Raw genomic sequence first — 57,671 nt, 5'->3', positions numbered from 1 at the left:
GTCGGGGCCATAGGCGATGGCGCGGTTGGCAGGAATGGTCCACGGCGTGGTGGTCCAGATCACCGCCGCAACGTCCTGCAGCGCCCTGGCGGGCGTGGGGTCGGTCACGATGGGGAACGCCACGTGAATGGCGGTGGATTCATGGTCGCGATATTCGATTTCGGCTTCGGCCAGCGCGGTTTTTTCAACCGGGCTCCACATGACCGGGCGCAGGCCACGGTACAGCAGGCCGTTGAGCAGGAATTTGCCGATTTCCCCCGCGATCGCCGCCTCGGATGAAAAATCCATGGTGGCGTAGCGGTTCGCCCATTCCGCCTGCACGCCCAGCCTGCGGAATTCACCGGCCTGGATATCCAGCCATTTCTGGGCATAGGCGCGACATTCGGCGCGGAACTGCAGCACCGGCACGCTGTCCTTGTCCTGCCCGCGCTTGCGGTATTCTTCCTCGATCTTCCATTCGATCGGCAGGCCGTGGCAGTCCCAGCCCGGCACGTAATGGATGCCATAGCCCGACATGCGGTGGGCGCGGTTGATCACGTCCTTGAGGATCTTGTTCAGAGCGTGCCCGATATGCAGGTGCCCGTTGGCATAGGGCGGCCCGTCATGCAGCATGAACACGTCACGGCCGCGCGCCTGCGCGAACAGGCGGTCATCGAGCTTCTCGCTCTCCCATCCCGCCAGAATCTCCGGCTCCCGCCTGGGCAGATTGCCCCGCATGGGAAAGGAAGTGGTCGGCAGGAAGACCGTCTCCCGGTAGAGATCCTGTGGTTTTGACTCGGACATGGCCTGTTCTGTTCTTCTGGCAAGGGGAAGTGCATGCGCGACCACCGGCCCGCGTGCAGGAAACCTTATGGGGACCACGGTGGCGCGTGGTCAAGTTCTGGCGGATATGGGCGCGAATTCGTGGGTGGACAGGTATGCCATCGCCTGCGTGCAGTCGCGCGCGATCTGTTCCTTCAGCGCGTCCAGCCCGTCAAAACGACGTTCTGCCCGCAGCAGGGTATGCAGCGCCACCGACAGGGTCTGGCCATACAGATCGCCCGAGAAGCCCAGCAGGTGAACCTCCAGCCGACTTTCCTGGCCATCATTGATGGTGGGCCTGCGCCCGATATTGGCCACGCCGGGACAGACCTGGCCATCCGCCATGCGCACGCTGACGGCATAGACCCCGCGCGCGGGTTCCAGATGGCGGCCCAGCGCGATATTGGCGGTGGGAAAGCCCAGCAGGCGACCGCGCTTGTCCCCGTGCTGGACCACGCCGCGAATCGACCACGGGCGCCCCAGTTCCTCCGCCGCGCGTTCGGGGTAGCCATCCTGCAGCAGCCTGCGGATGCGGCTTGATGAATACGGGCCCAGCGCATCCGACAGCGGGGGCACAACACTCAGGCCGATCCCCAGTTCAGCGGTCCGTTCGGTCAGGAAGGCGACATTGCCGCGCCTGCGGTGGCCAAAGGCGAAATCCATGCCGCAGGCGACATGGTGCAGGCCCAGCCCCTCATGCAGCACGCGGGTGACGAATTCCTCGGCGCTCATGGCGCTGAATTCACGGTCGAACCCGATCTGGAACACATGCCGGACCCCGAGCGCGGACAGCGCGGCAAAACGTTCCTGCGGCAGGGTCAGGCGAAAGGGCGGATCCTGCGGGCGGAACAGTTCGCGCGGATGCGGCTCGAACGTCACGACAGCCAGTTCACGCTCGGGCCGGGCCGCATGCAGCGCATGGACCAGATGGGCATGGCCCAGATGCACGCCATCAAAATTACCCAGCGCCGCCACCGTGCCCCGCGCGCTGTCGGGAATGTTGCGCCAGTCGGTATGCAGGTGCGCCTTCATGCCTGCCCCGCGCGGGGCAGGCCAAAGCGTTCGGCCACCTCATCCAGCGTCGTGGCCACGGGGTGGGTCGTGCCCGGCTGCGTGCCATCCTGCGGGCGCACGATCTGGCACGTGCGCAGGCCCGCCTGCGCTGCCGCATCCAGTTCGGCCACCACATCGGACAGGAACAGGACGTCGCCCGCCTGCCACTGCGCGTCCTGCAGGATGTTGACGTAGCTCTGCGCGTCCCGCTTGCCGCCCATCTGCAGGTCATAAAAGCCGACGAACACGCTGCTCAGATCACCTTCGGTCGTGTGGCCATAGATCAGCTTCTGCGCTGCAACCGAACCCGATGAATATACCGCCAGCGCCAGTCCCGCCGCGGCCCAGCAGCGCAGCGCGGGTGTCACGTCGGGAAACAGCGTGGCCTTCAGCACGCCATCGGCATAACCCTGCGCCCAGACCATGCCCTGCAATGCCTTGAGCGGGGCAACCTTGGCATCGGCATCCATCCATGCCTCCAGCTGGCGCAGCGGCGGCACGCCGGGGGCAAGACGGGTGATTTCCGCCACCTGCGCGCGTACATCCGGGTCATCCGCCCGCTTGCGCAGCAGTTCCGGCAGCGCCTTGCGGGCATAGGGGAACAATGTGTCATGGACGAAGGAAACCAGTATGGTCGTTCCCTCAATATCCAGCAGCACCGCGCGTACTGGCGGCTGCGTGGCCTGGGTCACGTTCTCATCTCCCTCAGTACGGCTCAGGCTTCAACGGGGAAGCGGGCCGCGATGTCACTGCCGGTATACTGCGCGATCCACCCATCGGGGTTGGTGAACACGCGCAGGGTCACGAAGTCCGGGCTCTCGCCCCCATCAAACCAGTGGGGGACACCGGCAGGCACCGAAATCAGATCCCCCGCCGTGCAGCGCACGTCATATACGCGCCCGCCCACATGCATGATGAAATCCCCCTGCCCATGCACGAAAAACCGGACCTCGTCCTCGCTATGGACATGTTCGGACAGGTATCTGCTGCGCGCCTGTGCCCAGCCCTGCGTATCGGGCCCGACACGCAGCACATCGGCCGAACCCGCGCCTGTCTCTCCCATCAACTGGTCAAGATAGGGCCGGTAGGCATCCAGCACCTCGGCTTCGGACGCGGTTCGCGGGGGGACAACGGGGCTGTCCCAACGTTCGAAGCGCACATTGATCGCCGCAAGTTCGGATGCAATCCGCCTGGGATCGGTCAGGTGGATGATGGGCGTGCCGGGATTGTTATCGGCATAGACGTTCAGGCTGCTCATCGGATCTTCCTTTTTTCCAGTTCGCAGGCCAGCAGGAATTCCAGCCCCTCCAGCCGGGCCAGCGCGGTGTCCATGTCCTTCCCCCACACGTACACCCCGTGCCCGCGGATAATGTAGCCCGCGCGCATGCCATCCAGATGCGGGGCCACGACGCCGGACAGGCGGGCAATGTCCTGGTCATTGTCGAATATGGGCACGTGGACCCGCGCGGCATGCGTGGTCTGTCCCGCGAAGACCTTCTGCACCTCGTAGTCTTCAAGTACCAGCGCATCCCCACCCAGCCGCGACAGCACGGTGGAGGCGACGGAATGACCATGCAGTACCGCGCCCGCATCCGGGTCATGGGCATAGATCTGGCAATGCAGCAGGGTTTCGGCGCTGGGCCGGTCGCCCGGGGTCAGGGGCCTGCCCGCCGCATCGACGCATATCACACCCTCCGGCCCCAGCAGCCCCTTGTGGCCGCCCGAGCGCGTGATGGCGAGGTTGCCGTCAGGCAGGCGGATACTGATATTGCCAGCCGTGGCAGGCACCCAGCCGAAACGGTCCATGCGCCGGCCCGCCGCGATGATCCGGTCCACTGCCCGGCAGTATGCCCCCGCCGGGAACGCTGCATTATCCATTACGCCGCCCATCCGCGCGGCACAGGCGCGCAATCCATCATCATTTTACGTTATTGGCCGAATGCTGCGGCGCTTCGGAAAAGGAGGCATCCTTCTCCTTGCCCGGTCCCTGGATATGACCGGTCGGCACCGGATCTTCCGGCGCATCATCGGCCATGTTCTTCTTGAACGACTTGATCCCGCGCGCCATGTCACCCATGAGCGAACTGATCTTGCCACCGCCGCCAAACAGTACCAGCACCACCGCCAGCACGATCAGCCAATGTCCCCAGCTCAAGCTACCCATCGCATCCCTCGATCCGCGTCCATGACGCAAAATACCGTATTGTCCATCCGCCATCCAATATGGCGGCGGCCTGCCCTACCCCGCCTATGTGAGGGGAGGCGCCACGATATGCAAGCACCCCCGCCAGTCTGACCGGTCAGCCTGCCGGCAGAATGAACCCGTAAGCAGGATAAACGGTTTTGCCCATGTCGTGAATGGGGGACCACCAGACCTTCACCCGCGACCAGTCATTGCGGGCAGAGACATCGACCACCGGTTCGCCCCGGCCAACGCGCCCGGGTACCCAATTGGCCTGGTCCACCAGTACCTCACGCGGGCTGCGCACTGCGCGCACGACGGACACATGCCCGTCGGGCAGGCGGCCCGTGGCGCGAAACACCAGCACCGCCCCCGTCCTTGGCGCATGGGTGCGCGGATACCGGCCCTGCGCCTGCCCCCACCATGATGCGGCAGCGCCACTGAGCTGCACATGCGTGACCTGTCGTGCATAGGGAGCGCACTGCACCGCCCCGTGCCAACCATGGCCGCTGCCGCCGCCCGCACATGCCGCAAGCGACAGCAGGCCGCCCGCCGCCACGACCCGTGTCAGTACTGTCCGCGCCAGCGCGGCCCGTGCCCGCTCGCGCTTCATGCCATCCTCATGCGCATGATCCGGTCCTCCGCCTCCTCCAGTTCCATGTCCAGCGCCCTGCGGGCCGTATCATGCGCGAACCCAGCGCGCGCCATGGCATCCATCGCGCGGCGGTAGCGTCTGTCCACCTCGTCCCCATCCGCATCGGGACGCACGAAGGGACCGGCGCGACGCTTGCGGGCAAAGACAAGGGCCGCGGCCAGTTCGGTTTCCTGCCCTTCCCCGTCACGCGGGCCGAGGGCTTCCTCCACCGCGCGGCCCACCGTGGCCTCATCCACGCCACGCACGCCCAGATGGGCGGCGACCATACGGCGCGAACGGCCCGCGCGGGCAAGGGACCGGGCGCGGAATTCGGAAAAACGGGCGTCATCCACCGCGCCCAGCCCCTCCATGTCGGCCACGACGGCGGCAATGGCGCCGCGTGCAGGCAGCACGGCCTGCATGGCGTCATGTTCATCCATGCCGCTGCTGACCGCGCGGCGCACCCAGCGGTCGATATGACGCGCAAGCATCCGTTCCACGCCCACGCGGGTTGCGGAAAAACGGGCAAGATAGGCAAGGGCCACCTCACGCAGCCTGGCGGCATCGGGCGCGGGGGCAGGCGGTCGGGGTGCGGAGCGGGAAGGACGGGCCACCATGATCCCCACTATGCCACAGCCATGCGCCCGCGCCCATGATTATGCGCGGATGTATGGCTGCCATGGCCCCAGCGGGGGCGGAAATGGCGCGAAGGTTGCATTTCGCACAGGCGGGCCATATTCTCCCTCCTTTCCGGATCTGCATGCGCAGACAGGACGGCGCGACAGGTCGTGCCGCCTTAATTGTAGTAGCCGGAGAAATCGGAAAACGGAATATGCCCACCCCGATGGCGGTGGGCCGTTTTCGTTTCTGAACCATGATCCTTTTTTCTTTGACCTGAAATCACAAGGCTGTTCCATGATTTCCGCCCTGATGCCGAATTACAATCGCGCCGACCTCGCCTTCGAGCGCGGCGAAGGTGCCTGGCTGTACACGGTGGACGGGCGACGATTCCTCGATTTCGGGTCCGGCATCGCCACATCCTCGGTCGGGCACAACAACCCCCACCTTGTCGGCGCCATCACGCAGCAGGCGCAGCGCGTGATGCATGTGTCCAACCTGTACCGCGTGCCGCAGGCCGAACGGCTGGCGCAGCGGCTGGTGGCCAATACCTTTGCCGACAGCGCCTTCTTCTGCAATTCGGGCGCTGAAGCCAACGAAGGCCTGATCAAGATGATCCGCCGCGCGCAGGCCAAGTCCGGCCACCCCGAACGCACGCGCATCATCTGCTTCAACGGCGCGTTCCACGGGCGCACGCTGGCGACACTGTCGGCCACGGGCAACCCCAAATACCTCGACGGGTTCGGCCCGCGGGTGGAAGGGTTCGACCATGTGCCACTCAACAACATGAACGCGGTGCGCGAGGCCATCGGGGCCGAGACGGCGGGCATCATGATCGAGCCTGTGCAGGGCGAAAGCGGCATCCATGTCGCCACCCCGCGCTTCATGCGCGAACTGCGCGCAGTGTGTGATGAATACGGCCTGTTCCTGGGCGTGGATGAAGTCCAGTGCGGCATGGGCCGTACGGGGCGCCTGTTCGCGTATGAATGGTCGGACATAACGCCCGATATCCTGTCCACCGCCAAGGGCATTGCCGGTGGCTTCCCCATGGGTGCGGTGCTGACCACCGAAACCATCGCGAAGCATATGACGCCGGGCAGCCATGGCACGACCTTTGGCGGCAGCCCGCTGGCGTGTGCCGCGGCGAATGCGGTACTCGACATCCTGCTGGCCCCCGGCTTCCTCGAAGGGGTGCGCGCCCGTGCGGCACAGCTGGATGCGGGGCTGGACCGGCTGTGCGCGACCTATCCGGATGTCTTTGCCAGCCGCCGGGGACTGGGGCTGCTGATCGGCCTGAAATGCAGTGCGGACGTGGCGCTGGTGCAGACCGCCGCCATCCATGAAGGCATGCTGAGTGTCACGGCAGGCGACAACGTGCTGCGCATGCTGCCGCCGCTGACCGTGACCGAGGCCGACTGCGCCGACGCGCTGTCCATGCTGGACCGTGCGGCACAGCGGGTGCGCGCCCATGTCGCCGCAGCCAAGACGGAGAATGTGGCATGAACGCGCTTCAGACCCCCACCCACGTGACCCCTCGCCACTTCCTTGACCTGCGTGACCTGGACGGTGCGACGCTACGCACGATCCTGGATGTCGCGGCCGGGATCAAGCGCATGCAGCACCATCGCACCCGCCCGCTGCACCCGGCGCTGCCGCTGCGCGGCCGGGCGCTTGGCCTCATGCTGTCCAAGCCGTCCACGCGTACCCGTGTCTCGTTTGAAGTGGGGATGCAGCAGCTGGGCGGAAACGTGATCCTGCTCTCCCCCGGTGACATGCAGCTGGGCCGGGGAGAAAGCATTGCCGATACCGCGCGCGTGCTGTCACGCTTTGTTGACGCCATCGTGCTGCGTACCGGCAAGACGGAAAACCTGCGCCAGCTTGCACGCTGGAGCAGCGTTCCGGTCATCAACGGCCTGACACCGGATTCGCACCCGGTGCAGATCATGGCCGACATCATGACGTTCGAGGAACATCGCGGCCCGATCACGGGACGTACGCTGGCATGGGTAGGGGATGGCAACAATGTCGCCACCTCCTTCATCGAGGCGGCAGCCCTGTTCGGCTTCCACCTGCGTCTGGCCACGCCCGCGACGCATGCGCCATCGGTCGCCGCCGTGGCATGGGCGCGCGAACATGGCGCGCAGATCACGGTCACGACCGACCCCGTGGCCGCCGTGGCCGGGGCGGACGCGGTGATTACAGACACATGGGTCAGCATGTCGGACAAGGAATCGGCCCAGCGCATCAGCGCGTTCGAACCATACCGCGTCAATGCGGCCCTGATGGCACATGCGGCGCCCGACGCCCTTTTCCTGCACTGCCTGCCTGCCCATATCGGGGAAGAGGTGACGGAAGACGTGTTTGAAGGCCCGCATTCCGTCGTGTTCGACGAGGCCGAGAATCGCCTGCATGCGCAGAAGGGCATCCTGATCTGGGCGCTGTGCGGCGAGGACTGGCAGCAATATGGAAAGGAACCCACGGCATGACCGGACCGGCCGAACAGCCCGCCCTGCCCTCCGCCACCGAAGACACGCCGGAAATCCCCGGCTGGGCGGAAAAGAGCGTGCGCGACATCTTTGCCGCCCTGCCCACCCGTGACACCCGTATTGACGCGGTGCGTGACGCCTATCTGGACTGCATTGCCGGGGCAGGCCGCACCGAAGACCTGGATATGGAACATGACCGCTGCCGCCTGCGCGCCATGACCACACTGGACACGGACGGCCTGCTGCCGGTGGACCAGCTGAAAGACCTCGACCAGCGCCTTGCCGCGCTGGAGGCGGATATTACCGCCAATCTGTAATGACCCACGTCCCCCGGAAACGGGGGCACGTGATGCTGCGGGTTTCTGCCATGACTGCCAACAATTCTTCCCCCGCCTTTCTGGACGCAAGTCGCCCCGACACGCCCGATCTGGTCGTGCCGCAGGGTGTCGTGCCGTTCTATCTGGACCACCGGCCGGTGCGCGGCCGCCTTGTGCGTCCCGGCGTGCTGACCGATACGCTGCTGACCCGCCATGACAATCCTGATGCCGTGCTGCGGCTGGCGGGGGAAGCGCTGGCGCTGGTGGCGGCCCTTGCATCGTCACTGAAGTTCAGGGGGTCTTTTTCCCTGCAGGCCAAGGGGGATGGCCCGGTCAGCCTGCTGCTGGCGGACTGCACCGATTCCGGCGCGCTGCGCTTCCATGCCCGTTCGGATGACGAACAGGTGGCCGAGCTGCTGAAGACCACACCCACCCCGACCGCCAGCCAGCTGCTGGGCAAGGGATATATCGCCTTCAGCGTCGATCAGGGGCCCGATACCGACATCCATCAGGGCATTGTCGAGATGAATGGCGAAAGCCTGTCGGAAATGGCCGCGCATTACTTTGCCACCAGCGAACAGCATGCCTGCTGGGTCAGGCTGTTCTGTGAAAAAACGCCCGTGGGCTGGCGCTCTGGCGCGCTGGTGATGGAAAAGATCGCCATGGATGGCGGCGTCGATGCCGACATGACGCCCGAAGAAGGCGATGATGCGTGGGAAACCGCCGTTACCCTGGCCACGACGCTGACGGCGCGCGAAGTGCTGGATGACACCCTTTCGTCCGCGGATCTTCTGTACCGCCTGTTTCATGCCGAAGGGCTGGTTGCGGGGCAGCCGCGCGCACTGGCGTTTGGCTGCCGCTGCTCACGCGCGCGCCTGTCGGGCATTCTGGAAACCTTCCCGCTGGATGACCTGGACCATATGGCGCAGGACGGCACGATCACCATGAACTGCTCGTTCTGCAACCACAGCTTCCACTTCCAGCGTGATGAGATCGGCGGCAAGGCAGCCTGACGCTGTCCTGCCCCTGTTCCACCGGCGCGGAACATGGCACGGTCGCAGGACTGACCCACCGACCGCGCCGCGCGCGCCTGCCGTTACCGGGATATAATCCATGCGACCGAACCGTTCGCCGCTTTCCGCCCCCGCCCTGCGCCGCAGCCTGCGCGCGGCACTTGTGGCCAGCCTGCCGTTGCTGACGCTGCCACTGTGCGATCCTGCCTACAGCCGCAGCCACCGTAACGACACCCCCACCACGTTCGAAGGCCCGCAGTATGGCGATGCCCAGCCGCTGAACCTGAATGTCGCGTCCATTTCGGTGGTGGACCGGGGGCAGCCGGGGCTGGTGCCAGGCGATCTGTCCGGGCGTGCGCCCAACCCGCCGGACCAGCTTCTCAAGCAGATGGCGCATGACCGGCTGATTGCCGCAGGCAGCGGGGGGGAAGGCGTCTTCACCATCGACCGGGCCTCGATCCTGCATGAACCCGGTGGCATTCTGGACGGACAGCTGAACGTGCATCTGGACGTGACATCGGCCGATGGCCGCCGCACGGGATATGCCGTCGCCCAGGTTACCCGGTCCTATGACCCGAAACGGAAACATGGCAACAGCGATACGCCGGAAAATCTGAACACCCTCACCAACATGATGCTGGTGGACATGAGCAAGGAACTGGAATCCCAGATCCGCAACAATCTGGGCAACTGGCTGGTCACCGGGCAGGCGCAGGCGCCCGGCGGCATCGTCGCACAGCCACTGGACGGCACCGAGGAACAGCAGCCAGCCACCACGCAGGCCACCACCCCGGCCCCGGACACCAGCACCATGACCATTGGCGGTGGGCCGACAGACCTTCCGGCTGCGGCCCCTTCGACACCCGCGGCAACGCAGGCAACACCAAAGCCCGCGAATGACGGGCCGGACGCCATCTTCCCGACCGGGTATCCATCCGATGATGGGGACAGCGCGACACCGGCGGCCAAGCCGCAACTGCGCTCCCCCCCGCCGGGGAACCTGACGCTGCCGGGCAGCACCAACTGATCTTTCCCATGCAGGGGACGGCATCATCCGTCCCCTGTTTTTTCAGCTCTGTAAAGACGGTTCTGGTGAAGTTCTTTTTTCAAAGAGCTTCGAGGAACGCCGCCTCCCTGAAAAAAGGCGGCGTTCCCCAAAAAACCTTATTTTCCCGCCGGTGCGGTCATACGCAGGACAAGGCCGGGCGTCAGGATTTCGGGCAGGATCACCTCCGTCCCGTGTGCAGGATAATAGGCATAGAATGGCACGCCGTCGCGGCCATGGTCATGCAGGAAGGCGGTAATCGCCGCATCCCGCAGGGTCCAGTCCCCCTTCATGTAAACGATTCCACGCCGGGCAAAGGCGTCCTGCACTGCATGGGTGGACAGGGCCACGCGTTCATTGACCAGACATGAAATGCACCATGCCGCCGTCATGTCCACGAAGACCGGACGCCCCTGCCTGCGCAGTTCCGTCAGCCGGGTGGGGGAAAAGGCGGAACTGCCATCCGTCACCCGGTCGGTCCCCCGGCCCCGGTCGTGCACGGTGGCAGGTGGCAGCACGCCCCCCCCCACGAATGCCACCAGCAGGGTCAGGATCGCAACGGCGCGATACAGCCCCGCGCGGCCTTCCATGGCATCGCGCAGGTCCATCATGCTGGCCCGCCGCAGGCACCAGCATCCCGCCAGAACCAGCATCGCACCCGCCGCCAGCAGGCCCAGCGCGTCCATGCCGCCTTCCAGCTTCGCCACCCATGCCAGCCACACGCACGTTCCCAGCACCGGCAGGGCCAGCAGGTTGCGCACGGTTTCCATCCACCGGCCCGGCTGCGGCAGCCAGCCCAGCAGGCCGGGCATGCACGCCAGCAGCAGATAAGGTGCCGCAAGCCCGCACCCGAGTGCCGCGAAAACCAGCAGCCCCACCACCGGGGACGCGGCCAGCGCCCCGGCCACCGCCGCCCCCATGAATGGCGCGGTGCATGGCGAGGCAAGGACAACCGCCAGCACGCCGGTCAGGAAATCCCCCGCATGGGCAGGCAGGCCGTCACCCAGCCCCATCAACCGCAGGCCGATGGTAAAGAAACCCAGCAGATTCAGCGCCACGGCAAGCAGCAGCAGGCAGATCACGATGACAAAACCGGTGGACTGGAACTGAAACCCCCATCCCGCCTGCTGGCCCGCCACACGCAGCGCGGCAATCGCCCCGCCCAGCACCACGAACGAACCCACCACGCCCGCGGCATAGGCCCCTGCCCCCATAAGCGCCGCCTTACGCGCGCCCCGCGCCATGCGCTCCAGCGACAGCACCTTCATCGCCAGCACCGGGAATACGCAGGGCATGAGGTTCAGGATCAGCCCCCCCACGAATGCCATGCCCACAAGCCAGCCGACATGCCTGATTCCGCCGGGGGCAACAGCCACGGGCGATGGAGGTGCAAGCACGCGCACGTCCCCCACCACCGGCTGCACCAATAATCCGCGCTCACGCCCCATGGGGTCACGCAGGACCACGATACCCGACAGGCCCGCCCCATCATGGAATACCGGCCCCGGTTTCAGTGTCAGTTGCACGACACCCTCGCGCACCGTCACGGCCTGCGGCACGTCCTGATCGATCGCACCCGCCACTTCGGGCATGAACCACGCATCCTTCACTGCATCCGGCGATAGCCCGCGCCCGATCAACTGCAGGACCCCGACGGTTGAGACACGGGCGGCAAAGGGCGAGGCCACCGGCCTGCTGGCGGCGGCACTGACGAAAGCGGCCACCTGCGCCGAAGGCGCCGGTTCCCCCCGTGGCAGGGTCAGGCTGAAACTGCCATGTTCGGGCACACAGACATCGGCACAGACCAGCCACTCCGCCGTGGCATCCAGCGTGACCGGCCCGTCCCCCTTCCCCGCCACGGGGGACAGCGTGACCGGCAGCAGCACATCGCCGGTATAGGCATAGGATGTCAGCGGGCCGTCATGCAGCACGCGCGGCGTGGGCCATTCAATGGTGCTACCCTGTCCCGTCGCCCCGCCCGTTGCCCGCACATCCAGCGTCGGCGCATCGCCCGCATCACCGGGGTTGAGCCAGTAGGTGTGCCACCCTGGCGCCAGTTGCAGCCGCAGGCCCACATGCAGGGGCCTGCCGGGCATGTAGGTATCGTCATCCGTGACCAGGGTTGCGGTGGCACGGGGGGATACCACGCTGTCGCTCTGCGCGGCGCGGGCCGGATGCAGGACCGTCACCAGCATGCACAGGATGGACACAAGCCACAGGAAGGGCACGGACAGTACTCCGCCAGAACAGGATGAATGAAAAACGCGCCCGTGTACCATGCCAAGGATTGCCCCACCACCATGCCGGACGCCATAAGATCAGGATATGGCCTTAGACCCGACCTTGCAAAACCGTCTTGACGCCCTCCTGTCCGAAGGCGGCAACGCGCTGCCTGTCGCCGCTGCCCTGCCGCCGCTGCAGAATGCACTGATACGCACGTCCAACGCCGTGCTGGTCGCCCCGCCCGGTGCGGGCAAGACCACGCTGGTGCCGCTGGCGCTGCTGGATGCGCCATGGCGTGGCGACGGGCGGATCGTGATGCTGGAACCACGCAGGCTGGCCACCCGTGCGGCCGCCACGCGCATGTCGGAGCTTATGGGCGAACAGCCGGGCGGGCTGGTCGGGTACCGCACCCGGCTGGATGGCGCGACATCGGAGCGCACGCGCATCGAGGTGATTACCGAAGGCCTGCTGGTGCGCCGCCTGCTGTCCGATCCCACGCTGGATGGGGTGGCATGCGTCATCTTTGATGAAATCCACGAACGATCCGTCGATGCGGATGCCGCCCTTGCCTTCTGCCTTGACCTGCAACGCAGCCTGCGGCCCGAACTGAAGCTGGTCGCCATGTCCGCCACCATGGACGGGGCGGCACTGGCGCAGCGCATGAATGCCGAACTGGTGGAAAGCGAAGGCCGGATGTTCCCCGTGGAGATCCGCCACGCCACCCGCGACCTTGTCCATCGCCGCGACCTGCCCGAGGCCATGGCCGCCGCCATTCGCGCCGCCATCGCACAGGATCCGGGCGATGTGCTGGCCTTCCTGCCCGGCGTTGCCGAAATCCACCGCACGCGCACCCTGCTGGACGGGATCGCGGCGGATGTCCTGCCTTTATATGGCGAACTGCCCCCTGCCGAGCAGGACCGCGCCCTGTCCCCCCATCCCGATGGGCGCAGGCGGGTGATCCTGGCCACCTCCATTGCCGAAACATCCCTGACCGTGCCAGGGGTGCGCATTGTGGTGGACGGGGGGTTCCGCCGCGTGCCGCGGCTGGATGTGGGCACGGGCCTTACGCGACTCGATACGGTGCGGATTTCGCGTGCCGCCGCCAATCAGCGCGCGGGCCGCGCGGGACGTGTCGCCCCCGGACACGCCATACGCCTGTGGACGGAAATGACCACCCGCGCCATGCCGCCCCACGACCAGCCCGAAATGATGGAGGCCGAACTGACCGGCCTGCGGCTGGATGCGGCGGCATGGCAGGATGCAATGGGCACGGCGCCCGCCGATCTGCCTTTTCCCGATCCTCCGCCAAATGGCGCGTTCGAGGCCGGGCGCAGCCTGCTGCAGGCACTCGGCGCACTGGATGACGAAGCCCGCATCACGCGGGAGGGCACGCGCATGGCCACCCTTGGCGCGCATCCGCGTCTGGCCGCCATGATGCTGGCCGCGCGCACGCCAGCCGAACGCGCCATGGCCGCCGACATCGCCGCCCTGCTGGAAGAACGCGACCCGCTGCGCCCCCGTCGCCCCGCCGGTGGCGGTCGGGGCGCGCCGCCCACGGCCCCTGCCGATATCCGCCTGCGTCTGGACCTGCTGGCCGGTGGCGACCATCCCGATGCCGACCGCGCGGCGCTGTCACGCATCCGCCATGCTGCCCGGCAGTACCGCAGGCGGCTGGGGCTGGGCCGTGACATTCCCGCCAGCGGTGATCCCGCCGCCCTGATTGCCGCAGCCTTCCCCGACCGGGTGGCGCAGTCACGCGGGGATGCGGGATCGTTCCGCATGGCCGGCGGCGGCAGCGCGCGCCTGTCCAAGACGGATGAACTGGCACGCTGCGCCTTGCTGGCCGTGGCGGGCATGCATGTGCGCAAGGCGGCCGAGATATGCCTTGCCGCCCCGCTGGACCGTGATGCGCTGCCGGACAGCCTGCTGGCGCGGGCGCGCGAACAGGTTGAAACCACGCTGGACACGACAACGGGCAACGTGCTGGCGCGACGCAGGCTGCGGCTGGGCAACCTTGTGCTGCGTGACCGCACCGTGAGCGCCAGTGCCGATGAAGTCTGTGCCCTCCTGTGCGCGCAGGCGGCACAGAACCCTGCCGCGACCTTCACATGGAGCGATGCCTGCCGCCAGTTGCAGGCCCGCGTGGAACTGGCGCGTACCCGCCTGGACCGCCCGGACCTGCCCGACCTGTCGGATGAGGCCCTGGCCCGAACCACCGAAAGCTGGCTTGCCCCGTGGCTTGCGGGGGTGAACCGCCTGTCCGCGCTGGCGGAAATGGACCTGCTGGCCATGCTGCGCGCGACGATGGACCACGCCACGCTGAAATGGCTGGACCGCATGTTGCCCACCCATCTGGACATGCCGGGGGGACGGGCCGCGATCGACTACCTGCAACCCGTGCCGGTGGCATCCGCACGGGCGCAGACCTTCTATGGGGTGACACAGACCCCCCGCATTGCCGACGGGCGGGTCGACCTGCGTATCGCCCTGCTGTCGCCCGCGGGCAGGCCGCAGGCCATTACTGCCGACCTTGCAGGGTTCTGGGCCGGGTCATGGGCGGATATGCGCCGTGACATGCGCGGACGCTATCCCCGCCATGACTGGCCCGAAAACCCCGCCACAGCCACGCCCCCACCGCCCCGGCCGCGTCGTACGCCATAAAAACCGCATGCATTTGCGTCCATGATGTCATGCAGCCATGGCATTGCCGCTTTTTTCAGATAACATGGATGATCATGAACGCTTCCTTCCGCCGCCATACATGACACGGATTGCCATGGGCCGCCGTCCGGCTTCCCGGTTGTTGCCGTTGCTGCTGCTGGGCATGCCTGGCCTGGGCGGACTGGCGACGGGAGCATGCGCGCAGGACGTTGCAACGTCATCCGCCGTGCCGCCCAATCCCTCCCTGTTCGCCGCGCCGGTGCCGCCGGTGGTGGCGACGGGACCGCTGACCTTCGCCCCGCTGGTACGCCAGGTGGGACCGGCGGTAGTGAATATCGCGGTTTCACAGGATAACCGGAGCACCACCAGCCACCAGCCCCTGCCGCCCAGTGTGAAGGGCACGCCGTTTGAACACAGGTTCCGTGAACGCATGCGCGCACATGGGGAAGAAATGCTGGGTGCAGGCTCGGGCTTCCTGATCGACCCCAGCGGTGTGATCGTGACCAACGCGCATGTGGTGGGTGGTGCCGACCTGATTACCGTCTCCCTGGCCGATGGTACGGAATTCCCCGCCCATCTGGTCGGCAGCGATGACCTGACGGATATTGCGGTCATCCAGATCCACGCTCCTCACCCCATGCCCTTCGTGCCATGGGGGGACAGCAGGCTGGTCAATATCGGGGACTGGATCATGGCGGCGGGCAATCCGTTCGGGCTGGGATCATCCGTTACCGCGGGCATCGTGTCGGCACGCGGGCGCGATATCGGCACCAGCCCGTTCGATGACTTCCTGCAGATCGACGCGCCGATCAATCCCGGCAATTCCGGCGGCCCGTCATTCAATCTGGGCGGGCAGGTGGTGGCGGTGAACACGGCCATTGTCTCGCCCACCGGGGGGTCGGTGGGCATCGGGTTTGGCCTTCCGTCGGAAATCGTGGCACCTATTGTGGAAGAGCTGCGCCATAATGGCCATATCGACCGGGGGTGGCTGGGTGTTACACTGGCGGACGGCCCGGGGCATGACGGCGTGCAGATTGTCGGCATCGACCGCAACGGGCCGGCCATGAAGGCGCACCTGCATATAGGGGATGTCATTACCGCCGTGAATGATGAACCGATCGATACATCGCGCATGCTGATCCGTTCGATCGCGGCGAAACGGCCCCGGTCGACCGTGGTGCTGCATATCCGCCGCCGCCATGACACGCTCAGCCTGCCGGCCTGCGTCGGCCACCGCCCCGACGAGGACATGGAAGACTGACTGACCCCGCCCCAAACGACGTGAGGCAACGTGCATATTCTTGTTGTTGAAGATGATCCCACCGTCCGCAATTTCGTGGCCAAGGGTCTGAAGGAAGCCGGGCATCTGGTCGAACTGACCGATAACGGCAAGGACGGCCTGTTCATGGCCGTAAGCGAGAAGTTCGACCTGATCATACTCGACCGCATGCTGCCCGGCGGCATTGACGGCGTGCGCCTGCTGGAAACCATCCGCGCGCAGAACAACACGACCCCCGTGCTGCTGCTGTCGGCGCTGGCGGATGTGGATGACCGCGTGCAGGGACTGAAGGCAGGCGGCGATGATTACGTCACCAAACCCTTTGCCTTTAGCGAACTGCTGGCCCGTGTCGAGGCCCTTGGCCGCCGAGGCCGGACGGAAGCCGCCCCCCAGACCAAGCTGGAAGTGGCCGACCTTGAAATTGACCTGCTGTCGCGCACCGTCCGTCGCTCGGGCCAGAAGATTGACCTGCAGCCGCGCGAATTCCGCCTGCTGGAATACCTGACCCGGCATGCGGGACAGGTCGTGACCCGTACCATGCTGCTGGAAGGCGTGTGGGACTACCATTTCGACCCGCAGACGAACGTGATTGACGTGCATGTGTCCCGCCTGCGCCAGAAAGTGGATAAGCCGTTCGGCACGCCGCTGATCCACACCATCCGCAACGCAGGATACATGCTGCGTGCCGAATAGGCGCCGTCCCTGCCCGTGGGCGGGATGCTGATGCCCGCCGGTTTCCCGCGCGCCATGCCGCGCCCGTCACGCTGGCGGGCATGGCGGTCGGCCAGCCTGCGGTTTTCGCTGGCATATGGCATGATGTTCGCCCTGTCCTCCGTCCTGTTCATGTCCTTCATGTGGTGGGGCACGATCGGGTTTCTGGAACGCCAGGTGGAAACCGCCATCAATGCCGATGCCCATGCCCTGGCCGAACGGTGGATGATGGGCGGCCTGCCCACGCTGGCCCTGACCATCGAGGACAGGCTGGAGCAGAATCTGGATGACGATGCGATTTACCTCGTCATCGATCCGCAGGGCAATTACCTGACCGGCAACGTGTCGGGATGGCCCGCCAAGGTGCAGTACACGGACCGCTGGTATTCCCTGCCCGATACCCGGGCGGGCCTGCGCGGCATGGCGGAACTGCATGCCTACCGCCTGCCCGGCACGGCGCAGAGCCATACGGCGGGCCAACTGGACAGCGGCTACCGCCTGCTGGTGGGGCGTGACGTGCGCGCACGTGGCATCCTGCGCCACCTGCTGACCGATTCGCTGTTATGGGCATGGGTCATGGTGACCCTGCTGGCGGTCAGCGGCGCGGTACTCGTGCACGGCATTTTCCGCCGCATGGTCAAGACCGTGGCCCGCACGACATCCGCCATCGCCCATGGCGACCTGAGCCGCCGCATGCCGCTGGTGGGCAATGGCGATGAAATGGACCAGGTGGCCGAAGCCATCAATGAAATGCTGGACCGGATCGTGCGGCTGATGGATGGCGTGCGGCAGGTCTCCAATTCCATTGCCCATGACCTGCGCACCCCAATCGCCCGCGCGCGCACCCAGCTGGAGGATGCGGCGCTGCACGCCACCACGGATGAAGAACTGCGTGACGCGATCGAACGCGCGGTGGGCAACCTGGACAACGTTACCGCCGTGTTCGAGGCCCTGCTGCGCATTGCCCAGATCGAGGCCGGGGCCCGCCGTTCCGCGTTCATGACGTTCGATCTGGTCCCGGTCCTGCGTGATGTGGCCGACCTGTATGAAGCCGTGGCGGAAGACCATGACATCACGCTGGCGCTGGACCTGCCCGAAAGCCTGATCTTCTACGGGGACCGTTCCCTGATCCAGCAGGCTGTGGCCAACATGCTGGACAACGCCATCAAGTTCTCGCCGCCCGGCGGCACCGTCCACCTGCGTGCGCAGGTGCGCGAACTGGCCCCCGGCCGCATTGTCGGCCCCACGGGCGAGGGCATGCTGGACCTGTGTGTCAGCGATGAGGGAATCGGCATGAGCGAGGCCGACATGGAGCGGGCCACGGAACGCTTCTTCCGGGCGGAAAAAGCGCGCAATACGCCCGGCTCAGGGCTGGGCCTGTCCATGGTGCGGGCCATCGTTCAACTGCATGGGGGACGAATGCACCTGTCGGCGCATAACCCGGGGCTGACGGTTTCGCTGGCGCTGCCAATCGCCGCCTGCGCGATTTCAAGGATGGAAGAAGATTTTCCATCTCCGCTGCACATATCAGGCATGACGGAAAGGTCACCTTTCCCCCATCAGCATGACATGAACAGTAGCGTAAAGTAACATCATGAACATGCACCCCGCCATGGCGCCGGCCATCGTTGTGATGAGTTTCTGCCTGTGTGGCGCAGCCCCGGTCGGGGCAGGCGCCGGGGCGGATGTCATCGCCACACGGGATGGCACGGACAAGCCCGTGATCATTACCAGCGACACCAAGGCTTACTGTAACCGGCTGCTCAACATCATTGATGCCTATGGCCCCGCTTTGCCGCAGGATGTGGACAGCCTGCGCACGCAGGGGGAAGACATGTGCCGCGAAGGGCGAATCCGTTCAGGGATCGTGCGCCTGCGTCGTGCGTTGGTTGAACTGAAGGAGACCACGCATTCATGACCTTTTACCCTTTGACGACTTTTGCCCGCCACGGCCTGCGCATTGCCCTGCCCGGCATGCTGGTGGCGGCAACGCTGCATCCGGCAGGTGGCATGGCCCAGACCCAGTCCGTAAATCCCGTTCCCCCCAATGCAACCGAACTGGACCTGTCCGCGTCCGGCACGGTACAGGCCCAGCCTGATGAACTGACCGCCACGTTCATGGCCGAAGCCCGGGCCGACACGGCCGCCAGCGCACAGGCACAGGTCAATGCACTGGTGGGCAAGGTCACGGCTGCCAGCGCCCATGCATCGGGACTGACCCTGAATGCCGAGTCGTATTTCGTGCACCATGATGATGGCGACCCGCGACAGAACCGCAGGCCACAATGGGTGGCGCGCCAGAGCATCCGCCTGACCGCCACCGATGGCAAGGTGCTGCTGCCGCTGGTAGGTCAGTTACAGGCCGATAACCTGGCCCTGACCCGGCTGGACTGGTCCCTGTCACGCGAAAAGCGGGCGGAACTGACCCGCAGGGCTGAAACACTGGCCCTGCAGGACATGCAGCAGCGCGCGCAGGCGGCTGCCAGTACGCTGAAGCTGACCGTTGCCTCCATCCGCACCGTGACGCTGGAAGACCAGAACATGCCGCGCCCGATGCCCATGATGATGATGGCGCGCGCCGCCAGCGTTGACATGCCCGGCGCAGAGGCCCCGACCGGCATGCAGGATGTCACGGCAACCGTCCGCGCCACGCTGATCCTGAAGCCTGCCGGGTAAGAAAAGTCTGCCCTCCGGCGATCCTGAAACGAATAAACGTTTTGGGTGCTTTTTTCAGGACGTTTCAGGAAACGCTGCCTTCCTAAAAAAAGGCGGCACCCGAAAACGTTTATTATCCCTGCGTGGCACAGCGACATAGGGGAACGACACCCATCGTCGTTCCTCCGTGCAGCAGGACATACAGAAAAGGCCCGGTGGAATATTCCACCGGGCCTTTTCATAACGCAGATACGTGGGCCTGCCCTTAGCGCGGGGCAAGCACCATGATCATCTGGCGGTTTTCAAGCTTGGGCATATGCTCAACCTTGGCGATCTCATCCATTTCCGCGCGGATACGCTCCAGAACCTTTACACCCAGATCCTGATGCGCCATTTCACGGCCACGGAAGCGAAGGGTCACCTTCACCTTGTCGCCTTCGCCAATGAAGGTCTTCATTGCGCGCATCTTCACCTGATAATCATTTTCGTCAATGTTCGGGCGAACCTTGACTTCCTTGATTTCGATGACTTTCTGCTTCTTGCGCGCTTCGTTACGCTTTTTCTGCTGTTCGTACTTGAACTTCCCGTAGTCAAGGACCTTCGCCACGGGCGGCTCGGCGTTCGGACTGATTTCCAGAAGATCAAGGCCAACGGAATAGGCGCGGGCCAGCGCATCACGCGTGGACATGATGCCCAGCATCTCGCCTTCTTCGTCGATCAGACGGACCTGCGGTACGCGGATCTCTTCATTGACACGGGGGCCCTCTCGATTTGGCGGAGTGGGCATCGGGGGTCTGGCTATGGTCAGCTCCTGTAACTGTTTCATTCAAACGGCAGATAAGGCCATCCCCGATACCAACGCATTCATGGCCGGGACCATGGCAGATGCGCAGGCAAGGCATGACCTTACATTATGGAAAGATATGTGACGCAAAGACACGCCACAGATCAAGTACTGTCTTGTCCCGTACCCGCGAAAACAGCCATGCAATTGCGGCACGGAACCAGGCGGTCAGCCGCGTTCCCTGCGGATATCGGGTGGCAGGGCTTCATATGCAAGGGCCGACACCGCTTCTTCCAGAGGCAGCACCTCCTGCGCCTTGCCACCAAGGCGGCGCAGGGCGACGGTGTTTTCCTCCGCTTCCTTGCGGCCCACCACCAGAATCACCGGAACACGCGCCAGACTGTGTTCGCGAATCTTGGCATTGATCTTTTCGTTCCGCAGGTCGGCTTCCACCACCAGCCCCGCCTTGCGCAGGCTGTCGGTCACATGTTGGGCATAATCCGCCGCATCGGTCACGATGGACGCCACCACCACCTGCACCGGCGCCAGCCACAGCGGGAAACGGCCCGCATGCTGTTCGATCAGGATACCAAGGAATCGCTCGAACGAACCCAGGATCGCCCGGTGCAGCATGACCGGACGGTGCCGTGCGCTGTCTTCCCCCACATAGGACGCATCCAGCCGTTCGGGCAGCACGTAATCGACCTGCAGCGTGCCGCACTGCCAGTCACGGCCGATGGCGTCACGCAGCACGAATTCCAGCTTCGGACCATAGAACGCGCCCTCGCCCGGGTTGTGTTCATAGGTCACGCCCGCCATGTCGCAGGCAACCTTCAGCGCATTTTCCGCACGGTCCCATGTCGCGTCGTCACCGGCGCGCTGTTCGGGACGGTCAGCGAATTTCACGCGGAAATGCTCGAATCCAAGATCCTGGTACACATCGGCCAGCATGCGCACGAACCGCGCGGTTTCATCGGCGATCTGGTCTTCGGTGCAGAAGATATGCGCATCATCCTGCGTGAAACCACGCACGCGCATGATGCCATGCAGCGCGCCCGATGGCTCGTACCGGTGACACGCCCCGAATTCTGCCATACGCAGCGGCAGTTCACGATAGGACCGCAGGCCATGGCGGAAGATCTGCACATGGCACGGGCAGTTCATCGGCTTCAGGGCGAGGGTCTTGTCCTCATCCTCGACGGTGGCGATGAACATGTGTTCGCGGTATTTGTCCCAGTGCCCGGACGCTTCCCACAGGCCGCGGTCAACAAGCTGCGGGGTGCGCACTTCCTGATAGCCATTCGTATTCTGCGCGCGGCGCATGTAGTCCTGCAGCACCGAATACAGCCGCCAGCCCTTGGGGTGCCAGAATATCTGGCCCACGGCTTCTTCCTGAATGTGGAACAGGTCCATCTCGCGCCCGATGCGGCGGTGGTCGCGCCGTTCGGCTTCCTCCAGCTGGTGCAGGTGCGCCTCGAGTTCCTTGCGGTCACGCCATGCCGTGCCATAGATCCGGGTCAGCATGGGGTTGCGGTGATCCCCCCGCCAGTAGGCGCCGGCGACCTTCATCAGCTTGAAGGCATTGCCCACATCCGCCGTGCCCCGCAGATGCGGCCCACGGCACAGGTCCAGCCACTCACCCTGACGGTAGATGGAGATTTCCTCATCTTCAGGCAGATCACGGATCAGTTCGGCCTTGAAGCGCTCGCCCCTGTCCTCAAAAAACTGGATGGCTTTCTCACGCGGCCACGTCTCGCGCACGAACGGTTCGTTCGCGGCCACGATTTCGCCCATCCGCTTTTCAATCGCGGCGAAATCATCGGGCGTGAACGGCTCGTTGCGATAGAAATCGTAATAGAACCCGTTTTCGATCGACGGGCCGATCGTGACCTGGGTTCCGGGAAACAGCGACTGCACGGCTTCCGCCAGCACATGGGCCGCGTCATGGCGGATCATTTCCAGCGCCTCGGGGTCCTTGCGCGTCACAAAGCGGACCTTGGCGTCATGGTCGATCTCGCGACCGATATCCATAAGCTTGCCGTCCACTTCCATGGCAAGGGCGGCACGGGCCAGACCGGCCCCGATGGACTGCGCCACGGTCGTGCCCGTCACTGCCCCGTCAAAGCGGCGAACGGATCCGTCAGGCAGGGTTATGGCAGGCATGGTTTCATTGCTCCGGTAAGAAGATGTTCCGCTGTAATGGCGTCAGGCGAGCGTCGCCGCAACCCTGTCAACGCGCAGAGTTGCCAGATCACGCACATAAATGACCCGCACCTGCCCCGCATGCTGGCCCACGGGCGCAGTCAGCGCGGGGTTGCTGTCGGCCGAAAACAGCACGGTGCAGGGCACGCCCAAGGCGGCGGCAAGATGCATGGGGCCGGTATCATTTCCCACGGCGCAGGCCGCGCGCGCCATCACGCCGCCCAGTTCCAGCAGCGATGTCCGCCCCGTCAGGTCCACCGCATCGGGACAGGCCGTGCGGATGGTGGCGGCAAGCGGTCCTTCCGCCCTGCTGCCCACGATCACGGGCCGCATTCCGCGTGCGTGCATGCGCTGCGCAAGGACCGCATACCGTTCCACCGGCCAGCGCTTGGCCGGACGATGCGCCGCCGCCCCCGGCACCAGCACGCCATAGGGCGCGGACAGGACAGGGCCGCCCCGCGCCAGCCACGACAGGTCGGGCACCGGCAGGCTGTCGAGTCCCGCATGCCGCAACTGGTCGCGCTGGCGTGCGCGGGTATGCATGACGCGCCGTTGCGGGTTGTCATGGACCGCCTGCGCGCCGCGCCCGATTCCTGACCACGCCTTCATGCCCGACAGGTGGAAATACCGCGTGCTGCGTCCTGATGTCTGCAGGTCATAGACAAAATCATAGGATCGCAGCAGCCGACGCAGCGCCATGACCGCGCGCAGGTCATGCCATGGCGGCCTGCGGTCAACATGCACATGGTCGAACCACGGCGCATGCCGCGCAAGGTCGATAAAAGGCGCCTGCGTCAGCAGGTCCACCCGGTCATGCGCATGATGGGTGCGGATGGCCGCGAACGGCGCGAAGGACTGGACAAAATCGCCCAGCGCGCCCAGCCGGATCACCAGGATACGAGCCATGGGGTCAGGGTGCCTCGGGGTCGGTTTCAAGAAGCGACAGGTCCTGCCGCGCAAGGTCCGCCTCATCCGAATCCGGGGACAGCGTCACCACGTCCTGCCAGTCGGCGCGTGCCTGCGCCATCTGTCCCTCGCGCTGGTACAGGATGCCACGTTCCAGCAGGGCGGCCCCATTGCGGGGCATGTCCTTCAGGGCGGCGTTGATGTCGGTCATGGCCTGCTCGATCCGTCCCATCCTGCGCCATGCGGTGGCGCGCGCGATCAGCGCCTCATCACGTTCCACCGGAACGGATGGCAGCGGCGTCAGGGTGTCTATCGCGCGCTGTGGCTGGTCCAGTTCAACCGCGACCCGGGCATAGACCAACCGCAGCGGCACGTCCCCCGGCTCCAGCGTCAGGCCATAGGTCGCGCTGTCGAATGCCTGCCTGGGGCTGTCGTCGGCCTGCCATGCCCGCGCCGCCTGTTCAGCCACGGTGGCGCGGCGACGCAGGGACTGCGCGGTATCGACCGCACCGGACCCGGACACGGCCGTATCCCCCGTGGGCCAGCCCGGCACATGCGCCAGGCGATCCAGCGATACCGCCGCCGTCGCCACATCCCCCAGTTCCATACGCGCGAGGGCTTCGCATTGTTGCGCCTCCAGCCCGCCACCATGGGCCAGCCAGTCCTGGGCATAATCCCGCGCGCCATCGGGGTCATCGGACAGGGTGGCGGTGCAACGGGCGAAACTCCATGCGTCATGCGATGCATCCGAGTATCCCTGTCCGGGGAGGGGCGATGGCGATGGGGCTGCCTGCTGCACCGTCTCCGCCGCCCGTGCGCGACCGCAGGCAGAATCGCCCACCGGCAGTGCACAGACCCCCACCATCATCGCCCCCGCGACGGTCAGGACCCGACACCCCGCCCGCATCCGCCCCATGGGCCGGGCCAGGGCAATGGGGAAACGTCCGGGACATCCGTCCGGCTGGGGCAACCGGGAAACAGGCAGGCACGCAGAGACTCTCATTACCGCATTCGTCGTCCCGCCCGCCAAGAAGGTCAAGAGTCTGGAACCCATTCATTCCCTACCCGTGCAGTTCCGGAATGATCGTGGTATGGGGAAATGCGATGCAAACCGTTACCGACCGACCTGTTATCCTGCAGGCCCTGCCAGCCCTCGAATCCGGCGGGATCGAACATGGCACGCTGGAAATGGCGCAGGCCATCGTGCAGGCCGGTGGCACCGCCATCGTGGCCAGTGCGGGCGGGCGGCTGGTCCCACGCCTGAAATATATCGGGGCCATTCCGGTCGAGATGGACCTGAAGGCCAAGAACCCCCTGTCCATCATGCGCAATGCAACCCGCCTGCGCCATGTCATCCGCGATTACGGCGTCAACCTTGTCCATGCGCGTTCACGTGCCCCCGCCTGGGCCGCCCATCTTGCATGCAGGCGGCTGAAGGTGCCGCTGGTCACCACATGGCACGGCGTGCATGCCGCCAACCTGCCGGGCAAGCGGCGGTACAACAGCGTGCTGGCATCGGGCAACCGGGTCATCGCCATAAGCCGCTACATCGAAAACCGCCTGCGCGAGGAATACAAGGTGGGCGATGACCGCCTGCGCCTGATCCCGCGCGGGGCGGACATGACCCGCTTTGATCCGCAGGGCGTGCGCGGCAACCGGGTACAGAACCTGATCAACCTGTGGGACATACCCGACGGCGCCACCGTCATCATGCTGCCGGCACGGGTGACGCCGTGGAAAGGGCATGCACTGCTGATCGAGGCACTGGCGCGCATGAACGACATGGCCGGCCCGGATGGGGAGTGGGTCTGCATTTTCGTGGGCGAGGCGAATGAGAAGCAGGGGCGCGACCTCGTGGAACTGGCGACACGCAGGGGAATCGCCGCACGCCTGCGCTTTGCCGGGCATTGCGCGGACATGCCCGCCGCCATGATGCTGGCGGACATGGTGATTGTCCCGTCGCTACGGCCTGAACCCTTTGGTCGCGTGGTGGTGGAAGCACAGGCCATGGGCCGCCCCGTGATCGTGGCGGCCCATGGCGCCGCACTGGAAACGGTGAACGATGGCATGACCGGTTTCGCCTTCCCCCCCAACGACGCCCAGGCACTGGCGGCATGCATGCACCATGTCGCTACCATGACGGCGGAAGAACGGCTGGCCCTGGCGTGGCATGCGCGCGAGAATGTGCGCGAGCATTATTCAACACAGGCGATGCAGTACGCGACGCTGGCTGTATATGATGAACTTCTGCATACGCAGATGGCGAATACTTTCTACCATAACGCCATGACGGACGTTATCTGGGACGAAGAACACCTGCCGCAGGCGGGATGAAAACGCGCGGGCGGCAATTGTGCCATATCAGGTGCAGGACAGCTTTGATCTGTCTCATGGTGGTCCCAAAACCCTGATCGAGCGTCCAGTATTCGGCATGGGCCTTATGCAGGGGGTGGTTTTGCAGTCGACAAGGCGCGCGAAATTCTTCACCCATTGCGCATTCTTCTTTCTGGCGGACGGGGATGACCCGCGGCCCGCCGTTTCAACGCGAACACTTCGGGACTGCACCACATGAACCAGATTTCCCCCGTCCAGACAGACACGACGCCCGAACCCCAGCCCCATCACCCCGACCTGCGCCGGGTGAACGCCAACCCGGATTTCTGGTATCCGGTCGCGTGGTCGTCGGACCTGCGCAAGGGCAAGACGCTGGCGGTCAGCTATGCTGGCACGCCCATCGTGCTGGTCCGCCCCGAAGATGGCAGCGTCTTCGCGCTGTATGACCGCTGCCCCCACCGTCAGGTTCCGCTGAGCAAGGGAACCGTTAACGGCCAGACCGTGCGCTGCTGCTATCATGGCTGGGCCTTTGGCCGGTCGGGCCGCTGCATCGACGTGCCCTACCTTGGCAAGGGCAAGCTGCCCAACGGCGTGCGCACCTTCCCCGTGCGTGAGGCAGGCGGCCTGATCTTCGTCTTCCCCGGCAATCCGGAAAAGGCCGACAGCACGCCTTTCCCCAAGCTGGCCCAGACGGACAACCCCAAATACAAGACCAAGAATTTCAGCCCGCGGGTGAACTGCCACTACACCTTCATGCATGAGAACCTGATGGACATGAACCACCAGTTCCTGCACCGCCGCCAGATGGGCCAGATCAAGGCCCGCTTCCTGGGGCAGGACAAGGGTGAGAACTTCATCGAGGCACGTTACAGCTTCATGCGCTGCGCCGGTCAGCAGCCGCTGGCCGAACGCCTGATCTTCGGCAAGCACAAGGATCTGCAGGGCAAGGAACAGCCCGTCGAGGAAGTGGTGACCATCCGTACGGAATACCCGTACCAGACCCTGCGCATCACCGACAAGGACGGTGACCTGATCATGGACCTGTGGACCGCCTACGTGCCGGTGGACAAGGATGAACGCATCACCCAGTCCTTTGGCCTGCTGTCCATCCTGCGCCCGCAGACGCCGTTCCTGATCGACATGATCTGGCCCGCGCTGGGCTGGTTTACCAACCGCATCTTCCTTGAAGACAAGGATATCGTGGAACTGGAACAGGCCGCGTGGAACGAGGTGGGCTACGACCGCAACGTGGAAATCTTCCCCGTGGTCAAGGCACTGCGTGAACTGCTGATCCGCAGTGGCATTCCGCAGGACATGCCGCCCGCGACCACCGCGCAGCAGCCCGCCAGCCCGGCAACACCTGCCTGACATCTTCCTCCTGCCCGCCATCCCCATGGGTGGCGGGCCTCCCCCCCTTCCGCGCGAAACCACCACCATGACCGACCGGCCAGATACCCCCCGCCTGACCGACAGGGCCGAGGCCGCGCGCCAGCAGCGTCTGGCCCGTGAAGCCGAGGCGCTGCGTGCCAACCTGCGCCGGCGCAAGCAGCAGAGCCGCGCACGCACGGCCCCGCCCGCCGACCCCACGCCTGACAGCAGCGACATATCCAGCAACGAAGCGTGATTGCCGGTTGCGGTCGGGCGGCCACTTCGTTAGTGGTCGCGCAGCAGCCGACGGGTTTTCCGTCCACGCGCCACCGATGCCGAAGGAAGGGACAACATGCCAATAATGCCTGACACGTGGATTCGTCGCATGGCCACGGACCACGGCATGATCGAACCCTTCGTGGAAAAACAGAACCGCGAGGGCGTGATTTCCTTCGGGCTGTCATCGTACGGGTATGACGCACGCGTGGCCGACGAATTCAAGATTTTCACCGACGTGGACAACGCGGTGGTCGATCCCAAGAACTTTGCCGAAAACAGCTTTGTCACCCGCCGGGGCGACTGCTGCACCATTCCGCCACACAGCTTCGTGCTGGCGCATACGGTCGAATACTTCCGCATCCCGCGCGACACGCTGGTGGTCTGCCTGGGCAAGTCCACCTATGCGCGTTGCGGCATCATCGTGAACGTGACCCCGCTGGAACCGGAATGGGAAGGCCAGGTCACGATCGAGATCAGCAACACGACCCCGCTGCCCGCGCGGATCTACGCCAATGAAGGGATCTGCCAGTTCCTGTTCTTCCAGGGCGCATCCCCGTGTGAAACCAGCTACGCCGACCGCAAGGGCAAATACATGGGGCAGGTTGGCGTCGCCCCGCCGCGCATGTAAGGGCAGGAACCGCAAGTCATGGACCGTTTCATCATTCACGGCGGCCACCCGCTGCGTGGGGACATCGTGATCGGGGGGGCGAAGAACTCCGCCCTCAAGCTGCTGGTGGCGGGACTGCTGACCTCCGAACGGCTGGTGCTGGATAACGTGCCGCGCATTGCCGACATCCGCACCATGCGCAGGCTGCTGGAACAGCATGGCCTGACGGTGGAAGATGTCAGCGGCGATGGCGGCACGCTGGCGGTCGGTGGCGAGATCACCAATACCGAAGCGCCCTACAACATCGTCTCCAAGATGCGGGCGTCAATCCTTGTGCTCGGCCCGCTGCTGGCGCGCTGTGGTGAAGCCCGCGTGTCGCTGCCCGGTGGCTGCGCCATCGGCACCCGCCCGGTTGACCTGCACCTCAAGGCGCTGGAAACGCTGGGGGCGAAGATCACGCTGGAAAATGGCTACATCCATGCCGAAGCCCCCCATGGCCTGAAGGGGGAGCGGGTGATCCTGCCGTTCGCCTCGGTTGGGGCGACCGAAAACCTGCTGATGGCCGCAACCCTGGCCAAGGGGCGCACCGAGATCGTCAACGCCGCGCGTGAGCCCGAAATCGGGGATCTTGTCGGCTGCCTCAACGCCATGGGTGCGCGCATTACCGGCATCGGCACGGGCAAGCTGGTGATTGACGGGGTGGAGGGACTGCATGGCGCGCAGTACCGCGTCATGCCCGACCGGATCGAATGCGGTACCTATGCCTGCGCTGCCGCCATTACGGGTGGCGAGCTGCGGCTGGTGGGCGGGCAGGTCGAACACCTTGGCGCCGTCGTACGCGCGCTGGAGGAAGCGGGCGTGGAGATGGTGCAGGAAGACGGGGCGGTACGCGTGCAGCGCACCGGTGCGCTGCGCGGGGTCGATATCATGACCGAACCCTATCCCGGTTTCCCCACCGACATGCAGGCGCAGTTCATGGCGCTGCTGTCGGTGGCCGAAGGGGCATCGATGGTGACGGAGACCATTTTCGAAAACCGCTTCATGCATGTCCCCGAACTCAACCGCATGGGTGCGCGCATCAACGTGCACGGATCGTCCGCCATCATCCGGGGCGTGCATTCGCTGTCCGGCGCGCCGGTCATGGCGACGGACCTGCGGGCGTCGTTCTCACTCATCCTCGCAGGGCTTGCCGCCCATGGGGAGACGATCCTGAGCCGCGTCTACCACCTGGACCGTGGCTACGAGGCGGTGGAGCGCAAGCTGGCGCAGTGCGGCGCGCATATCGAGCGCGTTTCGGACTAGGGCTCCGGGGGCCCTGCCACGGCAGGAACCCGATGCGCATACCCTGCCATTACGACAGGGTATGCCCGCTCCCCTTCCACGACGAGCCTGCTGGCTCAGTGACCGATATCGAAGGGGACCGATATGGACCCGAAGGCCCCGAGTCCCGGCTGCGTGAAATACAGCGCGGTCTTGCCATCGGATGCATAACCATTGAAATAGTTGATCGAATGGCTGTTCAGCAGATTGGTGATGTTAAGCTTGAACTTGACATGGTTCATCGGCCCAATCACACGGCCGGTCGTATAGCCCAATGACAGGTCAAGGGAATTGAAGGGCGTCATGCCCTGCGTATTGGAACTGTCGCCAAACCGGCTGCCAACCCACTTGTCGATCAGGGACGCGTAGAAGTTCCTGTTATTGTAAATGATGCCCCCTGCAGCCGTTGCGTCCGGCGCGTTGGGCACCCAGCTATTATCTGAATTGAGACGCGCCTGATTGTAGCTGGCATTAGCAAAAAGCGAGATGCCTTTTGCCAGATAGACCGTACCCTGTACCTCTGCACCATAATACCGCACGGACCCCATATTGTAATACTGCGTATTCTGGCCGATCAGGCGTGAGCCGATCATGTTACTGAAATCAATATAGTAGAAGTCGCCTCCCACGCTTAACCGGCGGCTCTGGTAGGATGTGCCGATCTGGTAGTTCCAGGTCCGCTCTGCCGAGACCTGGTTATCGGCAGGGTTGCCAACATAGAAATACGTCAGGCTTGGCGCAAGGAAACCACGTGCAACCTGAATGTAGGACGACCATTTGGGCGTGATCATGTAATGCAGATTGAAAGATGGCAATGGTGCCGTATAGGTCTGTGAATAATTCATCGGTTTCTTGGTGGTCTGATTGACCGTAGCCTCCAGATCGCGCTCAAACGACGCATACTTGAAACCGGCCGAGAAAGTCAGTGCCTTGGTAATATGTACATCCGCCTGGATAAAAGGCTGTATGGACAGATTCTGGTCATGCATCTGACGGGTAATGGCCTTGGCGCTATTGGGCGCGGGCCTGCCATCCAATGTCCAGTCCAGATTGTACTGTATGCGCCCGTTGCTCTGATGATCCACCCAGACACCGGACTGGAAGTCTACAATCGAAACCTTCTTCTTCAGTTTCAGCACATTGCCCCATGCCCGATAATCCATCTTCATGCGGGTGCCAGGCACGTCCGTTGCGGAATAGACAGTCCCGTTGGCAGTCGTTCCATTGACGTCCTTGCCTGAATCACCAGGTTGATGGAAATAGGCGAAAGTGTAGGCCTTGTCCTCGATTGTCCAGCCTGATCCCAGATCTGAATTGATGCCGATATATTCCAGATCCGTCTGGACGGCATCACGGTTGTAGCCTTCATAATTCTGGTTTGTCGGGTCATTGCTCAGTCCGAATTCCGGCCCGTATTTGGCAATCTGTGCCCGCGTGGCGCCAGGTGGCGCATGCTGGTCAATGTGGTTGTACATGCCCGAAACCGTCAGGGTGGTATGCTCCCCCAAAGGCTGGATATACTTGATCATGTAGTTTGAACGACGCTGGGCGGCATAATTTACGTAACCGCCGCTGGTTGTCCCTTCCACATCGGCAAACAGGCGGCCACCATGAGTCCCCTTGATCTCGCCGGTATCAAATTCCGCGCCGTAATTATAGGTGTTCCAGCTACCGGCGCTTGCATAAGCTTCTGCGCCCATTTTCTTTTTGGGATCTTTGGAATTGATCCCAATCCGACCACCAAATGTGGCAAACCCCACGGTCGTGGCATCGCCTGGTCCTGCGTCGACTTCTACCTGACCCAGATCATGCGCGGCATAATAGGAAGTACTGTGATGGGTATTGTCATTGGTCTGGGCAATGGGAATACCATCGAATGTCACGTCATACTGCCCATCGGAAAAGCCGCGCATGACCAGATTGGCGCTTTCGGACAGGCCGGGGCCATTGGGTGAAATGGACATGACGCTGGGCGCAATGGCGGCCACCGTATCGTAATTGGATGTCGCAGGCAGGTTATTTTCAATATAATGCTTACTCATTACAAAAGTAGGCTGTGTAACCGTAAGCGGTGTATTTGTGGGAGATTGGTATGTGGCAGACTGTATGCGGTCCCCCCGCACCAGCATTTCCTCGCTACGGGAAACCTGCTTTTGGTCCCTGTCGTCCGCTACCTGTTTATTGGTGGTGGCCGTGCGAGAGGCCACCTGTTTTTTATGCGTGCCACTGCCAGTTGCTGCATCGGGTGACGCGGCATGAGCATATCCCGCCACAGACAGAGCAGTAAAAGACAGCATAGTATACTTTGCTGTCTTAAATTTTTTTGCAAAGTTACGCATATTACCACGACTGTTTTATGTCAATGTATTTCCGGAATGTGTTTTATTTTGATTTGTGATTTTTTTAAATAGTTGTTTTTTGAACATTTCATGTAGCTTATGTTTCATTTTTATTAATTTTTTCAGGGCTGATTTTATTTTTTAATTCTCTGCATTATGCATGCCCTATATTCTGGAACTGAGCCAAACAGGACATATAAACCTGCAATTCCATTGCAGTTCCGGGTTTCAACTTCTCTCGACAATTATCAAGACATGAAATTGATGATGGCCCGCATTTGCTTCCGTCCCGTTTTATCACTGTTTTTTCTTTTCCTCGGCGCTACTCCGGCAGCATGCCATGCCGCAAAGGCCAGCACGGCCACGGACATGACAGCCATGCCTGTTTTCGTACCACCTCCCCCACCGCCTGGTTCGGAAATGGACCACAGCGACAGGGTCATATTTGACACCACGCGAAAGCTGAAGGGCACGGAGCGCTGGGTCCTGGCCGCGCATGACAGCAACCTTACGGTACCAGTATTGCTGGAAGACTTTTCTTGCGCTGCCGGGTTCCGGCTTGATGCGGAGCGCGCACCGCATCTGGCAGCCCTGCTGGAGCGGATGAAAGACTTCATCAAGCCCACTGTCTCGGCTGAGAAGAAATACTGGCACCGGAGCCGGCCTTTTGTGCAAATGCCAGACGCACCACTCTGCCTTGCCCGCCCGCCGGGTGAAAAACCCAGTTTTGCCTATCCATCGGGGCATACGACCGATGGATGGGCAACAGCCCTGCTGCTTGCACGGTTGTTGCCGGATCGTGCGGCCAGCATCATGGAACGGGGGCGCATTTTTGGTGAAAGCCGTGTCGTGTGCGGCGTACACTGGGCAACTGACGTATGGGCAGGTTACATGAACGGGGCCACGCTGTTCAGCCTCTTCGCCACGGCACCGGACGTGACCCCGCTATTCGGGGCCGCACAGGCGGATATAGCCGCACTGCAAAAAGCACCAGCCGCGCCGAACCCTGCCGCATGCCGTGCCGAGCACGATGCCGCCATGTTCTCACCACTCACACAGGTACCTTAGATATCTGAGCAAAGAAAACTGCCCTTCCTGCATGATGGCTGAATGTGGTATGCGCGCATGTCACCAAAGGCGTGCCCTGTATCATGGGGGTGCCTGCCTTCATGTCGGAGAATGCATTGACCGTCCTGTCACCGGCCCAGACCGCCGTTCCGGAAACGGATAGCCCGCTGATACTCGCCCTGCCCAAGGGCCGTATCCTCAAGGCCGCGGCGCCGCTTCTGCATAGGGCGGGCATTGTGCCCAGACCGGATTTCAATGACGAGAAAAGCCGCCTGCTGCGCTTTGAAACCAATGACCCCGGCATTGACGTGGTGCGCGTGCGTTCGTTCGACGTCGCGACCTTCGTCGCCTTTGGCGGCGCGCAGATCGGCATCTGCGGTGCGGATGTGCTGATGGAGTTCGATTACCCCGAAATCTATGCCCCGCTTGACCTGGGGATCGGGGGGTGCCGTATTTCCATCGCCCAGCCCAAGGACCGCAGCGGACTAGAAGACAATCCCAACCGCCTGTCACAGGTGCGGGTGGCGACCAAGTATCCCTCGCTGACGCGCCGCCACTTTGCCGCGCGCGGCATAAACGCCAGCATCGTCCACCTGCATGGCGCAATGGAGCTGGCCCCGGTCCTGGACCTGTCGCACCTGATCGTGGACCTGGTTGATACCGGGTCAACGCTGCGCGCCAACGGGCTGGAGGAAACCCACACCATCGCCCACATCACCAGCCGCCTGATCGTGAACCGCACGGCGCTGAAAACCCAGCCTGAACGCATCACGGCGGTCATCAACCGTTTCCGCGCGGCGCTGGCGTCCAATTCCGCACAAGCCAAGGATTCGCAGGCATGAAGCGCCTTGATACCACCCAGCCCGATTTCAGGTCTGAATTTTCCGCGCTGCTGGCCGACCGCGACAGCGACACCGCCCGCGTGGACGGCCCCGTAACCGAAATCCTGGCCGCCGTTCGGACGCGTGGTGATGACGCGCTATGTGAATTCACCAACCGCTTCGACCGGGCCGACGTAACCCCTGCCACCCTGAAGATCACGCCAGAGGAGGTCGAGGCCGCCTGCCGTCAGGTCTCTGCCGAACTGCTGGACGCGCTGGAAACCGCGGCAACCCGGATCGAGTCGTTCCATCGGGCGCAGATGCCCACCGACATGCGGTATGTCGATGATGCCGGAGTAACGTTGGGCATGCGCTGGACGGCGCTGGACTCGGTGGGGCTGTATGTGCCGGGTGGCAAGGCGGCCTATCCGTCATCGGTGCTGATGAACGCCATTCCCGCCCATGTGGCGGGCGTGGGGCGGATCGCGATGTGCGTGCCCACGCCCGATGGCACGCTCAACCCGCTGGTGCTGGCAGCGGCGCGGCGCGCGGGCGTAACCGAAATCTATCGCGTGGGCGGGGCGCAGGCCGTGGGCGCCATGGCCTATGGCACGGCCACCATTGCACCGGTGGACCGTGTGGTGGGACCGGGCAACGCCTATGTTGCCGAAGCGAAGCGGCAGGTCTTCGGCACGGTGGGAATCGACAGCATTGCTGGTCCGTCCGAAGTGGTCGTGGTGGCAGATGGCAACAACGATCCCCGTGCCATCGCACTCGACCTGCTGGCGCAGGCGGAACATGACCCCATGGCCCAGTCCATCCTGATCACGCCCGACGCGCGTATGGCGGCAAAGGTGGAACAGGCGGTCGCAACCGAACTGGAAACCCTGCCGCGCGCCGAAATCGCCCGCACCAGCTGGGATGCGCATGGCGCGATCATCACGGTGCGTGACCTGAATGAGGCCACAGACCTTGTAAACACCATCGCGCCTGAACATCTGGAACTCATGATCGACGATCCGGCCCCGGTCTTCCGCCGCGTACGGCATGCAGGTGCCATTTTTGTCGGTCGGTACTGCCCCGAGGCCATTGGCGATTACGTGGGCGGCCCGAACCATGTGCTGCCAACCAGCCGCACGGCGCGTTTCTCTTCCGGGCTGTCGGTGTTCGACTTTATCAAGCGCACCACGTTCATTGAGGCACAGCCCGAGTCGCTGCGGAAGATCGGCCCCGCTGCCGTCAGCCTGGCGGAAGCCGAAGGGCTTGACGCACATGCATTGAGCGTGTCCGTCCGGCTGGCCGACCTTGATCGTGCGCATAAGGAAACTTGACCCGGGCGGTGAGTATCCCCACATAAACCAACCGTACTGCGCTGCGGGCCCGCAGCAGGACGGCAACCTTGATGATTGAAGGACACGATGTCTAAAGAAGACATGATCGAATTCAGTGGCACAGTAACCGAACTGCTGCCCAATGCCATGTTCCGCGTGACACTGGATAATGAGCATACCATCCTTGCACATACCAGCGGCAAGATGCGCAAGAACCGTATCCGCGTGCTGGCAGGTGACCGCGTGAATGTGGAAATGACGCCCTATGACCTGACAAAGGGTCGCATCACCTTCCGCTTTAAGTAAGCCGCCCTTGTCGGTTACCACCGCAGAAGCCGTCCCCACGGGGGCGGATATGGGCGCGCAGCTTGTTCTTGCCTCGGCTTCCCCCCGCAGGCTTGCGCTCCTGCGCCAGATCGGGCTGGTTCCCGATCAGGTGCATCCAGCCAATATCGATGAAACGCCCCGGCGTGATGAACTGCCTCGCCCGTATGCCCAGCGTCTGGCAACGGAAAAGGCCAAACACGTGGCTGGTGCGCTGGATTGTCCAGCACTGGTCGTTGCCGCCGATACGGTTGTCGCCCTTGGCCGGCGCATCCTGCCCAAGGCAGAGGACGCTGACACGGCGCGCCGGTGCCTGACCCTGCTGTCAGGACGGCGTCATACCGTCTTTACCGCCGTCGCCATCCGTCCCACCGCCGCGTGGCCAGATGGTCGCGCGGGGAACCGGCTGGTCGCCAGCACGGTGACATTCTCCCGCCTGACCCCGTTGCAGATTGATGCGCTGATCGAGGCAGGTGACTGGAACGGCAAGGCCGGGGGCTACGCCATACAGGGCCATGCGGCGGCGTTTGTCCGGTTCATGTCCGGCAGTTACACCGGCATTGTCGGCCTGCCCCTGTTCGAAACCGCGCAGATGCTGCGTGGGCAGAAGGGGTGCTGGCTCCGGTGAGCATGCGCATCTGCGCCAGCAGCAGTCCCGGGGAAGTCCGCATTGCTGTCACGACGGATGGCATCATGCAGGATTTTGCCCTGTGGCGGCCTGATATTGCTGACGGGGTGGGCGATATCTATCGCGCCCGGGTCAGCGCCCATGTCCCCGCGCTGGGTGGTACGTTCGTCACCCTGCCGGGACTGGAGCAGGCGGGCTTCCTGCCTGATTCGGAAGGGCTGGGCCCCCTGACGCAGGGACAGACCGTCCTTGTCACCATTACGCGCAGTGCGCAGGGGGGCAAGGGGGTCAGGCTGGGCGCACGCAACCTGCCGCCCGATCTGCCCGGCGGGGCGGAGCCGCAGCTGCTGCGGCGCGGCCCTTCGCCGCTGGAACGGCTGGCCCGGTATTATCCGCATGCCCCGATCATTATTGATGATGCCGCGATCGCGGCACGGTTGCCCGCAGTGTTTCACCCACGACTGGCACGTGTCAGTTCCGCATTCGATAGTGACCTGCGTGCGCAGGCCGATGCGCTGGAAGATCCCGTCGTCTCCCTGCCCGGTGGCATGTCGGCCAGCATCACCCCCACCCCCGCGCTGGTGGCGATCGACATGGATGGCGGGGCGACCAGCATGGACCGTCGCCCCAAACAGACCGCCCAGTTCGCCTCCAATCGCGACGCGCTGCCGGAGCTGCTGCACCAGTTGAGGCTGCGCAACCTGTCTGGCGCGATCATTGTCGATGTCGCGGGACTTGCCATACGCAAGCGCCGGGCGCTGTCGGAAACGGTCGAGACGCTGCTGAAGAACGATCCGCTGCGTCCGCGCTTCCTGGGCTTTACGGCGCTCGGGCTGGCGGAAATCGTCCGTCCGCGCGTGCATCCCCCCCTGCATGAACTGTTCCAGTCCACCGAAGGGCGGCTGTTACGGGCGCTGCGCGGACAGATGCAGGCGCATCGGGGCATGCCGCCAGATGGTCGTCCCGTCACGATGGGGTGTGGCCATGGTATCATGACGCTGCTGCAGGACCATCCGGACTGGATGGAGGATTTCGTGCGCCTGACGGGCCGCGCGCTCCAGCCAGTCATGGATCAGGACCTACCCGCCAATGGCTGGAGATTCGATCATGGCTAAACAGCCCGCCCTTCCTCCCTGCCCCATATGCGGGCAGCCCGCACGGGAGCAGTACCGCCCCTTCTGTTCGCGCCGTTGCGCGGATGTGGACCTGGGCCGCTGGTTTTCGGGGCAGTACCGCGTGCCCTCGACGGAGATTCCTTCTGAAGAGGATGAAAAATACACAAGACGGGTTGATCCCGATGATGAGGTAGGTTAAACGCTTGTCCAACGTCACGGCGGTCCCGACTGCCCTGACCAAGCCGGACAGACGGCCCGGTGCCCAAGTAGCTCAGTTGGTAGAGCATGCGACTGAAAATCGCAGTGTCGGTGGTTCGATCCCGCCCTTGGGCACCATTTTATTTCCTGAAAATAAAATAGATTATGTGACCAGATCAATCTGATTGATATGGCATCTGTCGCGTCTGTTCCATGGACACACACTGCAGAACATCGAAAAGCTTTTGGTGACGCTTTTTCGGAACGTTTCAGGAAACGCCGCCTTTTTTCAAAAAAGACGGCGCCCAAAGACTGTTATGCCCTTGTACCAGCGGATTGCGGACGGTCGGTCGCGTCAAACAGCAGGGGTTCGCCCTGTGCGCTGGGGGCAAGCTGGTTTTCCCACATGACCACATTGCCACGAATGATCGTGCCCATGGGGCGACCGGTCAGTTCACGGCCCACAAACGGCGACCACCCGCATTTGGAAGCCAGCCATTCCCGCTGCACCGTCCAGCGCGCGGCAAGGTCCACCACCGAGAAATCAGCATCGTACCCCACCGCGATCCGCCCCTTGCGTACCAACCCGAACAGACGCTGCGGACCGGCGGACGTCATGTCCACCACCCTGCGCAGCGACAGGCGACCATGCGCCACATGGTCCAGCATAAGCGGCAGCAGCGTCTGCACGCCAGGCATGCCCGAAGGTGTTTCGGGATAGCTGCGCTGCTTGGCTTCCAGCGGATGGGGCGCGTGGTCGGAACCGATAATGTCGGGCACCCCCTGCCCCATCCAGTACCACAGGCCATCGCGCCATTTCCGACCACGGATAGGCGGATTCATCTGCGCCAGCGTGCCCAGTTCGGCATAGGCTTCCTCACCCGCCAGTGTCAGGTGCTGGGGCGTGACTTCACAACTGGCGATATCCTTGTGCGCGGACAGGAATTCCAGTTCCGCAGGCGTGGTGACATGCAGCACATGGATGCGCCGCCCCGTACGCCGGGCCAGCCGCACGATGCGCTGTGTGGCGCGCAGGGCCGTTTCCTCATCACGCCAGACAGGGTGGCTGGATGGGTCACCCGCCCTGCGTTCGGACAGGCGTTCATGCAGGCGGGTCTCATCTTCGGCATGGATGGCGACACGCCGGCGGCCTGAACGCAGCACACGCTCCAGCACCGCATCATCGGATACCAGCAGGCTGCCGGTGGACGATCCCATGAAAATCTTGATACCCGCCGTGCCGGGCAGCATTTCCAGTTCACCGCACCGATCGGCATTTTCCGTGGTGGCGCCGACATAAAACGCATGGTCGCACCACATGCGGCCACGCGCGCGTTCCAGTTTGTCCAGCACGGCCTCGGGTCTGTCGGTGGCGGGCCTGGTATTGGGCATTTCGAATACGGCGGTCACGCCCCCCATCACGGCGGCCATGCTGCCGGTTGCCAGATCCTCCGCCCCGGTCAGGCCGGGTTCACGGAAATGGACCTGCGTATCGATCACCCCGGGCAGGATGGTCAGACCGGTACAGTCAATGACGCGACCGGCATCCCCTGTCCCGCCAATCCGGGCGATACGCCCCTCGCGCACATATACATCAGTCACGACGGTTGCATCGGGCAGGACAACGCTGCCATTTTTCAGACAAAGATCAAAAACGGGTAAGGTCATGGAACTATCCTGTGGCCATTGCCCGCAAACCGGCAGCGCGGGCGAAGAAAACCGTGCCGGGCCATGCCTGTGCCCATCACGTCCTGGTCCGATGTATGACACGCGTCCGGTGGCATGCAAACCACCCCGGATGGCCCCCATAATGAAACACCCCGGCCCTTGCGGGTCGGGGTGTCGGGTGTCCGGTCCATATGGGGGCGGGTTATGCACCGATGGCGGTGCGTTCTTCCAGCGCCTTCTGCAGCACGGCCTGCAGGCGGTCTTCCCTGATCCATTCCTCCAGCTTCTGTGGCGTCATGGGGCGGGCGAACAGGTATCCCTGCACCACGTCACAGCCAAGCTGGCACAGAAGGTCAAGCTGCCGCACGGTTTCAACACCTTCGGTCACGACCGTCATGCCCAGCCGGCCGCCAATCCCGATTACCGCCGTGGTCACGGCCTGCGCATTGGCGTCGTGTTCGAGGTTCATGATGAAGCTGCGGTCGATCTTGATTTCCGTCAGCGGCAGGCGCGTCAGCCGCGACAGTGACGAATACCCCGTGCCGAAATCATCCATAGACAACGCCACGCCAAGGTTACGGATGGCCTGCAGGACCATGTTCGTATCCTCGTTTTCCGTCATCATGACGCTTTCGGTAATTTCAACCGTCAGACGATGCGGCTCCAGCTTGCTGTCACTGAGGAGGCGGGCAATGAAACCGGGCAGGTTGCGATTACGGAAATGCCCCGCCGACAGGTTGACCGCAACCGTCGGCACGTAAATGCCATGGGCATCCCATTCCAGGATCTGCTGCACCGCGCGTTCCAGCGACCATGTGCCAATGGCCTCGATCTGTCCGGTTTCCTCGGCCACGGCAATGAAACGCGAGGGATAGATGTTGCCCAGTGTCGGATGGTTCCATCGCGACAGCGCCTCCACGCCATACAGCGTATTGTTCCGGACATCGATCTGCGGCTGGTAATGCAGGTTGAGCAGCCCCTGCGCCAGCGATTCACGCAGCGCCGAGCCCAGCAGCAGCCGGTCCTGCGCCGCCTTGTTATCTTCCGAACGCGCAAGGTGCGTCATGCCCAGGCCCGAACGCTTGGCCTGACGCATCGCCTGTTCGGCATAGCTGAGCAGGGATTCGCCATCCGGCCCGTTTTCGGGGAACAGGCTTATGCCAATGCCCAGGGTCGGCACGATCATGTTGCCGCCGATCTCGATCGGCTGCTTTACGCATTCATGCAGCCTGTCAGCAAATTTCAGCGCATCTTCCTTGCGCGTGTTCGGAACGATGATCAGGAATTCGTTCGATCCGGACCGGCTGAGGATATAATTGCTGCGCGAAATGCCCTTCAGCCGTTCGGAAACGGATTTCAGGAACCCGTCACCGTTGATATGACCCAGCGCGTCATTGATATCGCGGAAGCGGTCGATGTCGATCATGTACAGGGCGAAATGATTGTCGCCCGGCTGACCGATCAGGGACCGGATCACCTTATGCACCGCCGTACGGTTCAGGAAACCGGTCAGCGGGTCATAATTCGACAGCTGCGAGATATGCTGCCGCGCCTCGTGCTGTTCGATCAGTACGCCACAGAACGGCACGCAGCTGCTGACGATCTGGGCTGGCCATTCGCCCCGGTTGCGTTCGGACCGCGAATAAAGCGCGAAAATACCCGTGATGCGCCCGTTGCGGGTGCTGATGGCCGACGCCCAGCAGTGATGCAGCCCCAGCGAAATGCCCACGGAACGGTAGCTGTCCCACACGATGGTGGTGGCTTCGCCAAGGTCATTGGCAAGGGCCGCTATATCCGCTTCCGTCAGGCGCATTTCCTCCAGTGCCGCGGCAAAACGGCGCGGCATGCCGGGACCGGACAGGATGCGCAGGCGGTTCTGCTCATCCAGCAGGACCAGCACGGCGACGGAGTTGGGGACCAGCACCTCCACCTCGCGGCAGACCATGTCGGCCACGTCCTGGATCTGGATGTCGCTGGACAGGGAGCGGAAAACCGTATTCTGCAGTTCCATCACCCGGCTGCGATGGCCCGCACCGGTAATGCCGCGCACCATCATCAGGCGATAGGTGCGCCCGTCGGTCCCGATCCGCGCCGTCGTCAGGCTGACCTCGGCGGAGATATAGTCCCCGTCACGGTTTTCAAACGTGACTTCACCCGCGACCGGCTCCAGCGCAGGCGCCGTCACATCGAACGGCAGCCTGCCATTACCGACTGACGAGGCCAGCAGTTCAGACACCGGTCTGCCCGCCAGCATGCCGGGGTCATAACCCCACAATGCCTCGGCTGCAGGATTGGCGTACAGGATCGTGTTGTGGTCATCGATGATGACCATCCCATCCTTTGCCTGATTCAGCAGTTCAAAGCTGATATCGGGAATCGTCGCGACAGTTGGTAGCGGCTTGGAGTTCTCGGTTTTCATGGTAATCCAAAATTATACATGCCTGTTTCCAGGCAGGCGCACCGGGACGGACAGGCAGCCCACGGGCTGCCCGGGGAACTATTTCGAGGGCTCACCTTCGACAAGGACATGCCTCGCCATATCGGAGACAAGCGACATGGCCGGGCCTTCCGACCACTGCAGCAGGTCTTCGGGCGCCATGGGACGGGCAAACAGGTAGCCCTGCACCACGTCACAGTTCAGCCCCTTGAGCAGCTTGAGCTGCGCCTCCGTCTCGACCCCTTCGGTCACCACGGTCATGTTCAGGCGGTTGCCAATCCCGATTACCGCCGTGGTTACGGCCTGCGCATTTGGGTCGTGTTCAAGGTTCATGATGAAGCTGCGGTCAATCTTGATTTCCGTCAGCGGCAGGCGCGTCAGCCGCGACAGCGACGAATACCCCGTGCCAAAATCATCCATCGACAGCCCCACACCCAGATTCCGGATGGCAGCCAGTCCCGCCATCGTATCCTCGTTCTCGTCCATCATCACACTTTCCGTAATTTCAACGGTCAGGCGTTCGGGCGACAGGGCGCGTTCCTTCAGGATCCGTTCGATCAGCGCGGGCAGGCCGCGGTTACGGAAATGCGCAGCCGACAGGTTGACCGAAACGGTGGGGACATACAGACCCTTGCGTTCCCACTCGATGATCTGGCGCGTCGCTTCCTCCAGCGACCAGGTACCGATCGTCTCGATCTGCCCGGTGTCCTCCGCTACTGCGATGAAGCGTGAGGGGTAGATGTTGCCCAGTGTGGGGTGCTTCCACCGCGACAGCGCTTCCACGCCATACAGCTTGCCCTCCATGATATCGATCTGCGGCTGGTAATGCAGGTTGAGCATGCCCTTGGCCAGCGATTCACGCAGCGCCGAGCCCAGCAGCAGCCGGTCCTGGGCTGCGCGGTTGTCGGCCGTGCTGGATACGCAGTAGCCGCCGCGCGCTTCCTTCTTGCACCGGCGCATGGCGATTTCGGCATGACCAAGCAGGGATTCGCCATCCGGCCCGTTTTCAGGGAAGATGCTGATGCCGATGCCAAGCGAGACGACAAGCAGGTTGCCCGCGATCTCGATGGGTTCCTGCATCGCCTTGATCAGGCTTTCGGCGAAGGCCACGGCCTTTTCCTCGTCACTGTCCGGCATGACGATGACGAATTCATCGCCCCCCGAGCGGCTGAGGATATAATTGCTGCGCGACATGCCCTTCAGCCGTTCGGCAATCGCCTTGAGGAAAGCATCGCCATTCTGATGGCCAAGGGTGTCATTGATGTCGCGGAAACGGTCCACGTCGATCATGAAGACCGCGAATTCGTTGTCACCCGGCCGGTCGATCATCGACTTGATGACCGTGTGGATGGCGGTCCGGTTCAGGAAGCCGGTCAGGGAATCATGGTTGGCCAGCTGCGAGATGTGCTGCTGGGCCTCGTAATTCTCGATCACCACGCTACAGAACGGCACACAGCCGGTCACGATCTTCTGGGGCCAGTCGCTCAGCTTGTACTGGTTGCGCGAATACAGGGCGAAAATGCCCGAGATCCGCCCGTTGCGCGACTTGATCGCCGAAGCCCAGCAGTTATGCAGCCCCAGCGAGATCCCGAGCGAGCGATAGCTGTCCCACACGATGCTGTTGGCTTCGGACAGGTCATTGCCCAGCGCCGCAAGGTCGCCCTCGGTCAGCACCATGTTTTCAAGGGCCGCGGCATAACGGCGCGGCAGGCCGGGACCGGACAGGATGCTCAGGCGGTTGTTTTCATCCAGCAGGATGATGGCGGACACCGTGTTGGGGACAAAGCTTTCCACTTCACGGCAGAAGAGGTCGGCCACGTCCTCCACCTGCATGTCATTGGAAATGGCCTGGAACACCGTATTCTGCAGGTCCAGCAGCTTGCGGCGGTGGCTTTCCTCGGTCACGCCCTTCATGAAGGCCATGTAATAGCGCTTCTTTTCCGGCCCCAGCAGCGCGGTCGAAATCGACATCTCACCGGAAATGTAGTCACCCGCCTTATTTTCGAACGTGACCTCGCGCGAGGTGCCGACAATGCGGTTCACGCCGGTCTTGCGGTTCTTGTAGATGTAGCTGTCATGGTCGGCGCGATAGACCGACGGTACAAGACAGCTGACGTTGCGGCCAATCACCTCGTCCTCGGTAAAGCCCCACAGCTTCTCCGCCGCCGGGTTGAAGAACACAACCTCGTTACGCTCGTTGATGATCACCACACCATCGGTGGCCTGTTCCAGAAGCTGGAGACTGACATCGGCTGTCATGTCCAGCTTGGTGGTTGGTTTTATATCATCTGTCACGGGAGGGGCTGCGTGGGGGTTCATTACTTTCTCGCACTGTTTCATGGGACGGGTCCCGCAGGCATCAGGCTGCGGGATAGAATACGGGGGCGCAGGCGGCCCGGATGGGTGTTGCGGCAAAGGTCGATGGCATGGCCCGGACAGCGGCCCCAGGCGCGGTCGCGGCCCCAGGCACCTGTGCGGGACGGCCAATCAGATAACCCTGGCCTTCGTCGCAGCCTTCGGATGAGAGCAGCGCAAGCTGTGCCGGCGTTTCGATACCCTGCGCCAGAACCGAGACGCGCAGCGCGTGTCCCACCAGCATGACGGAGCGCACCAGTTCGGCCGTAGCCGGATCCGTGCCCACCTGCTGCATCAGGGTCCGGTCGATCTTGATCTTGTCGAAGGGGAATTCGCGCAGCATCGACAGCACCGATTTCTGTCCCCCGAACTCGTCAAGCGCAAGCCGTACCCCCAGCGCATGCACCTTGCGGGCCATGGCCAGTGCGCGCGGGCGATCACGCTGGATCGTGGCCTCGGTCACTTCAATCACCAGCCGGCTGGCGGGCAGGCCACTGCGCTCCAGCGCGGCACTGACCGTATCGGCAAAGCGCGGCAGCAGGAACTGGGAGGCCGACATGTTGACCGCGACCCGGATGCCCTCGTCCCAATCGGCCGCGGCCTTGCATGCCTGATCCAGGACCCATTCGCCCAGTTCGATGATCAGACCGTTTTCATACGCAAGATCCAGGATTTCCGTAGGCGATATGTTGCCGCGCACCGGATGCTCCCACCGCAGCAGGGCCTCATACCCGGACACTTCACCCGTCGCGACCACCGTCTGCACCTGATAGAACAGCGAAAGCTGCCCGTTCTCCATGGCGTTGCGCAGGTCATCACCCAGCGCACGGCGTTCGCGCACGTTCTGGTCCAGCGAGCTTTCATAATACCAGATCGTATGGTGCAGGTCGGTCTTGGCGCGATACATGGCCAGATCGGCGCGCGAAATCAGGGTTTCGCTATCCGTCGCGTCAATCGGATAGACCGCAACGCCAATGCTGCCGCCACTGGTGACCATGTAATCGTCAATGGGAATGGGCTGGTTCAGCGCCTGCTGGATACGTTTGACGAAACCCTGCAGTTCCTCCCTGTCCGACGTACGGTGAATGGCGATGAATTCATCCCCACCCAGACGGGCCACGAACTCACCCTCCCCCAGAAGGGCACTGAAACGTTCGGCCAGCGTGGTCAGCACGATATCGCCTGCGGCATGACCGCGCGTATCGTTGATTTCCTTGAATTTGTTCAGATCGATGCCAATAACGGCAAACTGCTCGCCCGTCTGGTCCGCCGTTGCGACTTCCTGATCCAGACGTTCATTGAAGCTTATGCGGTTGGGCAGCCCGGTCAACGCGTCGGACATGGCCATGCGATGCAGTTCATCGTACGATTCCTGCCGCACGCTGCCATCAATGACAAAGCAGGCGATGCCCGCGATGATCGTCAGCATGGACCCGCCGATGACGGCGAAACCAATGGCCTGGAACTGTCCGCTGTCATGCGGCATCTGCATATGCGACGGCATGGCGATATGCATGGCGGCCATGCCGGTAAAATGCAGCCCGGCGACCGCGCCGACCATGGCCAGCGTCATTTCGACCTCGCGCCGCAGGCTGACCGGGCGCAACGCCAGCCGGAGCGCCACGGCAGACAGGACAATACCAATCAGGACCGACACGATCACCCGCGGCATGTTCCATGCCACCGGCGCATCAATGTGGTACGCCGCCATGCCGATGTAATGCATGCTGGCGATACCAAGGCCGAGGATGATCCCCCCCACCACACAGCCGCCATGCCCATGCAGCCTGACCGCCGCCATGATCGCGAACGGCACGGCCACGAACATGGCCAGCAGCGAAAGCGCGGTCTGCAGCGGGTCAAGATGCACGTCGGCACCGGCATGATAGGCCAGCATGGCGGCGAAATGCGTGCACCAGACAAAGCTGGCACCCGCCATGGCGGCCAGAAAATACCAGCCAAGACGCTGCCTGCCACGGGTTTCCGACACGCGGGCGACCAGCCGCATGGTAATCCATGCGCCCAATACACAAACAATCAACGCGCCAGAAAGCAGAAAGGGATTATAGACCCTCAGTTCATAGATATGATTGCTCATTGGTTCCATTTTTCGACAGCAATACAGTTCTGGACACTGGCAGATTTCGGGTAAAACCTGCCACCGCATGGAAAATACGGGGAACCAGCTTGCATCAACCGCCTACGATAGGGGCATTTAAACAGGCTATCAGCTATTTATGTTTATATTTGCTGAGATTAACTGGATATTAGTAAACCTCCACAGGATATGCAACAAAAAATATCCCATGGAAAATTGCATGGCTGCCGATCACAGTCCCAATGCCGAAGACAGTCAGCACTACCTGATTTTTTTGATCGAATACCATTATAAAAAGCCAATAATAGGCTTATATTCCTAAATTATACCTGTCCGCTACTATATTTCCGTTTGTTACTGCGCACATTCCGGGAAACAACACCATGCGGCGGTCGCATGCCGCCCTTATGGCAGCATGCGCTGGAAAACCCGGTCCCGCCTGAGCAGCAGGTGATGGAACCCGGCACCGGCATGGAAACACGCGAGTCCAAACAGTAACCACGCATTCCAGTGATGTAATGACGAAAAAAAGGAATGTGTTCCGCCCAGAAGTTCCGGGAAAGGGGAGTTGATGGGCACCCCGAACGCAATGACAGGCCGCCCCGTACTCCATCGCGCCATGTAACCGAACACGATCTCACCACCCAGCAGCAGATAAAGCAGGCGGTGGACGCTGCGCGCCACCCGGTCCTGAAACGTCACGACCGGAAAACGGATGGCCCGCCCCCCCGTCATCGCCCATGTCATGCGGGTCACGAACACCGCCGCCAGCAGCACGCCCAGCGACGTATGCGTCACGACCAGAAACGCGCGCAGCGGCGCTGCACGGTCCATCAGGTGCCACGCCAGCTGCCCCACCGCGAACTGTTCCACCACCAGTACGGCAGTGACCCAGTGCAGCCAGCGGGTTTCCCAGCTATACCGCGTGGGCCGGGATGACGGAATGGATGAATAGGCTGCCATCGCGCCCACCTATGGTCCTGATCGCTACATAAGGGATGGGCACGCTGCCGCCGCTGCGCCCGTCAGTCAACACCGGGAAGAATCGAACTGTCCTCCCCGCCGATATGCATATTGGTATAGCCGCCATCGCTCATACCGGGGGCACCGCTGCCTGACGCGGTGCCGGGCATCATCATGGTGCCGGTCATCTGATCGGATTCCTCGCCATCATTATGGAACTGCGGCACGCCCCCACCCATGCCGGTTTCGGGCGAACTGTAGTCCCCCGCTATGCCGGCGGACGCATCATCCGCTTCTGACCCGCCGGGAGTATAGCCGCCAGCCGCCGCACTACCTGCCGCCTGCGAATGACCGCGCGCATGTGCTACGCCACCGTGCCCTGCCGCCACCATGATCCCGACCGTCAGGGCCGCTAGCCCCTTCCTGATATAAGCTGACATCCGATCTTCCCTCCCGTTACGCACCACGCGGCGATGCGCATGGCGTCCATCAGTTACATGGGGCCAGCGCCCCGCTGCGCCAATGGTATCGCGCATACGGTAACAGTGGGGTATTCCTGCCACGCATATGACGCGCGTGTGCCATGCAGCCTAAAACACATGAAGGGGCGTATGGTTGGCATGAAACGTAACAGGGCGCACAGTCCGACCTGTCGCGCCACAGACACATGCCTGCTGGAGAATGAGAATGACCACGCTCGCCACCCTGCCCCTGACACAGATGACCGTTGTGCCCGACCTGCTGGATACGCCGGTGGGTACCGTGATGCTTGCCTCGGAAATCTCGCGCGATGACCAGAAAATTGTCATTCGCAGCCGCGTTGTCGTGAACGGAAAGACAACACCCGGCCTGATCATGATGACAGCGGCCGCCAAGGGCTATTTCGTGCCGGACGAAGCCTGCACCGCCTTCGTGCGCACGGCGCTGGATGTCACGGAAGTCATGCCGCTGCTGCTGACCAGGATCGTTCCCGGCTTCCGCTACAAATACGATGCGGTGGTGCGTGGCGATGTCTGGCAGCTGAAGGATGAGGCCGGCACGCAGTTCGCGGGACTTGCGATCGGCTCCTCCGACGAGGAGGAAAGCAAGGTCTATGCCTATGCCCGGATCGAGGGCGGACGGATTGGCGATATCGTACCCGCCACCCGCGTGGCCTATCTGGGCCAGCTTGATTTTGGCGCGGGTTCCGTCACCGCCACGCTGGGCTGATACAAAAAGTCCCGGCTGCCACTAACGGGCAGCCGGGGCAACCGCCGGGCTTACGCCGCGCCGGGCTGGCTTTCCAGGCTGGCGGAATTGGGCGTGCGCGGCAGGAAGAAACGGACGATACGCGCAAGGTTGGGCGCAAGCTTCGGCCGCAGCAGGCGCGGATCATAGCCCGAGAAACGGCGTTCGTTCTCGATCAGGCAGATGTCGATCATGTCGCGCAGCGGCACGTCGACATTGGCGACGTCCTTGGTGCCATTCACGGTGAAGTTGTTGTCCTGCTCGTGCCTGTTGCCTTCGGCATCGAATGTCGTGACCATGCCCAGCCGTTCATACAGCAGGAACAGCCAGACCCCGATTACGCGCAGTTCGAACCACGGGCGCTTCCACATCGGCATGGTGGCGCGGTGCCATGCCAACCAGTTGGCGAACAGCAGGATATGGCGGCATTCTTCCTGCATCACCGGTTCGAACGTATCGATCAGCGCGGGGGGAAAAAAAGCGGATTTCTGCGCGATGGCAAAAAGGCCAAACGCGAAGAAGCTGTCCACGCATTCGGAAAAGCCCGTGACCATATAGGCCCATTCCACATCACGCGGTTCGATGTAGGGTGGTTCGGACGCCAGCGGAATGTCATAGGCCGCCACCATCTTGGACAGGACTTCCTTATGCCGGTTTTCCTCCCACGCATTGCGTGACAGGGCATCCTTCATGTCCGGATCGTCAATCAGGCGGGCGTAGGCCGCCATACGCAGGCGGGCCTTGCCTTCAGTCTGCACGGCAATGTCCCAGATGGGCAGCGAGGTCACGCGTTCCAGCGTTTCCTTGTCCAGCTTGGGCCATTCAATGACCGAGGGCTTGTAGGGATTGAAGGTGTCGCGGAACATGTCCGCCACGGCCTTCTTGTGCTCCGCCGACCCGGGCGTAAGCGGCCCCGGCACCGGGCTGGACCAGTGGCGGGCATTGAAATCGGCCTTTGCCACGGCATCGGGGGTCGCGGCCCCCGGGTCACGGGCTTCGGGCAGTGTGGTGTAGATGTCGGAAAGTGATTTCGTCATGTCGGCTCGCTGCTCGGAACGGTGTCGCGTGGATACGCCGGCCGATGTGGCATTCATCCCAACAGCTGGCACCCGGATTGCCGGTGTCCATATCACACCAGTTACCAAGTGCAGAACTGTTATCTGAAATTTGCGGGGAATGCCGAAACACCCCCCGCACAACGCGCCGTTAGCATTATGGACCCGTCAGGCGGTCCGCCTTGCCTTAAATCAATGCAGGTCAGAGATTTTGTCGATCACGCGCGTTACCAGCCCGTAATCAATCGCTTCCTGCGCGGACATCCAGTAATTGCGGTCCGTATCCTTGCACACCTTTTCATAAGGCTGCCCGGTTTCGCGCGCGAACAGACGGTTCAGGCGCTCACGCATCTTGATGATTTCACGCGCCTCGATGTCGATATCGGTCGCGGGCCCGCGCACGCCCCCCATGGGCTGGTGCAGCAGGAAGCGGGTATTGGGCAGGCAGTAGCGCCGCTCCCTGTTACCCGCGGCGAAAATCAGCGCACCGGCGGATGCGACCCAGCCAGTACCGATCATGTTGATCGGCGCCACCGAATCGACAAAGCGGATCATGTCATGAATGGTGTCGCCACTTTCCACATGCCCACCGGGGGAGTTCACGTACACATCGATCGGCTTGTCCGACGCACCAGCCAGCGCCAGCAGGCGGCCGGTCACATCGCGGGCAATCTTGTCATTGATCGGACCGAACACCAGCACCTTGCGCTGGTCAAACAGGCGGCTTTCCAGTTCCCCGATGGGGGAGGACAGCGTGCGGTTCCGGTCGGGTTCCTCGGTTTCCGGGCCCTGGGGTTCGGGGATATCGGGATCCCTGGGATCTTCATCATCCATGCGGATGCGGTGGTTCGGCTGCATGCCGTTCATCGGGTTCTCCCTATTCTCCGGGACTGGCCTATTCATGTCCTTATCCTGCGCTGCCTTGCGCCCGGTGCCAAGTCCCGACCTGACAATGGGATGGATGGGGCGGTTGGCACCGGCATTGCGTACCCCCTCGCTAAGATCGGCATTGCAGGCTAGTTTGCCCCGGTCGTGTTGTGTGCAGGCCGCAAATGGCCATGGGAGCTAAGATTGGGAAAGCCGGCACTATCGCCAAGTCCCGGAAGATTTTTTTTTCCGTCATCCAGATATGTCGCCCCCGGACGGGCCGCGCTGCTGGCGCTGCTGGCCGCTGGCATGGCCGGCTGCGCGCACCACCAGGACACGGTCGATTCCCTGAGCGACTGGTACCACAGCCATCAGGGTGGCGTGATCAGCCAGCAGCGTCCCCCGCCGCCGGGCGCGCACCTGCCCTATCCCAAGATCGGGCTGGGACCGACCGGCACGCCCGAACTGCCCTCCCCCGAACTGCGCGAGGACATCACCGCCGACCTTGAGGCCCAGCGCGAACTGAACCAGCGACAGGACGCCATCATGGGCAGCATGCCCACGGCTGCCGACATTCCGCCCATCCCCACGCATCCGGCCAACAATGGCGGCGGGCAGTCCGCCTCCCTCGCGGCGGCGGATGATGGCGCGCAGGCAGGGCATGCGAAAGGCGGCAGCCAGCCGAAATCCGAACAGGGCATGGCTCGCCAGCCCGAACCCACGCGCGACAGCAGCGGGCAACTGGTCATGCCCGAAGTCACGCAGACGGTGTCCGACCACCCCGAGGCCATTCCCGCCAACCTGCCGCAGATCGCGGACGGACCGCCCCGGCTTCCCTCGGTCGGGGGGATCACCCTTCCTGACAACGCCGCGCGCGATGGTCTGGAAGCACCCGCCTATCACCTGGCAACACCGGATGACGGGGATCCGGTCCACTTCCTGCCCGGTTCCGACCAGATCGAGGAGGGCGAGGAAGACGTGGTGAATACGATCGTCCGGGAACGCGGGAACAGCTTCGTGATCGTGAACGGCTACGGCAATGCCGCCACCGCCACGGCGGAAGGGCAGACCGCCGCCCTCAACCTCGCGCTGCTGCGCACGCGCACGCTGAGCAACATGCTGCAGGCCCGTGGCGTCCCCGCCAACCGCATTACGGTGCACGCCCATGCCTTTGGCAATGGTGCAAGAATTGCCATCGTGCGCTAGAGTGCCGCCCATGGCCCCGTAACAGGGGGAACCATGTTACCTTTTTCCCAACCTGGCGCGCCCCTGCGCGCCCGCAACAGAGCGTCCCATGACCGAAGAATTCCACCGTATCCGCCGCCTGCCGCCCTATGTCTTCGCTGAAGTCAACAAGGCCAAGGCCCAGGCCCGAGCGCGGGGGGAGGATATTATTGATCTGGGCATGGGCAATCCCGATACCCCCACCCCGCCCCACATCGTGCAGAAACTGGTGGAAACGGTAGCCGACCCGCGCGCGCACCGTTATTCCGTCAGCCGTGGCATCCCGGGCCTGCGCCGGGCGCTGGCGGGCTATTACGAACGCCGCTTCAACGTGAAGCTGGACCCCGAGACGGAAGTGATCGCGACACTTGGGTCCAAGGAAGGGCTGGCCAACCTCGCCTCCGCCATCACCAGCCCGGGCGACACGATTCTGGTGCCCAACCCGTCCTATCCCATCCATCAGTTCGGCTTCATCATCGCGGGTGCGTCCGTGCGCTCCATTCCCGCAACACCGGACGATGAAATGCTGGAGGCACTGGACCGCGCGGTACGCCATTCCGTGCCGAAACCCACGGCGCTGATCGTCAATTTCCCGTCAAATCCCACCGCGTATCTGGCGGACCTTGATTTCTACCGCAAGCTGGTGGCGTTTGCGCGCAAGCACGAAATCTGGATCCTGTCGGACCTTGCGTATGCGGAAATCTATTTTGGCGACAATGTTCCGCCCTCCATCCTCGAGGTACCGGGCGCGAAGGACATCGCCGTTGAATTCACATCCCTGTCCAAGACCTATTCCATGGCGGGCTGGCGCATGGGCTTTGCCGCGGGCAACCCCAAGCTGATCTCGGCGCTGACGCGCATCAAGTCCTATCTGGACTATGGCGCGTTCACCCCCATTCAGGTCGCCGCCGTCGCGGCCCTCAGCGGACCGCAGGACTGTGTGGCCGAAATCCGCGATATCTACCGCAAGCGCCGCGACGTGCTGATCCAGGGCCTGCACGCGGCGGGATGGGACGTACCCTCCCCCGAAGGCTCGATGTTCGCATGGGCGCCGATTCCCCAGCGGTTCCGCGAACTGGGCAGTGTGGGCTTTTCCAAGCTGCTGCTGAAGGAAGCAGGCGTCGCGGTGGCCCCCGGCCTTGGCTTCGGGGAACATGGCGAGGGCTTCGTGCGCATCGGGCTGGTGGAAAACACCCAGCGCCTGCGTCAGGCCTGCCGCTCGATCCGCCATTTCATGACGGAACATGGCGGCACGACCTCCACCACGCAGCAGGCGGCCCCACTGTCGGGCAAACAGCCTGCCCATTCATGACTGCCCTATCGGTTGACGGAAAACAGATGACTTCTTCCCCTTGCAAGCCCGCCCCCAAACCGCCCCTGCGCATCGGTATTGCGGGGCTGGGCACGGTTGGTGCCGGCGTTGTAAAGCTGCTGCGCGAAAACGCGGACCTGATCCGTGCCCGCGCGGGCCGCGAACTGGTCGTGACCGCCGTAAGCGCGCGCAACCGCACGCGTGACCGTGGCATCGACCTGTCCGGCATTGCCTGGTGTGACACGCCGGAGGAACTGGCCACCCACCCCGATGTTGACGTGGTGGCCGAACTGATTGGCGGGGCCGAAGGTGCCGCGCGCCTGACGGTTACCCGCGCACTGGAAAACCGCCGCCCCGTGGTGACCGCCAACAAGGCGCTGATCGCCATCCATGGTGCCGAACTGGCCTGCACGGCGCAGGCCGCGGGCGTGCCGCTTATGTTCGAGGCGGCGGTGGCCGGTGGCATTCCCGCCATCAAGACCGTACGTGAAGGGCTGGCCGCGGACCGTATCCTGAAAATCGGCGGCATCCTGAACGGCACATGCAACTACATCCTGACCGTCATGCATGAAACCGGGCGGGATTTTGCCGAAATCCTGTCCGATGCGCAGAAGCTGGGCTATGCCGAGGCCGATCCCTCGACCGATGTGGACGGCGTCGATACCGCACACAAGCTGGCGATCCTGGCCGGACTGGCGTTCGGGCGGCCGGTAGTGTTCGCATCCGTCTATATCGAAGGCATCCGCCGCATTGGCGCGCTGGACCTGCAGTTCGCGCGCAAGATGGGCTACCGCATCAAGCTTCTGGGTATCGCCTGCCAGCACGAAAACGGTATCGAGGCCCGGGTGCACCCCTGCCTGGTGCCGCAGGATGCGCCGATTGCGGAAGTGAACGGCGTCTTCAACGCCGTGGTGGCGGAAGGGGCCTTTGCCGGTCGCCTGATGCTGGAAGGACGGGGTGCGGGCGAAGGGCCGACCGCCACTGCGGTATGCGCCGACCTGATCGATATTGCCCGTGGGTCCGCCATGCCGGTATGGGGCTGCGCAGCCGACAGCCTGACACAGGCCGTGGCACTGCCAAGCAAATCGTTCACGGGCGAATACTACCTGCGCCTGAATGTGGAAGACCGCCCCGGCGTGATTGCCGACATTACGGCGGTGCTGCGTGACAATGGCGTCTCGCTGCGCAGCATGCTGCAGCATGCCGACGCACATGAAGTCCGTCCCGACGGCACCCATGCCGTGCCGCTGGTGCTGCTGACACACAGGACGAACGAAGCGGCGATGCAGCACGCGCTGCACCATATTGCCGAACTGCCTGCCGTACTGGATGAACCCGTACTGATCCGTATCGACGCAGGCTAGGGTACTGGATGGATGGCCCCACGGGCCGTCCATCCAGCCCACCCGCCCCTGCATGCCCATAAGGATCCGTTTACATGTCCGCAGCCGACCTGCTTTCCCCCGCCACCGCGTCGCCCGCGCCACAGGACATGCAGGAACCAGCCGTGCTGGGGGTTACCCGCAGTGTCACGGGCCGGCGATGGAACTGGCGCGAAGGCGGGCAGGCCAGCCATACCGACCGCATGGGCATGGCCATTGCACAGCAGACCGGACTGCCGGAAATTGTCGGCCGCATGCTGGCCCTGCGCCGTATCGCGCCCGAACAGGTTGAAACCTACCTGAGCCCCACCCTGCGCGCGCTGATGCCCGACCCTTCCACGTTCACCGACATGGATGCTGCGGCGGCCCGTCTGGCCACGGCCATCCGTAATGGGGAAACGGTGGGCCTGTTCGGGGATTATGACGTGGACGGCGCCTGTTCCACCGCGTTGCTGACCGACTTCCTGCGCCGTCAGGGCTGCACGGTGCTGACCCATATTCCCGACCGCATGACGGAAGGCTATGGCCCGAACACGCCCGCGATCGAGGCCATGCAGGATCAGGGCGCACGCCTGATCGTCTGCCTGGACTGCGGGACGGCGGCGGTCGATGTGCTGGAACAGGTCAGCACGCGCAGCGATGTCATTGTCCTTGACCACCACCAGGTACAGGGCGCGCTGCCCCGCGTGCTGGCGACGGTCAACCCGAACCGGCCCGACTGCCCATCGGGGCTGCATGGTATCTGTGCAGCCGCCGTCACGTTCATGACCGTGGTGGCCACGGCGCGTATCCTTCGCCGTGACGGGTGGTTCGATTCCCATCCTGATCAGCAACTGATGGACAGCCTCGACCTCGTGGCGCTGGCGACGGTATGCGATGTCATGCCGTTAAGCGGCCTGAACCGCGCCTTTGTCACACAGGGGCTGAAGGTCATGGCGCGCCGGCAGCGCACGGGGCTGGCCGCCCTGCTGGATGCCGCGGGCGCGCGTGACCCGCTTTCGGCCTTTACGTGTGGATTTGCGCTTGGCCCGCGCATCAATGCAGGGGGACGTATCGCGGATTCCGGGCTGGGGCTGCGACTGCTGCTGTGCACGGACGCAGCGGAAGCGCAGGCGCTGGCTGAAAAGCTCAATTCCGTCAACCACAACCGCCAGAGCGTCGAATCCGGCATTCTGGACCGCGCCATGGAACTGGCGGCCGCACAACGTGCGCAGGGCCATGCCGTACTGGTGCTGAGTGGCCGTGACTGGCACCCCGGCGTGGTCGGAATCGTGGCGGGACGCATCAAGGAAAAATTCAACCGCCCCGTTCTGGTGGGCGCGGAACTGGATGATGGGAACGTCAAGGGGTCCGCCCGTTCGGTACCGGGTCAGGATCTGGGCGGGGCCATTATCGCGGCGCGGCAGGCGGGCCTGCTGTCATCGGGGGGGGGTCATGCGATGGCGGCGGGTTTTGGCTTGCCCGCGGACGGGATTCCCGCCCTGCATGCGTTTCTTGACCACCATCTGGCCACTGCTGCCAGCCTGCCCGATGCGGTGGACCTGACCATTGACGCCGTGGTGAACGTGGCCGCCGCCGATGTGGCGCTGGCAACCGACATGGACCGTCTGGCACCCTTTGGCGCGGGAAATGATGAACCGCTGATCGCACTGCCCCGCGTTCGCGTGGCCTATGCCGAACGGATCGGACGGGAAGGCAATACCCTGCGCCTGACGCTGCAGGGCGAAGGCCGGGGGCCGCGGCTGAAGGCGCTGGTGTTCCGCGCCAATGAAAGTCCGCTTGCCCCCGTGCTGGAAGATCGTGACGCACCGCCGCTGCATCTGGCGGGATGGCTGCGCGCCGAAAGCTGGAATGGCCGGACATCCGCCACATTTTTCATCCGTGACGCGGCGATCGCCCAATAATTTCAATATTTTTGAATCAGGGGGTTGACCCCCACCCCGTGTCGGGATACTTACCGCTCACGCCTTTAGTCCCGTTCGTCTAGAGGCCTAGGACACCGCCCTTTCACGGCGGCAACACGGGTTCGAATCCCGTACGGGACGCCAGCTACTTTACCGCAGTCTGTTGCGGATATAGTGCTGATTACAGGTAATATCCTGATTTTAAATCTGTTGGGCCATGAGCCGATCCTGAGCCAGACGGGTTTCCGTTACTCGGATACGACTCAATGACATCAGGGATTCTCATGAGAGAATCGTAAAAGATGAAGATCGGTTTCATCACGGGCAGAGTGCTGCCAAAAGGTGTCTGGTATCGTGGCCCCAGCCATTACCATGGCCGGAAGATGGTAGACGGCAAACGTATCCACAAAACATTCGCCTTAACCCTCTGGCGCGACGTTGGCTCAATGAAAAGCTGGCCGGGATCGATCTGGGCGCGTTTCGCGATACATCCGCCAAAGCCGCCTGACTGTCAGTTGCCCCGTGTCGACACGGCTTCCTGCGACTGAATGGCGCTTCGGATGCTGGTCAGTGGTCCGGAAACGGTCGAGACCATGGCTGCTCTTGCGTCTGGCGCAATGGGGAAAGACGTGTTTGTGGCCTGGCTCCGACGGTACGTTCGAAACGAATATTTCATATACTTTCGATATCTAACCAGATTTTATCATGAGTATGATACCCGGTCGGCCTCCCTGCCCTCCATGATCCGGCCGACAGCCGATCTCCTGCAGGGCGCCTCAAACCGGCCGAATATGGTTACCATTACACCGTTCTGCACCGCCTCGACGCCATGCTGGCTTACGGACACAGAGTATTCTTTACCTCAGAAATCCGTCCGATTTCTTCCCGGCTGGCATAGCTGTGCAACATGTCCATCCCCCAGCCATTTTTCAGTTTTACATTCGCAACAGAAAATGAAATTTCTGGTTTCGGCTTTCCCCATTATGGCATCTTTTGGGAAGGCGGGCGCGCAGTTGCATATTATTGGGTAATAATACCAGAGGGGCAGTCCTGTCGAAACGACTGTGACAGCATGACCTGCATAAAAACAGGAATACCTGTTATACATAGATCATATATTCCATATAATTTCAAAACGATACCACTCGTTCTGGAAAAAAATATGATTACAGAACATCTTACAGGTTAAAGATGAATTTTATCAGATCATAATAATCTTGATAACATGCAAATTCGTGGTATGTTTTTCATAACAGTCAAAGTTTACCATTCATTTGAGAGCATGTACCCAGATTTCAGAGAAAACGTTCGACAACAATACCTATACAGACAGCTGGGAGATCAAGGACGCTGCTGATGGGGCAGCCTACTCTTTTGAAACCACACAGCAGGTATCGGATGCCCTGCCAATGGATGGGAAATATGGTGACCCCATCACAACGGATTCACAGGGCAATGCAGAGGTCCAGGTCGAAAGTCTTGATCTGGACAATGCCGAAGCATACGACCACGCAGATGGTCACGAAGCGTTCGCCGAGACCGATACATTCACACTGAACAGTGTAGGATCTACCGGACAGGTCGATGTGGCTGTCACGAACACCGATAGTAGCGGTTCGGAAACTGACCACGTCACAATGCAGGAAACCGGTTATTCAGACAGCAACGGAACGCTGCTTGAAATGCCCATGGCACAGAACGACCCGAGTTCCGGCTATGTTTACGAATATTTTAGCGATACCCCGCAGCAACCAACCCTTACAACCGATTCCCAGTTAAGTTCTGCGGATACGAGTCAGGCCTCTTACACCTCCAGCACATACGAAGCCTACACGACAACGACTGTTGGGAATGCTTCGGCCTCATCTTCTGAGACT

The 57,671-nt window shown here is 63.0% G+C and carries 51 protein-coding genes and 2 tRNA genes (1 of these 53 running past the window's edge); 31 read left to right on the top strand and 22 right to left on the bottom strand.

The window, feature by feature from the left end; genetic code table 11:
- The 8 genes from ileS to HNO79_RS12850 all read right to left on the bottom strand — a co-directional run.
- A protein-coding gene (gene ileS / locus HNO79_RS12885; RefSeq protein WP_214165423.1) for an isoleucine--tRNA ligase crosses the window boundary here: on the bottom strand, positions 1-783 show its 5' portion. Its footprint begins 2,091 nt before the window's first position; only the first 783 of its 2,874 coding nucleotides appear in the window; the start codon lies at positions 781-783; the stop codon falls past the left edge of the window.
- Between the two features lie 90 nt (positions 784-873).
- A complete protein-coding gene (locus HNO79_RS12880; protein ID WP_010514824.1) occupies positions 874-1,833 on the bottom strand; it encodes a bifunctional riboflavin kinase/FAD synthetase in 960 nt (319 codons plus the stop codon).
- Entirely contained in the window at positions 1,830-2,546 is a 717-nt protein-coding gene (mtnC, locus tag HNO79_RS12875) for an acireductone synthase (RefSeq protein WP_214165422.1), read from the bottom strand. Before mtnC ends, HNO79_RS12880 begins: the two co-directional genes overlap by 4 nt.
- A 23-nt stretch (positions 2,547-2,569) precedes the next feature.
- On the bottom strand, positions 2,570-3,112 hold the full coding sequence (locus HNO79_RS12870; protein ID WP_214165421.1) for a 1,2-dihydroxy-3-keto-5-methylthiopentene dioxygenase: 543 nt from the start codon (positions 3,110-3,112) through the stop codon (positions 2,570-2,572).
- Positions 3,109-3,732 (bottom strand): methylthioribulose 1-phosphate dehydratase, encoded by a 624-nt coding sequence (locus HNO79_RS12865; RefSeq protein ID WP_187294186.1) that lies wholly within the window; start codon positions 3,730-3,732, stop codon positions 3,109-3,111. The genes HNO79_RS12870 and HNO79_RS12865 overlap by 4 nt, the downstream gene beginning before the upstream one ends.
- Before the next feature lie 40 nt (positions 3,733-3,772).
- A complete protein-coding gene (locus HNO79_RS12860) occupies positions 3,773-4,018 on the bottom strand; it encodes a twin-arginine translocase TatA/TatE family subunit (RefSeq protein WP_029329523.1) in 246 nt (81 codons plus the stop codon).
- 136 nt (positions 4,019-4,154) lie between these two features.
- Positions 4,155-4,649, bottom strand: coding sequence for a CHAP domain-containing protein (locus HNO79_RS12855; RefSeq protein ID WP_048856302.1), 495 nt, complete (start codon positions 4,647-4,649; stop codon positions 4,155-4,157).
- The gene (locus HNO79_RS12850) at positions 4,646-5,287 is read right to left on the bottom strand and encodes a regulatory protein RecX (protein WP_029329521.1); all 642 of its coding nucleotides are present in this window, start codon (positions 5,285-5,287) and stop codon (positions 4,646-4,648) included. The genes HNO79_RS12855 and HNO79_RS12850 overlap by 4 nt, the downstream gene beginning before the upstream one ends.
- 298 nt (positions 5,288-5,585) lie before the next feature.
- Here HNO79_RS12850 and HNO79_RS12845 point away from each other — a divergent pair, with 298 nt between their 5' ends.
- From HNO79_RS12845 to HNO79_RS12825, 5 genes are all read left to right on the top strand, one after another.
- Positions 5,586-6,791, top strand: a complete 1,206-nt coding sequence (locus HNO79_RS12845) for an aspartate aminotransferase family protein (protein ID WP_214165420.1) — start codon at positions 5,586-5,588, stop codon at positions 6,789-6,791.
- Entirely contained in the window at positions 6,788-7,774 is a 987-nt protein-coding gene (gene argF / locus HNO79_RS12840; protein ID WP_214165419.1) for an ornithine carbamoyltransferase, read from the top strand. The genes HNO79_RS12845 and argF overlap by 4 nt, the downstream gene beginning before the upstream one ends.
- Entirely contained in the window at positions 7,771-8,091 is a 321-nt protein-coding gene (locus tag HNO79_RS12835) for a hypothetical protein (protein WP_214165418.1), read from the top strand. Before argF ends, HNO79_RS12835 begins: the two co-directional genes overlap by 4 nt.
- 32 nt (positions 8,092-8,123) lie before the next feature.
- Positions 8,124-9,104 (top strand): Hsp33 family molecular chaperone HslO, encoded by a 981-nt coding sequence (gene hslO, locus HNO79_RS12830; protein ID WP_214165436.1) that lies wholly within the window; start codon positions 8,124-8,126, stop codon positions 9,102-9,104.
- A gap of 100 nt (positions 9,105-9,204) precedes the next feature.
- Complete coding sequence (locus HNO79_RS12825) at positions 9,205-10,131, top strand: hypothetical protein (RefSeq protein ID WP_010514811.1); 927 nt, start codon at positions 9,205-9,207, stop codon at positions 10,129-10,131.
- A gap of 137 nt (positions 10,132-10,268) precedes the next feature.
- Here the strand turns inward: HNO79_RS12825 and HNO79_RS12820 are convergent, their stop codons facing one another.
- Positions 10,269-12,383, bottom strand: a complete 2,115-nt coding sequence (locus HNO79_RS12820) for a protein-disulfide reductase DsbD family protein (RefSeq protein WP_214165435.1) — start codon at positions 12,381-12,383, stop codon at positions 10,269-10,271.
- Positions 12,384-12,474: 91 nt separating this feature from the next.
- Between HNO79_RS12820 and hrpB the strand changes: the two genes are divergently transcribed.
- The 6 genes from hrpB to HNO79_RS12790 are packed head-to-tail and all read left to right on the top strand — an operon-like array spanning position 12,475 to position 19,699.
- Positions 12,475-15,033 (top strand): ATP-dependent helicase HrpB, encoded by a 2,559-nt coding sequence (gene hrpB / locus HNO79_RS12815; RefSeq protein WP_244987539.1) that lies wholly within the window; start codon positions 12,475-12,477, stop codon positions 15,031-15,033.
- Between the two features lie 37 nt (positions 15,034-15,070).
- On the top strand, positions 15,071-16,294 hold the full coding sequence (locus tag HNO79_RS12810) for a S1C family serine protease (protein WP_214165417.1): 1,224 nt from the start codon (positions 15,071-15,073) through the stop codon (positions 16,292-16,294).
- 30 nt (positions 16,295-16,324) lie between these two features.
- Positions 16,325-17,005 carry a response regulator gene (locus HNO79_RS12805; RefSeq protein ID WP_010514807.1) on the top strand — a complete coding sequence of 227 codons (681 nt, stop codon included), beginning with the start codon at positions 16,325-16,327 and terminating at the stop codon, positions 17,003-17,005.
- 30 nt (positions 17,006-17,035) lie between these two features.
- Positions 17,036-18,613, top strand: coding sequence for a sensor histidine kinase (locus tag HNO79_RS12800; RefSeq protein WP_048856324.1), 1,578 nt, complete (start codon positions 17,036-17,038; stop codon positions 18,611-18,613).
- 4 nt (positions 18,614-18,617) lie between these two features.
- Positions 18,618-18,941, top strand: coding sequence for a hypothetical protein (locus HNO79_RS12795; protein WP_010514804.1), 324 nt, complete (start codon positions 18,618-18,620; stop codon positions 18,939-18,941).
- On the top strand, positions 18,938-19,699 hold the full coding sequence (locus HNO79_RS12790; RefSeq protein ID WP_010514803.1) for an SIMPL domain-containing protein: 762 nt from the start codon (positions 18,938-18,940) through the stop codon (positions 19,697-19,699). Before HNO79_RS12795 ends, HNO79_RS12790 begins: the two co-directional genes overlap by 4 nt.
- Before the next feature lie 244 nt (positions 19,700-19,943).
- On the opposite strand, the gene infC is transcribed toward HNO79_RS12790, so the two are convergent.
- The 4 genes from infC to HNO79_RS12770 form a co-directional block, all read right to left on the bottom strand.
- Positions 19,944-20,465, bottom strand: coding sequence for a translation initiation factor IF-3 (gene infC, locus HNO79_RS12785; protein WP_010514802.1), 522 nt, complete (start codon positions 20,463-20,465; stop codon positions 19,944-19,946).
- A 225-nt stretch (positions 20,466-20,690) separates the two neighbouring features.
- Complete coding sequence (gene thrS / locus HNO79_RS12780) at positions 20,691-22,625, bottom strand: threonine--tRNA ligase (protein WP_010514799.1); 1,935 nt, start codon at positions 22,623-22,625, stop codon at positions 20,691-20,693.
- 42 nt (positions 22,626-22,667) lie between these two features.
- Positions 22,668-23,570 carry a glycosyltransferase family 9 protein gene (locus tag HNO79_RS12775; RefSeq protein WP_214165416.1) on the bottom strand — a complete coding sequence of 301 codons (903 nt, stop codon included), beginning with the start codon at positions 23,568-23,570 and terminating at the stop codon, positions 22,668-22,670.
- A gap of 4 nt (positions 23,571-23,574) precedes the next feature.
- Entirely contained in the window at positions 23,575-24,573 is a 999-nt protein-coding gene (locus tag HNO79_RS12770; RefSeq protein WP_244987538.1) for a tetratricopeptide repeat protein, read from the bottom strand.
- A 101-nt stretch (positions 24,574-24,674) separates the two neighbouring features.
- Between HNO79_RS12770 and HNO79_RS12765 the strand changes: the two genes are divergently transcribed.
- From HNO79_RS12765 to murA, 5 genes are all read left to right on the top strand, one after another.
- Complete coding sequence (locus HNO79_RS12765) at positions 24,675-25,904, top strand: glycosyltransferase family 4 protein (RefSeq protein ID WP_214165415.1); 1,230 nt, start codon at positions 24,675-24,677, stop codon at positions 25,902-25,904.
- Positions 25,905-26,138: 234 nt separating this feature from the next.
- Positions 26,139-27,272, top strand: a complete 1,134-nt coding sequence (locus HNO79_RS12760; protein ID WP_010514795.1) for an aromatic ring-hydroxylating oxygenase subunit alpha — start codon at positions 26,139-26,141, stop codon at positions 27,270-27,272.
- Between the two features lie 67 nt (positions 27,273-27,339).
- Positions 27,340-27,528, top strand: coding sequence for a hypothetical protein (locus tag HNO79_RS12755; RefSeq protein WP_048856296.1), 189 nt, complete (start codon positions 27,340-27,342; stop codon positions 27,526-27,528).
- A gap of 96 nt (positions 27,529-27,624) precedes the next feature.
- Positions 27,625-28,179, top strand: coding sequence for a dCTP deaminase (gene dcd / locus HNO79_RS12750; RefSeq protein WP_010514792.1), 555 nt, complete (start codon positions 27,625-27,627; stop codon positions 28,177-28,179).
- A gap of 18 nt (positions 28,180-28,197) precedes the next feature.
- Positions 28,198-29,460, top strand: coding sequence for a UDP-N-acetylglucosamine 1-carboxyvinyltransferase (murA, locus tag HNO79_RS12745; RefSeq protein ID WP_010514791.1), 1,263 nt, complete (start codon positions 28,198-28,200; stop codon positions 29,458-29,460).
- A gap of 95 nt (positions 29,461-29,555) precedes the next feature.
- Here murA and HNO79_RS12740 read toward each other — a convergent pair whose 3' ends face one another.
- A complete protein-coding gene (locus tag HNO79_RS12740) occupies positions 29,556-31,607 on the bottom strand; it encodes a TonB-dependent receptor (RefSeq protein ID WP_275954913.1) in 2,052 nt (683 codons plus the stop codon).
- A 588-nt stretch (positions 31,608-32,195) separates the two neighbouring features.
- Between HNO79_RS12740 and HNO79_RS12735 the strand changes: the two genes are divergently transcribed.
- The 8 genes from HNO79_RS12735 (at position 32,196) to HNO79_RS12700 (ending at position 37,440) form a co-directional block, all read left to right on the top strand.
- Positions 32,196-32,885 carry an acid phosphatase gene (locus tag HNO79_RS12735; RefSeq protein WP_214165413.1) on the top strand — a complete coding sequence of 230 codons (690 nt, stop codon included), beginning with the start codon at positions 32,196-32,198 and terminating at the stop codon, positions 32,883-32,885.
- Between the two features lie 44 nt (positions 32,886-32,929).
- Positions 32,930-33,727: an ATP phosphoribosyltransferase gene (gene hisG, locus HNO79_RS12730; protein ID WP_214165412.1), complete on the top strand. Its 798-nt coding sequence runs from the start codon at positions 32,930-32,932 to the stop codon at positions 33,725-33,727.
- Complete coding sequence (hisD, locus tag HNO79_RS12725; RefSeq protein ID WP_214165411.1) at positions 33,724-35,037, top strand: histidinol dehydrogenase; 1,314 nt, start codon at positions 33,724-33,726, stop codon at positions 35,035-35,037. Before hisG ends, hisD begins: the two co-directional genes overlap by 4 nt.
- Before the next feature lie 87 nt (positions 35,038-35,124).
- On the top strand, positions 35,125-35,343 hold the full coding sequence (gene infA / locus HNO79_RS12720) for a translation initiation factor IF-1 (RefSeq protein WP_010508114.1): 219 nt from the start codon (positions 35,125-35,127) through the stop codon (positions 35,341-35,343).
- Positions 35,344-35,392: 49 nt separating this feature from the next.
- Positions 35,393-35,989: a Maf family protein gene (locus tag HNO79_RS12715; protein ID WP_214165433.1), complete on the top strand. Its 597-nt coding sequence runs from the start codon at positions 35,393-35,395 to the stop codon at positions 35,987-35,989.
- A 2-nt stretch (positions 35,990-35,991) separates the two neighbouring features.
- Positions 35,992-37,104: a ribonuclease E/G gene (locus HNO79_RS12710; protein ID WP_244987542.1), complete on the top strand. Its 1,113-nt coding sequence runs from the start codon at positions 35,992-35,994 to the stop codon at positions 37,102-37,104.
- A complete protein-coding gene (locus tag HNO79_RS12705) occupies positions 37,097-37,303 on the top strand; it encodes a DNA gyrase inhibitor YacG (protein ID WP_082071142.1) in 207 nt (68 codons plus the stop codon). Before HNO79_RS12710 ends, HNO79_RS12705 begins: the two co-directional genes overlap by 8 nt.
- 61 nt (positions 37,304-37,364) lie before the next feature.
- Positions 37,365-37,440 (top strand) — tRNA-Phe (locus HNO79_RS12700).
- A gap of 177 nt (positions 37,441-37,617) precedes the next feature.
- Here HNO79_RS12700 and HNO79_RS12695 read toward each other — a convergent pair.
- From HNO79_RS12695 to HNO79_RS12670, 6 genes are all read right to left on the bottom strand, one after another.
- Positions 37,618-38,970 (bottom strand): dihydroorotase, encoded by a 1,353-nt coding sequence (locus HNO79_RS12695; protein WP_214165409.1) that lies wholly within the window; start codon positions 38,968-38,970, stop codon positions 37,618-37,620.
- 202 nt (positions 38,971-39,172) lie between these two features.
- The gene (locus HNO79_RS12690; RefSeq protein WP_010515963.1) at positions 39,173-41,389 is read right to left on the bottom strand and encodes a sensor domain-containing protein; all 2,217 of its coding nucleotides are present in this window, start codon (positions 41,387-41,389) and stop codon (positions 39,173-39,175) included.
- Between the two features lie 78 nt (positions 41,390-41,467).
- Complete coding sequence (locus tag HNO79_RS12685; RefSeq protein ID WP_214165408.1) at positions 41,468-43,726, bottom strand: EAL domain-containing protein; 2,259 nt, start codon at positions 43,724-43,726, stop codon at positions 41,468-41,470.
- Between the two features lie 40 nt (positions 43,727-43,766).
- Positions 43,767-45,860 (bottom strand): putative bifunctional diguanylate cyclase/phosphodiesterase, encoded by a 2,094-nt coding sequence (locus HNO79_RS12680; protein WP_244987537.1) that lies wholly within the window; start codon positions 45,858-45,860, stop codon positions 43,767-43,769.
- A gap of 405 nt (positions 45,861-46,265) precedes the next feature.
- On the bottom strand, positions 46,266-46,823 hold the full coding sequence (locus tag HNO79_RS12675) for a cytochrome b (protein WP_214165406.1): 558 nt from the start codon (positions 46,821-46,823) through the stop codon (positions 46,266-46,268).
- Positions 46,824-46,885: 62 nt separating this feature from the next.
- Complete coding sequence (locus tag HNO79_RS12670) at positions 46,886-47,263, bottom strand: hypothetical protein (RefSeq protein WP_214165405.1); 378 nt, start codon at positions 47,261-47,263, stop codon at positions 46,886-46,888.
- Positions 47,264-47,510: 247 nt separating this feature from the next.
- Here HNO79_RS12670 and HNO79_RS12665 point away from each other — a divergent pair, with 247 nt between their 5' ends.
- Positions 47,511-48,032: a hypothetical protein gene (locus HNO79_RS12665; RefSeq protein WP_214165404.1), complete on the top strand. Its 522-nt coding sequence runs from the start codon at positions 47,511-47,513 to the stop codon at positions 48,030-48,032.
- A gap of 50 nt (positions 48,033-48,082) precedes the next feature.
- Here HNO79_RS12665 and HNO79_RS12660 read toward each other — a convergent pair whose 3' ends face one another.
- Positions 48,083-49,087 carry a ferritin-like domain-containing protein gene (locus HNO79_RS12660; protein WP_010515971.1) on the bottom strand — a complete coding sequence of 335 codons (1,005 nt, stop codon included), beginning with the start codon at positions 49,085-49,087 and terminating at the stop codon, positions 48,083-48,085.
- 210 nt (positions 49,088-49,297) lie between these two features.
- A complete protein-coding gene (locus HNO79_RS12655; protein ID WP_010515973.1) occupies positions 49,298-49,972 on the bottom strand; it encodes an ATP-dependent Clp protease proteolytic subunit in 675 nt (224 codons plus the stop codon).
- Between the two features lie 204 nt (positions 49,973-50,176).
- Between HNO79_RS12655 and HNO79_RS12650 the strand changes: the two genes are divergently transcribed.
- The 6 genes from HNO79_RS12650 to HNO79_RS12625 form a co-directional block, all read left to right on the top strand.
- Entirely contained in the window at positions 50,177-51,178 is a 1,002-nt protein-coding gene (locus HNO79_RS12650) for an OmpA family protein (RefSeq protein WP_214165403.1), read from the top strand.
- A gap of 88 nt (positions 51,179-51,266) precedes the next feature.
- Positions 51,267-52,508 carry an LL-diaminopimelate aminotransferase gene (locus HNO79_RS12645; protein WP_010515975.1) on the top strand — a complete coding sequence of 414 codons (1,242 nt, stop codon included), beginning with the start codon at positions 51,267-51,269 and terminating at the stop codon, positions 52,506-52,508.
- A 26-nt stretch (positions 52,509-52,534) separates the two neighbouring features.
- Positions 52,535-53,872, top strand: coding sequence for a homoserine dehydrogenase (locus HNO79_RS12640; protein ID WP_010515978.1), 1,338 nt, complete (start codon positions 52,535-52,537; stop codon positions 53,870-53,872).
- 74 nt (positions 53,873-53,946) lie between these two features.
- Positions 53,947-55,794, top strand: a complete 1,848-nt coding sequence (gene recJ / locus HNO79_RS12635) for a single-stranded-DNA-specific exonuclease RecJ (protein ID WP_214165402.1) — start codon at positions 53,947-53,949, stop codon at positions 55,792-55,794.
- 68 nt (positions 55,795-55,862) lie between these two features.
- Positions 55,863-55,938, top strand: a tRNA-Glu gene (locus HNO79_RS12630).
- A 1,130-nt stretch (positions 55,939-57,068) separates the two neighbouring features.
- The coding region (locus tag HNO79_RS12625) for a hypothetical protein (protein ID WP_214165401.1) at positions 57,069-57,671 on the top strand (603 nt) is incomplete at its 3' end.

This window comes from Komagataeibacter oboediens (assembly GCF_018491655.1).
In the GTDB taxonomy this organism is placed as follows: Bacteria; Pseudomonadota; Alphaproteobacteria; order Acetobacterales; family Acetobacteraceae; genus Komagataeibacter; species Komagataeibacter oboediens.
This window is presented reverse-complemented; position numbering and strand designations above follow the sequence as displayed.

Coding starts and splice junctions, on each gene's coding strand:
- hrpB (WP_244987539.1), top strand. CDS start 12,475: ATGGCCTTAGACCCGACCTTGCAAAACCGTCTTGACGCCCTCCTGTCC.
- infC (WP_010514802.1), bottom strand. CDS start 20,465: ATGCCCACTCCGCCAAATCGAGAGGGCCCCCGTGTCAATGAAGAGATC.
- HNO79_RS12690 (WP_010515963.1), bottom strand. CDS start 41,389: ATGAAAACCGAGAACTCCAAGCCGCTACCAACTGTCGCGACGATTCCC.
- HNO79_RS12695 (WP_214165409.1), bottom strand. CDS start 38,970: ATGACCTTACCCGTTTTTGATCTTTGTCTGAAAAATGGCAGCGTTGTC.
- HNO79_RS12855 (WP_048856302.1), bottom strand. CDS start 4,649: ATGAAGCGCGAGCGGGCACGGGCCGCGCTGGCGCGGACAGTACTGACA.
- argF (WP_214165419.1), top strand. CDS start 6,788: ATGAACGCGCTTCAGACCCCCACCCACGTGACCCCTCGCCACTTCCTT.
- HNO79_RS12765 (WP_214165415.1), top strand. CDS start 24,675: ATGCAAACCGTTACCGACCGACCTGTTATCCTGCAGGCCCTGCCAGCC.
- HNO79_RS12850 (WP_029329521.1), bottom strand. CDS start 5,287: ATGGTGGCCCGTCCTTCCCGCTCCGCACCCCGACCGCCTGCCCCCGCG.
- HNO79_RS12640 (WP_010515978.1), top strand. CDS start 52,535: ATGACTTCTTCCCCTTGCAAGCCCGCCCCCAAACCGCCCCTGCGCATC.
- HNO79_RS12710 (WP_244987542.1), top strand. CDS start 35,992: ATGCGCATCTGCGCCAGCAGCAGTCCCGGGGAAGTCCGCATTGCTGTC.
- infA (WP_010508114.1), top strand. CDS start 35,125: ATGTCTAAAGAAGACATGATCGAATTCAGTGGCACAGTAACCGAACTG.
- HNO79_RS12665 (WP_214165404.1), top strand. CDS start 47,511: ATGACCACGCTCGCCACCCTGCCCCTGACACAGATGACCGTTGTGCCC.
- HNO79_RS12770 (WP_244987538.1), bottom strand. CDS start 24,573: ATGAGAGTCTCTGCGTGCCTGCCTGTTTCCCGGTTGCCCCAGCCGGAC.
- HNO79_RS12715 (WP_214165433.1), top strand. CDS start 35,393: ATGGGCGCGCAGCTTGTTCTTGCCTCGGCTTCCCCCCGCAGGCTTGCG.
- murA (WP_010514791.1), top strand. CDS start 28,198: ATGGACCGTTTCATCATTCACGGCGGCCACCCGCTGCGTGGGGACATC.
- HNO79_RS12685 (WP_214165408.1), bottom strand. CDS start 43,726: ATGAACCCCCACGCAGCCCCTCCCGTGACAGATGATATAAAACCAACC.
- HNO79_RS12645 (WP_010515975.1), top strand. CDS start 51,267: ATGACCGAAGAATTCCACCGTATCCGCCGCCTGCCGCCCTATGTCTTC.
- hslO (WP_214165436.1), top strand. CDS start 8,124: ATGCTGCGGGTTTCTGCCATGACTGCCAACAATTCTTCCCCCGCCTTT.
- HNO79_RS12735 (WP_214165413.1), top strand. CDS start 32,196: ATGCCTGTTTTCGTACCACCTCCCCCACCGCCTGGTTCGGAAATGGAC.
- HNO79_RS12835 (WP_214165418.1), top strand. CDS start 7,771: ATGACCGGACCGGCCGAACAGCCCGCCCTGCCCTCCGCCACCGAAGAC.
- recJ (WP_214165402.1), top strand. CDS start 53,947: ATGTCCGCAGCCGACCTGCTTTCCCCCGCCACCGCGTCGCCCGCGCCA.
- hisD (WP_214165411.1), top strand. CDS start 33,724: ATGAAGCGCCTTGATACCACCCAGCCCGATTTCAGGTCTGAATTTTCC.
- HNO79_RS12865 (WP_187294186.1), bottom strand. CDS start 3,732: ATGGATAATGCAGCGTTCCCGGCGGGGGCATACTGCCGGGCAGTGGAC.
- HNO79_RS12860 (WP_029329523.1), bottom strand. CDS start 4,018: ATGGGTAGCTTGAGCTGGGGACATTGGCTGATCGTGCTGGCGGTGGTG.
- HNO79_RS12740 (WP_275954913.1), bottom strand. CDS start 31,607: ATGCTGGTGCGGGGGGACCGCATACAGTCTGCCACATACCAATCTCCC.
- HNO79_RS12870 (WP_214165421.1), bottom strand. CDS start 3,112: ATGAGCAGCCTGAACGTCTATGCCGATAACAATCCCGGCACGCCCATC.
- HNO79_RS12755 (WP_048856296.1), top strand. CDS start 27,340: ATGACCGACCGGCCAGATACCCCCCGCCTGACCGACAGGGCCGAGGCC.
- HNO79_RS12660 (WP_010515971.1), bottom strand. CDS start 49,087: ATGACGAAATCACTTTCCGACATCTACACCACACTGCCCGAAGCCCGT.
- HNO79_RS12795 (WP_010514804.1), top strand. CDS start 18,618: ATGAACATGCACCCCGCCATGGCGCCGGCCATCGTTGTGATGAGTTTC.
- thrS (WP_010514799.1), bottom strand. CDS start 22,625: ATGCCTGCCATAACCCTGCCTGACGGATCCGTTCGCCGCTTTGACGGG.
- HNO79_RS12810 (WP_214165417.1), top strand. CDS start 15,071: ATGGCATTGCCGCTTTTTTCAGATAACATGGATGATCATGAACGCTTC.
- HNO79_RS12705 (WP_082071142.1), top strand. CDS start 37,097: ATGGCTAAACAGCCCGCCCTTCCTCCCTGCCCCATATGCGGGCAGCCC.
- HNO79_RS12670 (WP_214165405.1), bottom strand. CDS start 47,263: ATGTCAGCTTATATCAGGAAGGGGCTAGCGGCCCTGACGGTCGGGATC.
- HNO79_RS12675 (WP_214165406.1), bottom strand. CDS start 46,823: ATGGCAGCCTATTCATCCATTCCGTCATCCCGGCCCACGCGGTATAGC.
- HNO79_RS12655 (WP_010515973.1), bottom strand. CDS start 49,972: ATGAACGGCATGCAGCCGAACCACCGCATCCGCATGGATGATGAAGAT.
- HNO79_RS12760 (WP_010514795.1), top strand. CDS start 26,139: ATGAACCAGATTTCCCCCGTCCAGACAGACACGACGCCCGAACCCCAG.
- HNO79_RS12790 (WP_010514803.1), top strand. CDS start 18,938: ATGACCTTTTACCCTTTGACGACTTTTGCCCGCCACGGCCTGCGCATT.
- HNO79_RS12775 (WP_214165416.1), bottom strand. CDS start 23,570: ATGGCTCGTATCCTGGTGATCCGGCTGGGCGCGCTGGGCGATTTTGTC.
- HNO79_RS12845 (WP_214165420.1), top strand. CDS start 5,586: ATGATTTCCGCCCTGATGCCGAATTACAATCGCGCCGACCTCGCCTTC.
- HNO79_RS12680 (WP_244987537.1), bottom strand. CDS start 45,860: ATGAGCAATCATATCTATGAACTGAGGGTCTATAATCCCTTTCTGCTT.
- dcd (WP_010514792.1), top strand. CDS start 27,625: ATGCCAATAATGCCTGACACGTGGATTCGTCGCATGGCCACGGACCAC.
- HNO79_RS12880 (WP_010514824.1), bottom strand. CDS start 1,833: ATGAAGGCGCACCTGCATACCGACTGGCGCAACATTCCCGACAGCGCG.
- HNO79_RS12825 (WP_010514811.1), top strand. CDS start 9,205: ATGCGACCGAACCGTTCGCCGCTTTCCGCCCCCGCCCTGCGCCGCAGC.
- HNO79_RS12800 (WP_048856324.1), top strand. CDS start 17,036: ATGCCCGCCGGTTTCCCGCGCGCCATGCCGCGCCCGTCACGCTGGCGG.